Source organism: Sphingobium anseongense (assembly GCF_037725245.1).
Classification (GTDB): domain Bacteria; phylum Pseudomonadota; class Alphaproteobacteria; order Sphingomonadales; family Sphingomonadaceae; genus Sphingobium.
Map to the genome: position 1 here is coordinate 1 of NZ_JBBJUL010000004.1, position 57,671 is coordinate 57,671.

General features: G+C 60.8%; 46 protein-coding genes and 7 pseudogenes (1 of these 53 running past the window's edge). 17 read left to right on the forward strand and 36 right to left on the reverse strand.

Features of this window, described 5'->3' with window-relative positions; all coding sequences use genetic code 11:
- Positions 1-1,304, forward strand: a 1,304-nt coding sequence (locus WG908_RS06360; RefSeq protein ID WP_340185747.1) for an ApeA N-terminal domain 1-containing protein, incomplete at its 5' end; no start/stop codon positions are given.
- A gap of 48 nt (positions 1,305-1,352) precedes the next feature.
- Here WG908_RS06360 and WG908_RS06365 read toward each other — a convergent pair.
- Both WG908_RS06365 and WG908_RS06370 read right to left on the reverse strand, forming a co-directional pair.
- On the reverse strand, positions 1,353-2,897 hold the full coding sequence (locus WG908_RS06365; protein ID WP_340185748.1) for a relaxase/mobilization nuclease domain-containing protein: 1,545 nt from the start codon (positions 2,895-2,897) through the stop codon (positions 1,353-1,355).
- Positions 2,894-3,262 (reverse strand): hypothetical protein, encoded by a 369-nt coding sequence (locus WG908_RS06370; protein ID WP_340185749.1) that lies wholly within the window; start codon positions 3,260-3,262, stop codon positions 2,894-2,896. The genes WG908_RS06365 and WG908_RS06370 overlap by 4 nt, the downstream gene beginning before the upstream one ends.
- A 506-nt stretch (positions 3,263-3,768) precedes the next feature.
- Here WG908_RS06370 and WG908_RS06375 point away from each other — a divergent pair.
- Positions 3,769-4,038, forward strand: coding sequence for a hypothetical protein (locus WG908_RS06375; protein ID WP_340185750.1), 270 nt, complete (start codon positions 3,769-3,771; stop codon positions 4,036-4,038).
- A 15-nt stretch (positions 4,039-4,053) separates the two neighbouring features.
- On the opposite strand, the gene WG908_RS06380 is transcribed toward WG908_RS06375, so the two are convergent.
- Positions 4,054-4,437 carry a hypothetical protein gene (locus WG908_RS06380; protein WP_340185751.1) on the reverse strand — a complete coding sequence of 128 codons (384 nt, stop codon included), beginning with the start codon at positions 4,435-4,437 and terminating at the stop codon, positions 4,054-4,056.
- Positions 4,438-4,615: 178 nt separating this feature from the next.
- Between WG908_RS06380 and WG908_RS06385 the strand changes: the two genes are divergently transcribed.
- Positions 4,616-4,855, forward strand: coding sequence for a hypothetical protein (locus tag WG908_RS06385; RefSeq protein ID WP_340185752.1), 240 nt, complete (start codon positions 4,616-4,618; stop codon positions 4,853-4,855).
- 375 nt (positions 4,856-5,230) lie between these two features.
- On the forward strand, positions 5,231-5,488 hold the full coding sequence (locus WG908_RS06390) for a hypothetical protein (protein ID WP_340185753.1): 258 nt from the start codon (positions 5,231-5,233) through the stop codon (positions 5,486-5,488).
- 54 nt (positions 5,489-5,542) lie between these two features.
- Here WG908_RS06390 and WG908_RS06395 read toward each other — a convergent pair whose 3' ends face one another.
- Entirely contained in the window at positions 5,543-5,878 is a 336-nt protein-coding gene (locus tag WG908_RS06395; RefSeq protein ID WP_340185754.1) for a DUF8220 family protein, read from the reverse strand.
- A gap of 142 nt (positions 5,879-6,020) precedes the next feature.
- Between WG908_RS06395 and WG908_RS06400 the strand changes: the two are divergent.
- Positions 6,021-6,754, forward strand: a pseudogene (locus WG908_RS06400) (IS5 family transposase).
- Between the two features lie 30 nt (positions 6,755-6,784).
- Here WG908_RS06400 and WG908_RS06405 read toward each other — a convergent pair.
- A complete protein-coding gene (locus tag WG908_RS06405) occupies positions 6,785-7,429 on the reverse strand; it encodes a UPF0149 family protein (RefSeq protein ID WP_340185755.1) in 645 nt (214 codons plus the stop codon).
- 373 nt (positions 7,430-7,802) lie between these two features.
- On the opposite strand from WG908_RS06405, the gene WG908_RS06410 reads away from it, so the two are divergent.
- Positions 7,803-8,222 carry a hypothetical protein gene (locus WG908_RS06410; protein WP_340185756.1) on the forward strand — a complete coding sequence of 140 codons (420 nt, stop codon included), beginning with the start codon at positions 7,803-7,805 and terminating at the stop codon, positions 8,220-8,222.
- A gap of 57 nt (positions 8,223-8,279) precedes the next feature.
- Here the strand turns inward: WG908_RS06410 and WG908_RS06415 are convergent.
- From WG908_RS06415 to WG908_RS06435, 5 genes and pseudogenes are all read right to left on the reverse strand, one after another.
- A pseudogene (locus WG908_RS06415) lies at positions 8,280-8,591 on the reverse strand (IS66 family transposase); the annotation flags it as partial.
- 492 nt (positions 8,592-9,083) lie between these two features.
- On the reverse strand, positions 9,084-9,983 hold the full coding sequence (locus WG908_RS06420) for a FecR family protein (protein ID WP_340185757.1): 900 nt from the start codon (positions 9,981-9,983) through the stop codon (positions 9,084-9,086).
- Between the two features lie 109 nt (positions 9,984-10,092).
- Positions 10,093-10,650 carry an RNA polymerase sigma factor gene (locus WG908_RS06425; RefSeq protein ID WP_340185758.1) on the reverse strand — a complete coding sequence of 186 codons (558 nt, stop codon included), beginning with the start codon at positions 10,648-10,650 and terminating at the stop codon, positions 10,093-10,095.
- Positions 10,651-10,795: 145 nt separating this feature from the next.
- Positions 10,796-12,007: an NHL repeat-containing protein gene (locus WG908_RS06430; protein WP_340185759.1), complete on the reverse strand. Its 1,212-nt coding sequence runs from the start codon at positions 12,005-12,007 to the stop codon at positions 10,796-10,798.
- Between the two features lie 122 nt (positions 12,008-12,129).
- The gene (locus WG908_RS06435) at positions 12,130-15,336 is read right to left on the reverse strand and encodes a TonB-dependent receptor (protein ID WP_340185760.1); all 3,207 of its coding nucleotides are present in this window, start codon (positions 15,334-15,336) and stop codon (positions 12,130-12,132) included.
- 141 nt (positions 15,337-15,477) lie between these two features.
- On the opposite strand from WG908_RS06435, the pseudogene WG908_RS06440 reads away from it, so the two are divergent.
- A pseudogene (locus tag WG908_RS06440) lies at positions 15,478-15,741 on the forward strand (IS21 family transposase); the annotation flags it as partial.
- Here WG908_RS06440 and WG908_RS06445 read toward each other — a convergent pair.
- Together WG908_RS06445 and WG908_RS06450 are read right to left on the reverse strand one after the other, a co-directional pair.
- Positions 15,677-16,087, reverse strand: coding sequence for an EAL domain-containing protein (locus tag WG908_RS06445; RefSeq protein ID WP_340186050.1), 411 nt, complete (start codon positions 16,085-16,087; stop codon positions 15,677-15,679). The pseudogene WG908_RS06440 and the gene WG908_RS06445 sit on opposite strands and share 65 nt — an antisense overlap.
- A 189-nt stretch (positions 16,088-16,276) precedes the next feature.
- Positions 16,277-16,612, reverse strand: a complete 336-nt coding sequence (locus WG908_RS06450) for a DUF8220 family protein (protein ID WP_340185754.1) — start codon at positions 16,610-16,612, stop codon at positions 16,277-16,279.
- Positions 16,613-16,754: 142 nt separating this feature from the next.
- Here WG908_RS06450 and WG908_RS06455 point away from each other — a divergent pair.
- A pseudogene (locus WG908_RS06455) lies at positions 16,755-17,488 on the forward strand (IS5 family transposase).
- 9 nt (positions 17,489-17,497) lie between these two features.
- On the opposite strand, the gene WG908_RS06460 reads toward WG908_RS06455, so the two are convergent.
- The 5 genes and pseudogenes from WG908_RS06460 to WG908_RS06480 form a co-directional block, all read right to left on the reverse strand.
- The gene (locus WG908_RS06460) at positions 17,498-18,547 is read right to left on the reverse strand and encodes a tyrosine-protein phosphatase (RefSeq protein WP_340185761.1); all 1,050 of its coding nucleotides are present in this window, start codon (positions 18,545-18,547) and stop codon (positions 17,498-17,500) included.
- Positions 18,548-18,660: 113 nt separating this feature from the next.
- Complete coding sequence (locus tag WG908_RS06465; RefSeq protein WP_340185762.1) at positions 18,661-21,294, reverse strand: TonB-dependent receptor; 2,634 nt, start codon at positions 21,292-21,294, stop codon at positions 18,661-18,663.
- An 82-nt stretch (positions 21,295-21,376) separates the two neighbouring features.
- The gene (locus WG908_RS06470) at positions 21,377-22,378 is read right to left on the reverse strand and encodes a FecR family protein (RefSeq protein WP_340185763.1); all 1,002 of its coding nucleotides are present in this window, start codon (positions 22,376-22,378) and stop codon (positions 21,377-21,379) included.
- Positions 22,375-22,947 (reverse strand): RNA polymerase sigma factor, encoded by a 573-nt coding sequence (locus WG908_RS06475; protein ID WP_340185764.1) that lies wholly within the window; start codon positions 22,945-22,947, stop codon positions 22,375-22,377. Before WG908_RS06475 ends, WG908_RS06470 begins: the two co-directional genes overlap by 4 nt.
- A 902-nt stretch (positions 22,948-23,849) precedes the next feature.
- A pseudogene (locus WG908_RS06480) lies at positions 23,850-23,973 on the reverse strand (transposase); the annotation flags it as partial.
- Between the two features lie 530 nt (positions 23,974-24,503).
- Between WG908_RS06480 and WG908_RS06485 the strand changes: the two are divergent.
- On the forward strand, positions 24,504-25,475 hold the full coding sequence (locus WG908_RS06485; RefSeq protein ID WP_340185765.1) for an Lrp/AsnC family transcriptional regulator: 972 nt from the start codon (positions 24,504-24,506) through the stop codon (positions 25,473-25,475).
- A 72-nt stretch (positions 25,476-25,547) separates the two neighbouring features.
- On the opposite strand, the gene WG908_RS06490 is transcribed toward WG908_RS06485, so the two are convergent.
- On the reverse strand, positions 25,548-26,774 hold the full coding sequence (locus WG908_RS06490) for a sulfotransferase family protein (RefSeq protein ID WP_340185766.1): 1,227 nt from the start codon (positions 26,772-26,774) through the stop codon (positions 25,548-25,550).
- 68 nt (positions 26,775-26,842) lie between these two features.
- Complete coding sequence (locus WG908_RS06495) at positions 26,843-27,865, reverse strand: hypothetical protein (protein WP_340185767.1); 1,023 nt, start codon at positions 27,863-27,865, stop codon at positions 26,843-26,845.
- 50 nt (positions 27,866-27,915) lie between these two features.
- On the opposite strand from WG908_RS06495, the pseudogene WG908_RS06500 reads away from it, so the two are divergent.
- Positions 27,916-28,134 (forward strand): annotated as a pseudogene (locus tag WG908_RS06500) (ISAs1 family transposase); the annotation flags it as partial.
- A 50-nt stretch (positions 28,135-28,184) separates the two neighbouring features.
- Here the strand turns inward: WG908_RS06500 and WG908_RS06505 are convergent.
- The 10 genes and pseudogenes from WG908_RS06505 to moaA all read right to left on the reverse strand — a co-directional run bounded on the left by WG908_RS06505 (position 28,185) and on the right by moaA (position 41,020).
- Positions 28,185-30,398, reverse strand: a complete 2,214-nt coding sequence (locus WG908_RS06505; RefSeq protein ID WP_340185768.1) for a TonB-dependent receptor — start codon at positions 30,396-30,398, stop codon at positions 28,185-28,187.
- A gap of 593 nt (positions 30,399-30,991) precedes the next feature.
- Complete coding sequence (locus WG908_RS16540) at positions 30,992-31,399, reverse strand: c-type cytochrome (RefSeq protein WP_445326673.1); 408 nt, start codon at positions 31,397-31,399, stop codon at positions 30,992-30,994.
- A gap of 204 nt (positions 31,400-31,603) precedes the next feature.
- Positions 31,604-32,367, reverse strand: a pseudogene (locus WG908_RS16545) (PQQ-dependent sugar dehydrogenase).
- The gene (locus tag WG908_RS06515; protein ID WP_340185769.1) at positions 32,258-33,445 is read right to left on the reverse strand and encodes an SMP-30/gluconolactonase/LRE family protein; all 1,188 of its coding nucleotides are present in this window, start codon (positions 33,443-33,445) and stop codon (positions 32,258-32,260) included. The pseudogene WG908_RS16545 and the gene WG908_RS06515 overlap by 110 nt, the downstream one beginning before the upstream one ends.
- Positions 33,446-33,605: 160 nt before the next feature.
- A complete protein-coding gene (locus WG908_RS06520; RefSeq protein WP_340185770.1) occupies positions 33,606-34,253 on the reverse strand; it encodes a nuclear transport factor 2 family protein in 648 nt (215 codons plus the stop codon).
- A gap of 187 nt (positions 34,254-34,440) precedes the next feature.
- Positions 34,441-37,149, reverse strand: a complete 2,709-nt coding sequence (locus tag WG908_RS06525) for a TonB-dependent receptor (protein ID WP_340185771.1) — start codon at positions 37,147-37,149, stop codon at positions 34,441-34,443.
- Positions 37,150-37,219: 70 nt separating this feature from the next.
- Positions 37,220-38,176: a FecR family protein gene (locus WG908_RS06530; RefSeq protein ID WP_340185772.1), complete on the reverse strand. Its 957-nt coding sequence runs from the start codon at positions 38,174-38,176 to the stop codon at positions 37,220-37,222.
- Positions 38,173-38,748, reverse strand: coding sequence for an RNA polymerase sigma factor (locus WG908_RS06535; RefSeq protein WP_340185773.1), 576 nt, complete (start codon positions 38,746-38,748; stop codon positions 38,173-38,175). The genes WG908_RS06530 and WG908_RS06535 overlap by 4 nt, the downstream gene beginning before the upstream one ends.
- A 482-nt stretch (positions 38,749-39,230) precedes the next feature.
- Positions 39,231-40,007 (reverse strand): NAD kinase, encoded by a 777-nt coding sequence (locus WG908_RS06540; RefSeq protein WP_340185774.1) that lies wholly within the window; start codon positions 40,005-40,007, stop codon positions 39,231-39,233.
- Complete coding sequence (gene moaA / locus WG908_RS06545; protein ID WP_340185775.1) at positions 40,004-41,020, reverse strand: GTP 3',8-cyclase MoaA; 1,017 nt, start codon at positions 41,018-41,020, stop codon at positions 40,004-40,006. Before moaA ends, WG908_RS06540 begins: the two co-directional genes overlap by 4 nt.
- A gap of 81 nt (positions 41,021-41,101) precedes the next feature.
- On the opposite strand from moaA, the gene WG908_RS06550 reads away from it, so the two are divergent.
- On the forward strand, positions 41,102-43,162 hold the full coding sequence (locus WG908_RS06550; protein WP_445326674.1) for a putative bifunctional diguanylate cyclase/phosphodiesterase: 2,061 nt from the start codon (positions 41,102-41,104) through the stop codon (positions 43,160-43,162).
- A gap of 32 nt (positions 43,163-43,194) precedes the next feature.
- On the opposite strand, the gene WG908_RS06555 is transcribed toward WG908_RS06550, so the two are convergent.
- Positions 43,195-43,320, reverse strand: coding sequence for a hypothetical protein (locus tag WG908_RS06555; protein ID WP_340185777.1), 126 nt, complete (start codon positions 43,318-43,320; stop codon positions 43,195-43,197).
- Here WG908_RS06555 and WG908_RS06560 point away from each other — a divergent pair.
- The 3 genes from WG908_RS06560 to WG908_RS06570 are packed head-to-tail and all read left to right on the forward strand — an operon-like array spanning position 43,319 to position 46,664.
- Positions 43,319-44,536, forward strand: a complete 1,218-nt coding sequence (locus tag WG908_RS06560) for an argininosuccinate synthase (protein WP_340185778.1) — start codon at positions 43,319-43,321, stop codon at positions 44,534-44,536. The genes WG908_RS06555 and WG908_RS06560 overlap by 2 nt on opposite strands.
- Positions 44,537-44,557: 21 nt before the next feature.
- Positions 44,558-45,307 (forward strand): sulfite exporter TauE/SafE family protein, encoded by a 750-nt coding sequence (locus WG908_RS06565; protein ID WP_340185779.1) that lies wholly within the window; start codon positions 44,558-44,560, stop codon positions 45,305-45,307.
- A gap of 46 nt (positions 45,308-45,353) precedes the next feature.
- Positions 45,354-46,664 carry a methyltransferase family protein gene (locus WG908_RS06570; RefSeq protein ID WP_340185780.1) on the forward strand — a complete coding sequence of 437 codons (1,311 nt, stop codon included), beginning with the start codon at positions 45,354-45,356 and terminating at the stop codon, positions 46,662-46,664.
- Between the two features lie 23 nt (positions 46,665-46,687).
- Here the strand turns inward: WG908_RS06570 and WG908_RS06575 are convergent, their stop codons facing one another.
- Entirely contained in the window at positions 46,688-48,061 is a 1,374-nt protein-coding gene (locus tag WG908_RS06575; RefSeq protein ID WP_340185781.1) for a glutamate--cysteine ligase, read from the reverse strand.
- Positions 48,062-48,161: 100 nt separating this feature from the next.
- Positions 48,162-48,908: a 16S rRNA (uracil(1498)-N(3))-methyltransferase gene (locus WG908_RS06580; protein WP_340185782.1), complete on the reverse strand. Its 747-nt coding sequence runs from the start codon at positions 48,906-48,908 to the stop codon at positions 48,162-48,164.
- Positions 48,909-49,003: 95 nt separating this feature from the next.
- On the opposite strand from WG908_RS06580, the gene ubiA reads away from it, so the two are divergent.
- Together ubiA and WG908_RS06590 are read left to right on the forward strand one after the other, a co-directional pair.
- Positions 49,004-49,912, forward strand: a complete 909-nt coding sequence (gene ubiA, locus WG908_RS06585; protein WP_340185783.1) for a 4-hydroxybenzoate octaprenyltransferase — start codon at positions 49,004-49,006, stop codon at positions 49,910-49,912.
- Positions 49,909-51,366, forward strand: a complete 1,458-nt coding sequence (locus tag WG908_RS06590) for a phospholipase D-like domain-containing protein (protein WP_340185784.1) — start codon at positions 49,909-49,911, stop codon at positions 51,364-51,366. Before ubiA ends, WG908_RS06590 begins: the two co-directional genes overlap by 4 nt.
- Positions 51,367-51,369: 3 nt before the next feature.
- Here WG908_RS06590 and WG908_RS06595 read toward each other — a convergent pair whose 3' ends face one another.
- The 4 genes from WG908_RS06595 to WG908_RS06610 are packed head-to-tail and all read right to left on the reverse strand — an operon-like array spanning position 51,370 to position 56,883.
- Positions 51,370-54,807 (reverse strand): chromosome segregation SMC family protein, encoded by a 3,438-nt coding sequence (locus WG908_RS06595; RefSeq protein ID WP_340185785.1) that lies wholly within the window; start codon positions 54,805-54,807, stop codon positions 51,370-51,372.
- 59 nt (positions 54,808-54,866) lie between these two features.
- Entirely contained in the window at positions 54,867-55,604 is a 738-nt protein-coding gene (locus WG908_RS06600; protein WP_340185786.1) for a DsbA family protein, read from the reverse strand.
- Between the two features lie 47 nt (positions 55,605-55,651).
- The gene (locus tag WG908_RS06605; protein ID WP_340185787.1) at positions 55,652-56,314 is read right to left on the reverse strand and encodes a DsbA family protein; all 663 of its coding nucleotides are present in this window, start codon (positions 56,312-56,314) and stop codon (positions 55,652-55,654) included.
- Positions 56,315-56,349: 35 nt separating this feature from the next.
- Entirely contained in the window at positions 56,350-56,883 is a 534-nt protein-coding gene (locus tag WG908_RS06610) for a DUF721 domain-containing protein (RefSeq protein ID WP_340185788.1), read from the reverse strand.
- A 26-nt stretch (positions 56,884-56,909) separates the two neighbouring features.
- Here WG908_RS06610 and WG908_RS06615 point away from each other — a divergent pair, with 26 nt between their 5' ends.
- Positions 56,910-57,671 carry the 5' portion of an A/G-specific adenine glycosylase gene (locus WG908_RS06615; protein ID WP_340185789.1) on the forward strand. The gene runs 300 nt beyond the window's last position, so only the first 762 of its 1,062 coding nucleotides appear in the window; the start codon lies at positions 56,910-56,912; its stop codon lies off the right edge, out of view.

A 57,671-nucleotide genomic window follows, 5' to 3' on the forward strand; every position in this document is an offset into this window, starting at 1 on the left:
CCTTTGTCCGAAGTTCGATGGGATCAGCTACGAGAAATGGAGAAAGCTACACTTTTGCAGAAGTTTATCCGGCATATGTTTTATCCGGCAATCGGCATATTGATGTCGGAAAACCCAGCATCAAGAAATTGACGTTTCACGTCGATGATGCTGATCAGATTTTTTATGACTTCGATGTTCTCGGTCACGTTATCGAACCGGAACCACTTATTGAAAGTGTTGTCAAAGCTAACAAGCGTTGGGTAGACCGGGACGTCCCGACCGGGCCAACCCCGCAAATTATATATTTTACTGGGCGTTGTGATCTTGCGCAGGTCGAGACGGTCATCGGAACCGTGCGCGTCTTTCACTGCCCGTCCTTCCCCAATCCCTTATCGAGTCCCCGCTTTGCAGCGATCCAGAATTGGACGCTGGTTGAAGTTGCGTTCCCTGAACCCCAGGAGTTTTTTGAGGCATTGAATCGCGTGCTCACATTGCGTCGGTTCCTGAGCCTGATCGCTGGTCGACCGCAAAATATTGATAATCTGCAACTTCACGTTGGTGATAGCGAACGTGACCAGCCGCTGGATGTTTATTGGACACGTAGCCCAAGCCGGTCAAAAGATTGGGAGCAACAGCGTCCGCACCCAAGCGAAATCCTTTCTTCCGTAGTTCAAGATCCGGAAGGCTTCAATTCATTGCTGGCTCGGTGGCTAACCGTCGATGCTGATAGGCTTGACGCCCGCGCTCGATTTGCAAATGGCTTTGACCAGCAAAGAAGCTTCCCCATTGATCGCTTGGTGGGGGCAGCGAACATGTTCGATATTCTTCCGGCAAACGCCTTACCAGAAGTCACTGCGCTGACTGAAGAGCTAGCTTCGGCCAAGCAGGAAGCTCGAAAGATTTTTAACCGGCTACCCCAATCGCCGGAACGCGACAGCGTTCTCGGGGCGCTTGGTAGGATAGGACGGCCAACGCTACGCGACAAAATCAGATACCGGGCGGATATCGTCTCGAGAGCACTCAAAAAGCCGTTACCTGATCTCGACATCGTGACCGACGAAGCCGTCAAATGCAGAAACCACTATGTTCACGGGAGCCCAGCCAGCATCAGCTATGCCGAGCATCCAGACATCAGGGTATTTCTGACCAGAGTGCTCGAATTTATCTTCGCGGCATCTGATTTGCTCGATGCTGGATGGGATATCCAGCAATGGCGTTCACAGGGATCGGTCGGAGCGCATCCGTTCAACGATGTGCTACTGGAATGGAGTCAACAAACCGAGAAATTGCGCTTACTGAGGGAGGGGGCAAGAAAGGCTTGAGAATGAGCATCGAGCAAATTCGGCAACCGGAGTGGCACGATAGGCACTCTACAGTTCGATATCCGGGCCGCGATCCGCACGGTCCCGGTCCTTATTCTGTTCGAGCGATTTAATCCGCTCATTGAAATCCGGCGCGATATCACGCCGCGCCTGTTCAGTATCCCGGTGCATGGAGCGCTGCTGCTGTTCGAACAGCCATGACAGGCGATCCGCGTTCCGGTCGGGCAGCGCCTCCTTTGTGGTCGATTGCTGGCTGGCCAGCCAATGTTCGCGCTCCTGATCCTTGATGCGCTGCTGCTTTTCCAGCCAATCGCAGCGGTCGTCCTGTTCGCTGCGCTGTTGCGCTTCCAGCCATGCGCGTCGGGCATCACGCTTGTCGCTGCGGTCGGCGACAAGCTGCGCGGCAAGGTCGCGGTGCAGTTCGGCGACACGGTCGCCATGGTCTTTGCAGATATCGACGATGCGCTGTTGAAGCTGGCGACGCTCGGCAAGCTGGGCATCGACAAGTCGCTGACGTTGGTCGCGGTCGCGCTTGAGCGCGGCCCACGCCTCGCGCTCATTCTCCGCGCGGAGTTTCGCATAGCGGCCCGTGATGCGGTCGAGAACACCGGCAAGACCATGACGCATCCGTTCGGCGCGTTGACGCTGTTCGTCCTCGTGCCGCTGCCTGAGGCCCATATCGAGGCGCTGGCGTTCCGCCGCATGATCGACCTTCATCGCCATGCGCTGCGCGTCGAGGGAAGCAAGCCGCTCGGCCTTCTGCCGGTCGGCTTCTCCGATCAGCTTTTGCAATGTCGGCGCGATATGCTCGGCGACATAAGCGCGTGTATCGTCGAGGCTGCGAAGGTCGTCGGCGCTACCGAGTCGGTCCCGCACCTCCTTGCTTTTCCTGTCGAGTAGCCGGGACAGTGCGATGACCTCGCCGCGCCAGGTCATCGCCACATGGCTGCGACTGTCGCCTTTGGCGAGATACAGCCCGCGCGCCTCCAATGCCTGCTCGAAGGAAACGCGATTGTCTGATAGCGCCGACGCCTCCTTGGCCATCAGCTTCAACTGCTTGGGATCAATGCCCTCACGCTTGGCCTGCTGGTAGAGCGAGAGGTCGAAATTGCGTGGGTCACGCTCCGTCTTGTCGATATAGCCTAGTGGCAACTTCCAACCCTGTTCGAGGTGGATGTCTTTGGAGATCGCCATGAGTCGCTGCTTGTAGAAGGGCAGCGGGATGACGGTCATGTGCTCCGCATCAATGCGCGACCAGACGGCATGGGCGTGTCGCCTGCCTTCCTTTTCGTGGAAGATCACGACGCGCGGCTGGTCCTTCAGACCGACAGAAAGCTCGATGTCGGCGATGGCTTTCTCGAACACCGACACATCGACGCTCTGGTCCTGTGGCGGGGAAAGGGATACGGAGAATAAGGTTTGGCGGGATTTGACGCCCTGATCCATCGCTTGCTGCTCACGCATGGCGTTCATCACATCGTCGGCCATGAAGCCGCGAACATCATGCTGTTCGATCTGGTCGTTGTCGCGGTCGTTGAGCAAATGGCGCGCAAGCGCCGTTGGATTGCCGCGTGTCGATGCCTTGATGATCATGGGGCATCTCGCGCATCGAGGCCGAGCGCCTGCATCAGCATCCGGCGCATTTCGGCGAGGTCGCGGCAAGCGTGACGCAGGTCAGTTTCAGTTTCGGGGGTGACGGGCAGGGAGCCGCTATTGGCGGCCTTGGCGAGTTGATTGACGTTAGAGGACAAGCGCGATTGGCCCAGAAGGGCCATAAGCTGCGAAAGAAGGATATGGTCGCGCACCGGGGCCTTGCCGCGCGTGCGCGGCGGTGGCCGGTCGGGGTCAAACAAACGCCACTTTATATATGCGCCCAAACTCATGCCCGCCGCGTCACGCTCAAGGCGCGCGCGTTCGTCACGCGACAGCCGCAGCGAAAGCGGAGCATCGCGTTTCATTTTTTCAGGCATGGGTCACGACAAACAAAGGCGCACCATTCCCGCGCGAGTGAACACGCGGGAATGGTGCGCCGGGTTGAAACGAAGTTTGGGGGTTTACGGAATCAGGGCGGAGCCATCACGGCCCGGACGGTTCCGGGCCTGCGGTGGTCGGGCAATCTTCCAAGGCATCCAGCGGCATAGCAGCCAAAAGTTGGTTCCAGTCCGCCAAGGTCGAGAAAAGTTGGTTCAAACTTTCCCCTTCAAGGCGCACCACTCCTTCCGTAGGGAAGTTTCTGAAATCAAAGGGAAAGTGCCTTTCGGCTTAGGCCGGAGGGGTTTGCCTTGGTTATGTGCCTTTGGGCCTGAAACCGGGGCGACCCTGTGGGTGGAGCGTGGGGCGGAATGGGTTTGTTCGCCCCCTCCCGTGAAAAGCTGACGGTCGGCCATCGACCATTTTTTGCCGTTTAGGGATGCCTTTCAGTTTCCTGATTGCGGACGTTCGTTTCGCAAGGCAGCATAACACAATGATCATCACACCAGCCATCATTGCACAGCTTTCTCTGGCCGATATTGACGCCGTCCTCTTCTACAAGCGGGACGAGATCACGACCGACCTGATCTGCTGCGATGTTGAAGTGGCTGGTCGTGTTTCGTCATTCCATGAGGAAGCGAAAGGTTGGAATGACCTAATCGCACACCTGTCGGCACTGCCGGGCTTTCGTGCTGATTGGTATGAAGCCGTCGCTAGCCCAGCATTTGCAGCAAGCGAAACTGTCGCGTTCGACCGGCGCTGAACGACCAAGTCGGCCTTAATGCTTCGTTTCTAAACTACCATAAAACGGCCTGTCTTCTGACCAGCTTTCATGTCTCAGATTTTCCCTCACATTTGCCTCGAAATCGATCACGGTGACTGCTGATGTGAGCAGGGTTTCTCTGCCTTGAGCAAAAGCCGCTTTAGCATATTTTTCGAGAGCCTGATGAAACGACCATGCGGCAATCTGCATCCAATCGTCGTCTCCCAATCGCTTTTCCAACGACCAGTAAATGTCGTTTTGTTCGTTGCCTAGAATTGGGACTTCGGCGGGCCAAAGCTGCTTGACGCGATCGAACAAATCCTGCGGGTCAATCATGGCGGAGCGACGTTCCCAAAGATACCAAGGCCGTCGTACGTCAGCTAATGTATGGATGTCCATCAGAAGCCGCCATTCCGCAATCCACCCTTCATCGCCGCCCAGCGCGGACCAACCTGTCAGCCGCCTGTCCGCTTTCGGCTGCAAAAGCTACCGGTCTCGAAGCGACCATTTGTTGCCGTTCATCCCCTGATTTTTGCTCGCCAGTTGCAGACAGGCCGCTTTCAGTTATCAAGAGCGCATGAAGACTTGGCTGAGAATGTTGGTGATATTGGGTTCAGTGGGATGGATCATGCCCATGTGTATGGCCTTTGCAGTTGGCCGCAGCTTTGCTTGGCTAACTTTCAGAATTGCACTAGGCGAACATGAATTGGTATCTTGGCATCCCTTTGAAACGATAGCCGCATTGTTCTACGGGGCAATGATTTGGCTCGCGATTGCGATTATTTGCTGGACGTTTTATCTCACCAAGAAGGAGTGATGCGGCCCGAAAACCGCCGCATCCCGACGCACCATTGCTGCCTCAAGCGACCATTTGTGGACGTTTCAGGCAGATCATTCTCTTCCCTGAAACCTGCCATTCATTCAGAAGGCACGTAGAAAGCTGAGGAACGAATCTGGTGGTTAGCTGGCGATCCGGCAGGATGGATCACTGCGTTTCAAGTCGCCTATAAGCGCGACAAATCGCTGCTTCGCTGAGAGCCGAGCCGCACTGTCCTTAGCTCGATCATACATGCGAACATCATATTTCGATGTTCCGGTGAAATTTACGGCTTCGATCTCGTAGTCGTTCCCAATCAGACGAAAGGATATGATGTCATTTGTCTGGTTGTGACCGTAATGAAAGCTCAATCCAGTGTTCCGTGCTGCCATCTTCACACGACAAATAACCTGTGCCGGCGAACCGGTGAGCATTACTACCCGACTTTCGCTCGGCACCTCGACGGTCGGTTTGCATGCCGCCAGTGCTGTGAGGCTTGAAAGTGAAATGATGGCAAATAACCGCATAGCCGTTGGTTATACGCTATGGTGCGAGTCCGCTACTGTGGGCGATTATCGCCAAACGATTTATCCCGCGCATCGTCCGCTATCGCCGGTCATCACCAAAAACTGACGGTCTGAAATCCGCCCATGATTGCCGTTGCCGAGCCTAGGCGGCGTGGACAAATTAGCGATGCTTGGCGAACAGGTCTCGCTGCGCTTGGTTGACCGAGCCGCTCTGCCAATCGACTTCACGCTTTGACGGCGGGATGTGGGCTCGCCGATCCTCATTGTCGTAAAACAGGGTGCCGTGAATGCCGAGCGCATCTCGCTTGAGGATCGGGCGGTCCCAGAGCAACGCCATCACCGCCCCTGCAGCGTCTTCCCCAAGCCGGTCGATCAGGTCTTCGACTAGTTCCATGTCGCGCCCATCCGGAAAGATCGCTTCGAACTCTTCCGCAGTCGCCTGGAACACGCTGAAGGTAGCATTCACCGCACCGTCAATGATCTGGATGTTCTTCATAAGGGCGTTTTGGCAGCGGATAGGACCATCGGCAACCGAACCTGATTGACGTGGGGAGAAAGCATTGATTCAAGGCTGCCTTTTGGAGGCAGGCTTGAGCCGGGGCGATCTCACTGGAGCGGAATGGCGTATTCTGAAGGGCTTGCTGCCGATCGAGCCTGAGAACCGTGGCCGAGGTAGACGTCCCGAACAGAACCGCTCAATCATCAACGGCATCCTCTGGCGGCTTCGGTGCGGCGCTCCGTGGCGCGACGTTCCGCCCAAGTATGGAAGTTGGAACACCATCTATCGGAGGTTCCGGCGATGGAGCGAGGCCGGGGTCTGGGAGACCGTGGCAGTGACACTGGCCGAGGTCATGGCGGATAGCGGCCACTACAGCATCGACAGTACCACCGTTCGCGCCCACGTCTCGGCAGCGGGCGGAAAAGGGGGACTCATCGACGCGCTCTTGGCCGCTCGCGGGGCGGGTTCACCAGTAAGCTTCACTGCCTGGCTGATGCCCTCGGACGACCACTCGCCTTCCATCTGACGGTCGGCGAGGCAGCTGATTGCAAGGCATATGATGCCCTGATCGGTTTGCCCGAGCGCACACCCGACGCCTTGCTTGCCGACAAGGGCTATGACGCCGACGCCATCCGCGCCGACCTTGCCGAACGAAACATCAAGGCCGTCATCCCCGGCCGATCAAACCGCCGCGTGAAAATCGACTATGAACGGACGCTCTACAAGCAGCGCAATCGCATCGAACGCATGTTCGGCCAGCTCAAGATTAACCGCGCCATCGCAACGCGCTACGATCAGCTCGCCAATAGCTTCCTCGGCATGGTCCATATCGCCACAGCCAGATACTGGCTCAAATTTGTCCACGCCGCCTAATCTGCTGTCATTGTGTGCAGGGCAGCCGCGTCAGTTCAGCCCGCAGCATTTTTTGTATTTTTTGCCCGATCCGCATGGGCAGGGATCGTTCCGGCCAACTTTGGCGGATGCAGGCTTATGCCGGTCGTTCTCAAGTCGCCATTCATGCAGCATCTGAACCCACATAGGGATTAGGTCTGCCGCTTCGCCGTCCCAGCGATCTTCCTCATCTTCCGTAAAGTCTGCGCGACCATCATTGATCGCTGCCAGCGTAGAAATGCCAATGATGGCGGTTTTCGGTGCTTCGTCGTCGCTCGCTCGAACCCGGTTCCACCCACCCGGGGCCAACTTCATGGCTTTCGTGAAGCCGTCGATCCATAGTTCCCACAATGTCTCACCAGTCATCGTGTCGGTTTCCAAGATCGGTTCGTATTCGCCCGGCCGATCAAGGCTGCCCAGTATCTCGTTATAGTGCTGCATCACGAGGTCGAGGAACCGCTGCAGTGCCTCCGCATCTGCGAACGCCGGTTGCGCATCGCCCCAGATGGGTTTGAGCCATTGTGATTGCGGCACCAGATCAGGGCTGACGATCAGGCCGGTCAGATAGCCGTCCAATTCTGACAGCAACATGCCTTCTTCCGACATGTCGAACAGCAGTTGGTCCAATTCATCGAGATAGGAAGCGGGCTGATTCATTCGGCCTTCTTATCGCGCCGGGAAACCTTCGTCATCGGGAACACGCGCGGAGGACCACCTTATAATGAATAGGCCGCAGCAAACGCCTATTGCGAAGCTGCCCTAACCCAGCCAAAACCGCCGTGCCTTCCGTGAAAGCCGGAAGGTGGGGCGTCAGAACCCCTCTTGAGACAACTCGGTCGCCAGATTTTCTGGGGCCGGGTGGCGTACACGTATGTCCAGCCGGCAACGGTAAAGGTGCGCGCGCTCGTTGTCTCAGCGGGTTCTGAACATCCGGCTTCGGCCGTCGCTCCGAGAGGTACATAGGGCGACGCGAGGGTGAAGCCGAAGGTCGCTCTCCAGGCGTGGGGGCGAGGGCAATGACACAATAGCGATGCTGCCTGTTCAGCCGTTCCCGACCGGGCGCGGCTCCATTCCCATGTCTGAGGAAAACACCATGAAGAAGATGACACCCTTACTGTGTCTGGCGCTCGTCAGCGCCTGCACCACACCCGCCGATGTTTCGAAGCCTTTGGCGGCCGGCGGTGACAAGAATGCTAAGTCCACCATCAAGGACACCGCGACCGGCTTCAGCGTCGATCTGCGCTACTCCCGCTACCAGTTCGTGCCGGAAGCCGACGCGCGGTTGGTGGCATGCCGATCGATCGCCACGACGCGCGCCTGCGAAGAAGCCAAGAGCCGGGGCCGGGAAATCCAGCCGATCAACGAACAGACCCTGCGCGTATCGGTCGGCCACAACATCATGAACGCCCGCTCAGCCTGTCGCGCCTTTGTCGAAGCGGTCTGGAAGTGAACCTCATCATCACAAGGAATCATAGCATGATCAAAGCATCCATCATCGCGGCGGTGCTGGATCGAGCATGGGGACCGGCGTATCGTCGGTATGGATCTTCGAGGCTGTCAGCCCGACCTCCCGGATACGGCTGATGATCGGGTCGAGCAGCACGGATGCTTGCCCGACCCAGCCTGCCAGCGTCGAGCGGTCGATCTCGATGCCCTGCGCGGCCATGATCTCAGCCTGGCGGTACAGCGGAAGGTGATGGTCGAACTTGGAGACGACGACATGGGCCAGCGTGCCGAAAGTCGCCTTGCCCCGGGCGATCGCCTTTACCGGCGCGGGCGCCTGTACGATCTTCTCGCACGACCGGCAGCTATATTTGGGGCCGCGCAAGGCGGCCGGCAGGCCACACTTACGGATATGAAGGTGAAAAGGATTTCCCCTCATGGATTTCTGACATGGGGAGAAAGCTGCAAGCCAGTATGCTCGAAGTGACGTGCTCCCGTTTTCTCCAGTCGTAACTGAAGGCCGGGGTTGTCATCGTGCCCATACGGGGCGGAGGTGCACAAGCCGCCCAGCAGAATCGGCGGGCGTCAGGTCGCTGTGTAGGTAAGCTTCCGGTCTCGACCATTGGAAGTAACCGCTGGCCAGAAAGCACTCTCAGCAGGATTGTCAGACAGTCTCTGCCTCAACTCCAATTATAGAACGTGTCGGAATCGCGCGCGACAAGATCGGCGCCATTGCTGCCCGCTATCATGTCAGTCGCAACTATAGGCCACGCTTACCTCTGCCGCGAATGTCAAATGTGAGATTCTCACTCCAGCCGTCCTGCCGAAGATAACAGCACCGGCCTTTCGAGGGCTCACGGGTTCCGAACTATTGCGCTTTGGTCAGAACGATTGTTTCTTCTGCCGTTTTCCGTCCATGCACATGAAACCCCATCTCAAGCGCTTCCAGGAATGCAGTGGTGGCCCCGGCATGAAAAGCGCCGCTTATCGCGATCTTCCCGGTCGCCTCGTTCGCTACTTGCAAACGGGTTTTGCTGTAGCGATTCATCTCCGCGACGGCTTGTGACAGCGGAATATTATCCAGCCTCACTACGCCCTCACGCCAGTTGCGCCACGCGTCGGGATCCACCTGGCGCACGGTCATCCCCGTGGCGGACGCGATCACGAGTTGGCGAGGGTTCATCCCGATGCGCGCGTCGCCCCCGGCGCCGCGCTGCGAGGCAACCGTCACCTTGCCCTCGGCCAGCATCACCTCGGTCAGGCCTTTCATGATGCGCACGTCGAACGCGGTTCCATGGGCCTCCACGCGTAACCCGCCAGCATAAACGACAAAGGGACGGGGCTGATGTCGGGCGACTTCGAACCAGGCCTGCCCGTCGATCAGCGTCAGCCTTCGTTCTCGCCGGGTATAAGCCACTTGCACCCGACTTGACGAGTTGAGCATCACTCGCGAGCCGTCGCCGAGAGTAAGCATCGTCCGCTGGCCGATAGCGGTCTGGAAGACCTGTGCCCCCCCGATATCGGAATCCGCTGTTGCCAATCGCGACGGGGCCGCACTCGGCCGGTAATATTCATAGGCGCCGAGTCCGGCGATCAGCATGGCGAACGCAGCCACAACTAGGGGAGCGATCGCGAGGCGCGACCGCCGTCGAACGGCGAGCCGTGCGAGAGTTTGGTGTCGTAGCGACAGCATTTCCGGCGTATCGGCCAAAGCGCGGATATCATCATGCTTTGCGGCGACCCTGGCATAAGCCGCGGCGTTCGCCATGTCCGCATCCCGCCAGCGCTCAAACTCGATCTCACCGCGCGCGTCCAGTCCCTGGGTAAAGCGCCAATGCCAGTGGGCAGCCGCCTCGTCGGACGTTAGGGGCGTTTTCCTAGCGATAATGCCAGTCTCCCAGCGCCTGGGCAACATGGGCGAGCGCACGGACATAATGTTTTTCCGTGGCTCGGCGGGAAATGCCGACGGCTGCGGCGATATCATCCATGCGGCATTCCTCGAATATGCGCAGGACGAAGATGTCCCGCGTTCGCTCCGGCAGTTCCAGCAGTGCCGCGCGCAGGTGCACGATCGCTTCTCTTCCCTCCAGGACGCGCAGCGGCGTCAGATCCGACCCCTGAAGCAGCTTCTCGTCGAATTCCACATGGTTCGAGGCATGTCGGACTACGTCGCGCCTCACCTTGTCCAACAGGGCGCTGGCCGCTGTTACGAAGAGATAATGCTCGGGCTCTTTAATCGCCATGGGGTTCGGGAGGGCGCTAAGCCGCAAGAAAACCTCCTGGACGAGATCGGCCACATCCTGCCGATCGCGGACGCGACGTTCGAAGAAACGGGCTAGTGGCGTGGAATACCGCTTCGCCAACGCGGCGAGCAGACCTTGACGATCCATGTCGCCCGTGTCGTGAACACCCCTCGCCAGATCGCTAACGGCCATCATCCCTCCCGCCAGGCTTTATATAATCTTTCGTCCAGCACGTACAGGGATCGCGCTACTCATTCAAATGCCTGCTTAATTGTCAAGTGGCACTGTGCGGGCGTCCAAGCATGGACGCCCGACCAAAATAAGTCGACGTTTGAATTTAGCGCACGGCCGGCCACACGATCCCTTGCCGCACTGGCACGGCACCGATCCCCTTATAGTTGAAGCGCTGGAGCCGTTTCCCTTCCCAGGTCTCGGTCGTGTAGATATTGCCCTTCGCATCCGTCGCAATGCTGTGCACACCATAGAATTGCCCAGGCTGACGCCCGCCGTCGCCGAACTGGGTCACGACCGCCAGCGTCTTGCGATCAATCACTCTGATCTTGTTGTTGGAGCCATCCGCCATGTAGATGTAGCGCTGCTGAGCATCCCGCGAAAACGCGATATCCCAAACTGAGCCTGCACCCTTGGTGTTGCGATCAAAGAATGCTTCTTTGACGAATTTTCCCTCCGGCGTGAAAACCTGGAGCCTGTCATTGGAACGATCGCAGACATAGATGAGCCGATCGACGGACATGCCAACGCAGTGTACCGGTTTACGGAATTGCTGGGGGATGGGCTCTGCCGGATCATAGTTCGGCATGGGCTTGTCGTCGGGCTTGTTACCATAGGCACCCCAGTAACGCTTGAATTTGCCGGTATCCGCATCAATCACAACAAGACGTTTATTGAGATATCCATCGGCGATGTACGCCTCGTTCGTCTTGGGGTCGACCATGATCTTTGCGACGCTGCCGAAGCTGATCTGATCGCTGCTGTCTGCGGCGAAGCCAGGGGCGGCGCCCTCTGAGCTGTCGGGCAGCGCGCCTGACGAGCGACGGGCGCCCTTCTTGCCGACCTGCATCAGGAACTTGCCGTCCTTGGTGAATTTCAGGATGTGCGCGTCGGCAGCGCCGGATCCGCCGAGCCAGACATTACCTTTATGGTCCACGTAAATGCTGTGCATCCCGTCGGGCCACTCAAACCCTTCGCCTGGCCCGCCCCAATGGCGCAGCAGGTTGCCGGCCTGGTCGAATTCCAGCACCGGCGGCGCGGCGGCGCAGCATTCGGCATCTTTCGTTTCGAGGAACTTTTCCGGGGCCCCAAGGGTGGGTGAACCGCGATGAACAATCCAGATATGCTCGTCTGCATCTACCGAGACACCCACAGCTTGACCGAGTATCCAATGATTGGGAAGAGGCTTGGGCCATGCCGGATCGACTTCGAACCGGGGTGCGGTTACTTTAGCGGCCTGCATCTCTACGGCAGGCGTCTGCGCATTTACGGCGCTGCTGCTCAATAGCGTTCCGGTCCCGCCCAGCGCGATCGCCACTGCAAGGCCCCCATCGATGAGAATGCGCTTGGGGCTTACGCCGTGCCGTAGTCGATGTGACATGTATCTCTCCTATTAATTGCGCAATGACCAACCGCTCAGCGCAGACAAACTATTTTAGGCTATATCTTGAAGCGAAGGCCCAGGGTGAAGCGCCTGCCAAGCACATCATATAATGAATAATTTGTAACTGTCGCGCTATTAGAAACAATAGTCAGCGTGTTAGGTGGCTTTCTGTTGAAGGCGTTGTTAATGCCGAAATAGAGTACATTTTGACTGCCCATGAAAGATCCAAATTTATAAGATGCCATTATATCGGTGTAGGCCACCATCGGTACGGAATTAGTAGCGATGTCGATGCCTTCCACGAAGTTCGGGTTTCTGGTGCCCTTCGATATCAGGCGCTCCTGGACGAACAGCGAATATTTGTTGTCGCTATACTCCATTGAAAAAGACGCGCCCCAGCGGGGAGCGGAAAACGTCTCTTCAAGACCGCCCACGATTTTCGAATTGGCGGCGACAAATGTGGAGTTTGATGCAGACAACAGGTAATTGCCGAGGATGCTGGCGGCCAAAGTTCCCCGGCCAAGACCATGTTGGTAGGCCAGTTCGAAATCGAGGCCGGAATTGCTGATCGTAGCGATGTTCGATGGCGTCGACCTTATCGTGACGCCCACCGAGCCGGGAAGAATCTGCGTCGTGCTTGTGATTGGTGTAGCGCCATTGTTCAGCGTGATCAGATTGCAAAATGCCTGATTCCCGGTGTAGCACCCATCGATGATGGCAAGGGTGTTCGGCTGGGCGATCGCATCCTTGATCTTGATCTTGTAATAATCGAGCGATACTTGAAGGCCCGGCAGCCATGACGGCTTTACGACGCCCCCAAAGGTCGTCGTCGTGCTTTTTTCAGGTTCTAGATTGGGATTTCCGATCCCCATGCGGATGCGGACGGGAACGAGATAGGAAGAACCCGGAAAGACTGCGGATGACCCAGGCAGGACGAACTGGCTTGCGATGGTCTGGCCCCCGCTGAACAGTTCCGATGTGTTGGGAGCCCGTATGTCGCGGGACCGTGTGTATCGAAGGCGAACGTCATCGTTGACCTGCCAATTACCGCCCAGCTTCCAGGAATAGGTAAGACCACTGAGATTATAGTCGGTCGCCCGGGCTGCGAGGGTCAGATCAAGCCGTCGAGCAAGCGAAAAACTGCCGACTTGCAGATCTTTCAGGACCGGCACGCCGAGTTCCACATAGCCTTCTGTGGCTGTGACAACACCCGACGCAGGCGACGGATTATAGGACAGATAACCGCCATATAAAGTGCCGGTGTTCATGGCCGCGGGGCATCCCCGAACCCCCGTGCAATTGACGAATGTGTTCGACAGGGGATCGACTTCAAGCTTGGAGGTCTCACGGCGATACGCCACGCCCAGGGCCACCTTGATCGGCCCAGCGCCCAAATTGAAATCTTCGCCCAGGTCGCCGCGCACATTGGCATTGAACGCAGCCTGCTTGAGCGTAGAGTGACCCTTGTTTCGGCCCGTCACATAATCATTGGCTGCGGCACTGACCGAGCCGTTGCCGAAAATGTTCATCGGAGCGCAATCTGGATCCAGCCCCGCGAGATTGGATCGGCAGACGATCTGTCCGTTGGCGGGATTCACGACAGCATCGGCAGCGGCATACAGGTTACGGTTGATAATTTGTACGCGATCGAGTTGCTGATCGACATGGCTGTAGCTGAAGCTGGTGTCGAAGCCCCACTTGCCGACATGACCTTTGATACCAGCCGATGCGCGCGCTATCCATGTTTTAGCGATATTCGTAATGGGCGTTATGTCATCGGAAAATCGGCCGACCGTAAAGGATTGGAGGGTCGGATTCGCGTCGAACATCGAGACCACGGCGGCGGGAAGATAGGCGTTGCCCCGGAATATCGTGAACTGGCTTGAAGACAGATAACTGTAGTTCGGAAAGGTGACGTTGTAAGAATTTGCCCGGCTGTAAAGTCCCTCTGCGAAGATCGTCACGTCGTCGCTCAGGTCGAATTCGCCGTGTGAGAACAGGTTGATCCGGCTCTGTCGCGGCGTCAGCTGCGGCAGTCGTCTCGGCCCGTCGCCGCCGCCTGTCGAGGAACCGGTGGGCGTGGTCCCGCCATCGAAGGGCAGAAGGACGCCGTTAGGACCAAATTGCTGACCGCGAAGTGGCCCCGAAGTGATCAGGCCTCCTGTGCTGGCGGTTGGCGCGCGCAGATTGGGAACCACGATGAGCCGAGGCCGCGCCCCCGAGACCGGATTGAGATAAACGCCGGTCGGGTTATCGAACCAGCTTCGACCATTGGGCTGGTTGGAATATCCTACGGCATCTTCATGATAATATTCCGCGCTCGCGATCACCCGCCCGCGATCGTCGGCGAAGGCGCGTCCGTAGACGAGTGACGCATTGATGCTCGCATTGTCGCCATAGGTAGTGATGCCGCCGTTTACATTGCCCTTGAGCCCTTCGAAACGGGTATCGAGAATGAAGTTGACGACGCCGGCAACAGCATCGGAGCCGTAGCTTGCCGACGCACCACCCGTCACGACATCCACGCGCTTGATGAGGGCCTGCGGGAGAATGTTGGTGTCTGTAGATCCTGCGTTGTTCGTTATCGGCAACCGGTTACCATCGAGAAGGATCAGAGTCCGGGATGCGCCCAGATTGCGCATGTTCAGAAGGTTCTGGCCGTTGGTCCCGGTGGAAGCAGACGTATTGGCGACCTGGCTGGCGCTGGTGGATCCTCTTAATTGAGGGAGCTGGTTGAGCGCATCGGAAACCTTGTTCGCGGAACGGTTTGCCAACTGAGCCGCATTGAATGTGCTCACCGGTGTCGGCGCGGAAAAGCCACCACCGCTCAGTCGGCTGCCGGTTACGACGATGTCGCTTTCCTCGGAGGGGAGCGCTTGGGCCACCGGAGGAGGAACGGGTGCGGTTTCCGGTCGCTCTGGCGCATCCTGTGTTTCTTCGGGCACCAGCACAAATGCACCGCTCGGCGTGCGGCGATGGCGCAGACCTGATCCGCGCAGTAGCATCGCCAGCGCCTGATCGGCGGTAAACCGTCCGTTAAGCCGTGCGGACCGCTTACCCTTCAGCAATGCCGGCGAATATAATATCTGCTGCCGCGTCTGGGCGATAAATTGGCTGAGGCCGTCATCCAGGTTTGTTGCCGCGATCCTGACCGGCACTATCTGCGCGCGCTCTTCAGCATGCGCCGGCATGGCCGCAACTATTGCTGCTGCCGACGCTGCTATCGCTAAGCCACGACGCGATGGCGCGTAAAAACGCTTCATAAAACCTCTCCCGCTTCACACTCCCTTATCCGGGAGCTATCAACGAAGACGCGACCGTCGCCATTATGCGAACCGGCATCAGCAACAAAATTGGCGATTATAAGCAAGATATTGTATTATAAAGGAATATTATTTGCCGCGGTGGTGGTTGACCGGCTGACCGGCGAGCTCCGCGATGCACATATCTTCGTGGCGGTGCTGGGCGCGTCGAGCCTGTCCTATGCCGAGGCGAGCTGGACCGAGACGCTGCCCGACTGGATCGCCGCGTATGTGCGGGCGCTGGAGGCATTCGGTGGCGCGCCGGCGCTGTTCGTGCCCGACAATGCGAAGGTCGCGGTGATCAAGGCCTGCCTGTATCAGCGCGTGCCAAAGCAGTTCGCCAGCCTGGCATTGGCGCGCGGCAACGGACGCTACGCCCGCTTCCTGGCCAAGCTCCGGGGAGCGACATCATCTCGGAACAAGGGGACGCAATCATCTCGGAAACGAGGGGCGGCTTCATCGGAATCGGCATACCAAAGTCATCCAGCGCGATCCGGCCTCCCTGTGCCCGCAGTGTTGCTATATTCGGGCCGCACGCTGCAGCGTTCTCGATGAAGCAGGTTTCGGTGATCTCCAGCTCCAGCTTATGCGGATCAAGCCCCGTGTGCTGAAGAATGGCCAGTACGATCGCGGCAAAGTTGGGGTGCGCAATTGAACGGCCGATACGTTTACCGAGAGCATCTCGATCTCCCAGGACTTCGCGGCGGCGCAAGCCAAAGCCCGCCCCTGCGATTGGTCAGGTTGAGCACCCCGGCCGTTTCGATCACATAGTAGATCTTCTCATCGCTCAGGCCCGCGCCATGTAATGCCTGCACGTCGGCCTTCCATGCGCCACGGTAGGTTGGCTGAAACAGGCATGCCTCGGCCGCCCATTGTAGACATTCTAGGCGGCGTGGACAAATTAGCGATGCTTGGCGAACAGGTCTCGCTGCGCTTGGTTGACCGAGCCGCTCTGCCAATCGACTTCACGCTTTGACGGCGGGATGTGGGCTCGCCGATCCTCATTGTCGTAAAACAGGGTGCCGTGAATGCCGAGCGCATCTCGCTTGAGGATCGGGCGGTCCCAGAGCAACGCCATCACCGCCCCTGCAGCGTCTTCCCCAAGCCGGTCGATCAGGTCTTCGACTAGTTCCATGTCGCGCCCATCCGGAAAGATCGCTTCGAACTCTTCCGCAGTCGCCTGGAACACGCTGAAGGTAGCATTCACCGCACCGTCAATGATCTGGATGTTCTTCATAAGGGCGTTTTGGCAGCGGATAGGACCATCGGCAACCGAACCTGATTGACGTGGGGAGAAAGCATTGATTCAAGGCTGCCTTTTGGAGGCAGGCTTGAGCCGGGGCGATCTCACTGGAGCGGAATGGCGTATTCTGAAGGGCTTGCTGCCGATCGAGCCTGAGAACCGTGGCCGAGGTAGACGTCCCGAACAGAACCGCTCAATCATCAACGGCATCCTCTGGCGGCTTCGGTGCGGCGCTCCGTGGCGCGACGTTCCGCCCAAGTATGGAAGTTGGAACACCATCTATCGGAGGTTCCGGCGATGGAGCGAGGCCGGGGTCTGGGAGACCGTGGCAGTGACACTGGCCGAGGTCATGGCGGATAGCGGCCACTACAGCATCGACAGTACCACCGTTCGCGCCCACGTCTCGGCAGCGGGCGGAAAAGGGGGACTCATCGACGCGCTCTTGGCCGCTCGCGGGGCGGGTTCACCAGTAAGCTTCACTGCCTGGCTGATGCCCTCGGACGACCACTCGCCTTCCATCTGACGGTCGGCGAGGCAGCTGATTGCAAGGCATATGATGCCCTGATCGGTTTGCCCGAGCGCACACCCGACGCCTTGCTTGCCGACAAGGGCTATGACGCCGACGCCATCCGCGCCGACCTTGCCGAACGAAACATCAAGGCCGTCATCCCCGGCCGATCAAACCGCCGCGTGAAAATCGACTATGAACGGACGCTCTACAAGCAGCGCAATCGCATCGAACGCATGTTCGGCCAGCTCAAGATTAACCGCGCCATCGCAACGCGCTACGATCAGCTCGCCAATAGCTTCCTCGGCATGGTCCATATCGCCACAGCCAGATACTGGCTCAAATTTGTCCATGCCGCCTAAAGTCTTCTATCACCTCAGGTAACGCGCTCTAAGCTTTGCAATATCAGATGATCCCAAAGCCAATTCTTTATTGAGATAGTCGGGTATACTGCCATAGGTTTTGTCCATGTAAGCGAGGAATTGGACAAGATGTGACTGCCCGCTCTGGTTGTAAAGGGGCTTTGCCTCTATCCCGCCGGGTTCTGCTACAGCCACAGCATAACGTTGCACGATCGGATTGCCAGGATATGCGACCAAATCGAGTTTGGGCATTTCCCATTGCGGCCTGCGGCTGCTGGTTGAAAGGTGATAATCCTCGATAATCGTCCTGCGATCGACTCCCAGCGCTGAAAGAATCAACGACACGGCGATGCCGGTACGATCCTGGCCAGCTGAACAATGAACTAACGTCGCTCCCTCCCCCGCAAGCAGACGCTTGAACAAGGACCGCAGTTGAGGCCTCAGGATTATCTCTAAGCCTGCATACATCGCATCGACGTCTCCGCCGGCAAACTGCTTCATCAGCGGTACGATAGAATAATCGTTGCTGATGAAGAGCGCGCCTGTTCGGTCGTCCAGCTGGTCGGGGGCGACCTCCCGCTCTTCATTGGCCCTCAAGTCCACGATGGTATCGATGCCAAGCCCGCCGAGTAGCCTATAATCTTGGTTCGTCAGCACGGGCAGAGCGCCGGATCGGTAGATCTTGCCCCATCGGACTGTCTTGCCTCCCGCACCCCGGTATCCTCCGATGTCGCGGAAGTTGCTCCCTTGCTCAAGAGGCAGAAGCCGTTCGGCGACGACGGTCAAACTGCCGTCGCCTCGGTCGCGCAGCACAATGTATCGCCGCTGTCCTGCTTGGGCGGACCACGTCGCTTCCCCGGCGCGGCTTCCCCGAAACATGGGTTTGGCCCCCCGCGCGAGGATCGGAGACTCGCTGACGTAGACGTCCACCGGGTCGGCATCGTGCCAGTGTACAGTCAGCCGATCTCGATCAAGGCGAACCACATTGGCGTCCTCGATCGCGGCTGCCGGTGCAGCCGTGGCGCAGCCCAGCAAGGTGACGAGCTTCCAAAATGCCATTAGTTCACTCCCAACATGCGCTGAAATTGCTGTATGCTTCACATTGTCGGCGTGCCGGTGCGGGGGCAACGCTACGCCGCAATGTTGAAAGGTTCCACCGTCGAGAAGGACATCTAGAAACGGGCCTGCAGTTCCACCCCGAAGGTCCGGGGAGCGTTATAGTAGGTTACGAAGTTGGTACCCGGGCCGGTGGGCGATAGAAAGTCCTGCTGCTGATAGGTCCGGTTAGTCAAATTCTTCGCCCAGACCGCGATTTCGTAATTTCCCCCTAACAGCGGGATCTCGGAAAGAGACAGCCTGCCGTCGATGATCCATGTTCGCGCATTCTTGGTCGGATCGCTGGATGGGACCGCATTCGAAAAGTAGCCGCCGACATTGTTGGCGTCGATATGCAGACGCGGCTTGCCGATCGGGGTTTCGCCTATCTTATAGTCGACCGACCCAGAGTAGGAATGTCGGGGCGTGTACGCAATGCTGAGAAATTGGACCAGATTCGAAAATGGGTTGACGACGGCGCGCTTTTTGAAGTCAGTGAAAACGTAGTTGAGTCCAATCGAAACTGCTCGTGTCGGCGCCAGCGTTATATCGACTTCTGCCCCCTTCACCTTGGTCGATCCAGGCGTATTCAACGTTTCGGTTGCAGACGGGTTTGCGGGATTAGTGAAGTCCACCTGAGCATCTTTCAGATCGCTCGTATATAAAGCGACGTTCAGCCGGGCGCGGCGATCGAAGAGGTCCGCCTTCAGTCCAGCTTCCCATGAGGTCAGTTCCTCTTCCCCGAATTTTCGCAGAATCGCCGACCGTGTGTTGGCGCCGCCAGCACGATAAGCGCGACCATATTTGGCATACGTATTTATGTCGTCGGTAAAATCCCATGCCACCGTAACCATCGGATCAAAGCGTTTCGAGTTGAAGACGAAGCTTAGCGTGTCAATGGGAGCACCAAGCAGGTATGTCAGTCTACCGCTCTTGTGGTCATCCGTGTATCGCCCACCAATTGTGAGATGAAGGCGGTTTTCGAGTGACGAGGGCGACCACGTCATCTGGGCGAATGCCGCTTTTGACTTCGTTCTGGCCTCGGATGCCCGGTCCTGAAGCCGGTTGGGGACCCCACCTACTGTGTTGCTTGTGGTTGCGGGGTTGAGCAGCGTAACGCCCGTACCCGTGGCATTCAGCATCAGGGTCCGGAACGTCGTGGCGGTATCACGGCCGAACTCGTTGAAATAATAGGTGCCGAGGACGAACTTGAGATTACCGACATCGCCGACGAGCTGGAGTTCTTCGCTGAACTGCCGTTGAGAGACATTGGCAAAGCCCAGCCGGCCCTGCGCTGCCCTGTCCCAGCGGCTGAGCCCGCCCGCATCCTGATCCCATTGATCGCCGTTCAGCCTTCGCCATCCTGAAATAGATCGCAGCGTGAGCCCGTCGCTGAAGTGCCATTCCCCCGTCAGGCTATGCCCTTGGGTCCGCGCCGTGCTCGGAAGCAGCGGCGCACCGATCCGGCTGATCGACGCCCGCCCGGCGTCGCGTGCCGCGAACACGGCCGGGATGACGGTTTGTGTCGTCGCATTTATATGCGCATAGCCGCCAGCGGATTTGTCGCGCGACCAATCAAACGCATAAAGCAATGATATGTCCGGTGTGGGCGTGAAGAGTGCAGAGGCTCGAAAGCCGTAGCGTTTGACGTCACCGAAATCGGAATTGATATCCGCGAATGAATAGGGGACTCCTCCGATCTTGTAGTCTGCGGGCACGTCCGCTCGCGTGAGCGGATTTTTTACCCAGCCATCGCGCGCATCATAGACCGCGTCCAGCTTGACGCTTAGATTGGCCACCTCCGGCAGATTGACGTGTGCAGCGAAGCGACGACCGTTTCGATTTCCGATGCTGGCCTTGATTACTCCCCCCCACTCGCCGGTCGGCTTCTTTGAAACGATGCTGATGGCGCCGCCGATCGTGTTCCGTCCGAATAAAGTGCCCTGCGGTCCGCGCAAAATTTCAATGCGCTCAATATCCGCCAGTTCCATACCCAATCCCTGGACCCGGCCCAGATAAACGCCGTCCATATACACGCCCAAGGTTGGATCTCGGGTAATCTGGGTCGCATCGACCGGAACCATGCCTCGCATCCCGATTGACACCGCAGACGACCGGCCAAAAAAGGGCACAATCCGCAGCGAGGGGACGGCTCCCGCGAACAGATCGTTCATCGATCCGACGCCCTTTTGCTCAAGCGCATCAGAGCCGAGCGCCACCATGGAAATAGGCGTATCCTGCAGATTCTCTGCTCGCTTCTGCGCGGTGACGATGATGTCCGCGATGCCTTCCTGATCCGGGTTTGCCGCCGCAACCGGGCGGACCGGATCCTCTTGAGCCAGTACGGTTCGTTGGAAGGTTGCTGCTGCGGCGCTGGCTCGGCTGGGCACGATCGCGATAGCGCCCGAATTGCCCTGATGCTGTTGGAACCCGGAGCCGGCCAGTAAAGCGATCAACCCTGCTTCCCGACTCATAAGTCCAGAGGCGCCCGCACTTCGCCCCTTCGCGACCTCGTCAGGGCGATAGATCAGCTGAATACTGGTCTGCTCGCAGTAAAGGTCGAGCGCTCGTTTTAGGTTGCCTGCGGGAATATTGAATTGCTGCGTTTGGGTATGCTCTTGCCCCTGGGCCTGCGCCTGCGCTTCCGCCTGCGATGATATCGGCAATATCGAGACGCCGCCTAGCATCGCGATCAGGAACTTGTTGCCCATTTGTCCCACCCCTCGATTTTCATATCGCAGTCCTCTTACTGCTCATTCATAGGGACAAACGAGCGGACGAATCCCGGATGTCTCACCGCGCATTAATTTCGATTCTATTCTTCAGGCGCCTGACCTCGAGTCCGTAGGCCTGCTCAAGAAGGTCGGCAAACCCCTCCACATTGTTGATTCTGAACGATCCGCTGATACGCTGATTTTGCGCGCCGAGACCTTCGATCGCCAGCTGTCGAATATTGTAGCGGTTGAACTGCGCCGCCGCCTCGCGCAGGCTGATATTGTCGAATGCCAGCATCGAAAAGCGCCATGACAAGTTCTTTCGGATCTGTGCGAGCCTGTCGGCGCTAACCAGCATCGACTGCCCGTCGGTGGCGGCGATCTCGCCGGCGATGAGCGTTGTCGAGCCTGCGTCTGGCCCTGGCCCAGGCGTGACACGAACTCTTCCCTCCAGGACCGATACCGTGATGTCATTTCCTTGGCGACGAACCGCGAACTTCGTGCCGAGGACGGTCACGCTCCGCGATCCCGCGTGCACGACGAAGAGGCGGCCCTTGTCTTTGGCAACTTCGAAATAGGCCTCGCCTCGTTCGAGCCAGAGCGTGCGTTCGGCACGCGAGTTGGCGATACGCACCTCACTCTCGGTATTAAGTTCAACCTGGCTGCCATCGGCGAGCGCGAGCTTTCCGATCTGGCCAAATTTCGTCATATGCTGGGTATATTTCGGCCGCGGCTCTGGAGCCGTAAGGGCGAGATATCCGGCGACGGACATGGCCATAAGGCTCGCCGCCAGGAGGGTCGGGCGTCGCAGGAATGTCACGGGTCGGCTAAAGGTGATCTGAAAACGCCCCCGCAGCCAATCAGGAAAGCCACTATCTGGCTCTTCCTGTGCGAGCGCCGAGGCCAGGTGACGGTCGACCCGGGCGCCACCGTCCTGAAGTCGCCAGAAGGCGGCCTTGTGCGCCATAGACTGTTCAAGCCATAGGTCAAGTTCGCGCTGATCGGCGTCCGACCAGCCCGGCTCCTGACTGCGCACCAGGAAGAGTGCGGCTTCTTGTTCAAGACTCGAAGGATGGGTCATGAAACTGGTCCATGCTTGATTGTCCGCGCGCGGCTTGGTCGTTGCACTCGTCCGTCGCCGCCATGCATGAAGTCGATCAGGGCGCGCATTCCCAAAGTCATCTGCTTTTCTACCGCGTCGATGCCGATCCCCAGCTGTTGGGAAACCTCTTGCGTGCTGAGCCCCTCCACTTTTCGGAGGCGCAACACTTCGCGACATCTGGGAGGAAGAACGTCGAGACCGGCCTGGACCCGCCTGAGTTCCTCTCGCGCCTCGACGTGGCGGGCCGGGGTCAGCCAGTCTATGTCGGGCACAACCTGCTCCAGTTCGGCCACCAGGTCGATCTTGATGATTTTGGCCCGTCGTGCTCGGTTGATCATGACATTGCGAGCGACTGTGAATATATAAGGGCCAGCTAGGTCGGGCAGTGTGCGATTTGCGCCGAGCAGCACACGTTCGTAGACATCTTGGCGGATATCAAGAAGCTCGTCCGACGAGCGCCAGTGGCGGCTGATAAACCGGGTAAGAACAGGCTCACGCGGCAGCACCTCACGGCAAAACCATGCGTTCAAGGCCGCATTGGTCACCATTCCCTATCCAGACCTCTGATCCACGTCACACTGCTAATGACAGTGCGGAGTGAATTTCCCGTATGTTATATCGCTTTTTCATAAGCTGTCCCTTGCCTTCGTAATGATGGGGTCAGGTGTTCGAGTCACCTAAGCGGCACCACCCTTTCCATAGGTAAATGTCTGAAATCAAAGAATAAATACCTCCAGGCTCAGGCCGGGGGATTGCCTTGTTTGTGTGCTTTTGGGATTGAAGCCGGGGCGTCCCAGTGGGTGGTGCGTGGGGCGGGAGGGGGGGGGCGATCTCCATCTCGTGGCAGATCAAGCTGCATAGCAGTGGGTGGAGGTCGCGGTGCCGGTGATGAAGCGGGACGAATGGCTGAAGTTGTGCCCGACTGAGAAAGTGGGCACCGGATTCAGCGAACGATTGACCGGATCGATAGCCTGCAACGGCGATACAATCGTGAGCGCGGCGCTGGTAGAACCGCAGAGCCCATCCCATTTCTCGAGGCAGGACTAACTGGCGGCGGCGCATATGCTGATAACGGTTAGGCGGCTGCCGACCCTTATACGACGTTCACGCACCGATTTTCCATTCTCAGGTGCAGTCTGTCCGCTTACTCAACGTAGCCATGTAAGGATGTCCGATTTCAGACTGTCCGATTTCAGACTGTCCGGTTTCCGCTGGTGAATGAGCATAGCTGCCTGTCCCCTGACAGACAGCACATCGAGCAATTGAGCAAATAGTCGCCCTCGTGATCCAGCACCATGCGGACTGCCCGCTCACGAACCTCCGGTGCAAACTTGTTCGTCGTCTTGCTCATCGTAGACCCTTCCTCTCAGGAGTTAGGGCCTCCGACAATCCCGGGGCGGTTCAAGATCTGCCTGCGGCGCTGAAACCAGATCACTGGGCCGGTACTGCGACACCCACTTGCCCAACGTCGACTTGCCGATACCCAAATCCGATGCAACCCGGTCGCGCGGCAACCCGCTGGTCAGTGCGATCCGCACCGCCTCCTGCTTGAACTCTTCTGTATGCTTGATCATCTCGTCGGTCTCCTGTTGCGAGCTTTAATCGCTCAGGTGACCGGCGCAAAACCGTTACAAGTCCAGAAAACCCGGGGCGCTTCATTGACGGCCTCCAGTATCTGCCGACCAACATCGGGCGACACCGCGCCGGAAGCGATTGCCGATATGACGGAAGCGGCCCGCTCACTGGCGGATGCGGTGTGGTCAAATTCAAACTGAACCGACTGCGACTGGCTCTTAAGCGCGAGCACAATGCGGGCGAGGATCGGCGAAGCGGACGCTGAGCCTAGCCATCGGATCACCCCGTGCCGCCGCCCCGCGCTATCTTGTCATCGCCCGTATATCGCCATAGAAGGCGGAGCGTGGGTAGCGGTTCTCATCGAACGGCTTTTTGGTGTCGTTAAATATGGCGGAGCTCGATGAGCCTTAATATCGGAACATCCACCCGCTTCGAGTACGTCGCTATCAGATTGCGCTGCAGATAAAATGATCATTGCTACACGCGCAAGAACGGCTGTGCTCTGCTTCTGGAGTGCGAGCGAAGGCGCATGACCGCGCAACCGCCTTTGACAGACCTTGATCGGGCGATCCTCGATGTTTTGACGAGTGATCCTCAAGCCAGCGCCCGTATGGTTGCTGATGCGCTCGACATGCCTTTAACTAAGGTTGTGCCGCGGATGCGGGCTATGGACCGGCGAAAGGTGTCCCGCGTCTTGGCGGTCCTCGATCTTGCGGCCGCTGGCCAGCAGATATGTTTTGTATTGATCGACGTCCGACGTGTTTCCGTTGAATCGGTAGCCGCTCGGATCGCGCCGATCGCTCATGTTATCTTGGTGAGCACACTGTTAGGCGGAACTCATGACCTGCTGGTGATGATCCGCTTCAGAACAGTTGGGGCGCTGCATGACCTCCTGTTCAACCAGATTGGCAAAATCGAAGGCATATACCGTTCAGTCGTGTCGATCGTACTGGATATTGCATTGTTCCGGTCACAATATTTGCGACATGATCCGGGAATCGAGACAACGGATGTCGTGCACGATCTCGCCGAAGAATATTCCGAGGACCAGATTGACGAGGTGGATCGCCAAATTATTGCCGAACTGCTGCTCAACGCTCGCCAGTCGATCAAATCGGTTGCACGCAAGTGTCAGATCAATGCCAGCACAGTGCGTTATCGCATCAGGTCTCTCGAAAGCCGTGGCCTTATGCGGTTCATCACCGTGCTCAATCCCCCTGCGCTTGGTATCGGGGCCTTTGCCTTGGTTGAAATCGAGCCCGAACCAAACCGGCTCCCGGAGGTCATCGCCAGCCTGCGGAACAAAAGCTGGCTGCCCCAGATTTTCGTGACAACGGGATCCGCGCCAATCAAAGGCATCCTGCAGGCCGAGAATGCTCGGGCTATCATGGAAATTAAAAATCAAGAACTAACGCAGATCGAGGGCATCATTCGAGTTGAGATTTCGACATTGGTTGGTACCCGCAAGATGGACCTCCGATGGGGGCAGAAGTACGTCTGATCAAGAATGTGAACGGCAATCGCGGGTACACCGCCTGCGCGCACCCGAAGTTATCCCCAATAATCTCCGAAATCAATATTCAAGTGGAACGTTATATGTATCAATATACTCAGCGAACTGCTTACGAATAATAAGCGGATCAAGCCCCATCTCTTTCATGTCATAGATATGCTTACCGTAATAATCTTTGGGTTGCTGTGCAAGAAACTTCCCAATGCTGCGAGCGTGCACGGGATCGAAACTTTCCCCAAAATGACTATAGGCTGATCCGATCGACTCCGTTGGATTTTTTGCCAGTTGGTTGTAATAGAGATGATAACACCAACCCTTATCCTTTTGAGCTTTGTCGTACGCCATCATCCTGTTCAATGCAGTCCACCACTGCCATGTGAAATGTTCAGCGGCTTTCCGGGGGTCTAGATTTGGGTTTTTGATACACTCGAAGGCTATCGTCATGCTTGTATGCGATGCGATACAGCTGAGCGGGTCGCGATGGTTCCAAATGATGCGGGCATCTGGGTAGGTTTCCATGACGACGTCGATCGCAGCCATATGCGCGGGGGCCTTGAGACCCCAATGCGCTGTCGGGATGGCGTCTTGCCATATCTGCAGCATTTGTTTGTGCAAGCGATAAGCTGGCCGCATATCGCTATCGAATAGCCATTCAATATATTCGGGAACGAGCGAGATATTCTGAAACATGATGCTCTGAAAGCCCATCTGCGTCATGAGCACGCATTCCTGCGGATAAAGCGCATCCCACGGGTGCATCGCTTTCTGCGCGGGTGCCATATGCGCCAGCGCTCTCGCGCATTCGGCGATACGAGGATCGGAATAGCGGGTGACAAGCTGCGTGGGCGGAACCGGATGGTCGACCTCCCAAGTCAAAGGCGAGCGAACCCGTGGATCGAGGTTGAACAGCTGGGAAGTCAGCGACGAGCCGGATCGTGTCAATCCCGTAATGATCCACGGCCGATCAATAATCTCGTTCTGCACCTCTGGATGGGCCTTGTGCCAATCTACGATTTGAAGCCGCCTCGCCAGCGTACTGACAAGAAACTCCGTACCTGTAAAATGGCCCAAGTCGGTAAGGTTGTGGTCTCTCGAATAGGCCTCACACACCTTGTTGAGCCCCTCCAGAAAGCTGGGATCGCCCAAATCTTCCAGCGTGGTGCGTGCCCGTGCCGTGTCGATCAAATTTTCCGCAATGAAGGGCGCACGCATATATCCGCCCGGGAGGGCCTGCTGATAAACCGGGATGTGGTCGATCGCGTCCCGCCAAGTCCATTCTTTTTTCATTTGCAATCCCCTCGGATTTGGCTGTTTTCATGCTATCCCGAGCCGGGCCGGGGGCTATGCCAACAGCCTTATAGCAACGCGCTCGTCTTCAGAGGCGCATGCTTAGTGATTTCCATGATCCCCGGTTCGGCTGCCATTACGTCCGGAATTCGGTTCAGCAAGCTGGAGGCCGATGCAACGCCCGAATTTTCCCGCACGACGCGAATATCCATCCCGGGCATGCCCTTTATGGTCCAGCGCATTTCCTCAACCTCCCCCTCGCGAAAAGCGCGCGCTTCAATCTCGGATCGGGCGGCAACGCCCTCTTCGGTCTCTACGTCGACCAGAAAGCGCGTTCCCCAGGAGATGCCGGCCGGCAGGGTCTTTTCAAGGACAGGGCAAAAATACTCCTCGTCCCATATGACCGGCTCCTGACTTTGGGTAACATTCGCAATGGTATATCCAAGCTTCTGCAGCACGCTGACCGAGGGAATGGCGAACACTCCGCCCCCAACACCAGTGGCGGAATATTTCTCGCTGTACATTTCTGCGGTCAGACCAACGCCCAGGCGATCAAGCCAATACATGCCCTGTCGGGCAATTTCGGTTCGGGTGCGATGGAGCATGGATTCGATTTCGACGCACGGGCCAGCCGCGATGATGCCGCTCCAAATCCGGGTGCTGTCCCATATGCCGCCGCCGCTGAAGGTAACGCAGCGACGCTTCGCCAGCGCATCAATTTTCCCGGCAAGTTCTGGGTTCATCCACCACGGATTATAGGACGCGCTACCATGGCAGAGCACATTGATGCCGGCGCCGAGAAACCGTTCGTAAGCCGGCCAATTTTCCTCAAGCTGGTCACCCGCGGCAATCAGGGCCACGTCAGCATTCAACCCCGAATATTCCCCCGTTTCGCTGTCTTGAACCAACACGCCGAGATCGCGATCAAGCCCAGCCAACCTTCCAATATCCTGGCCTATCTTATCTCCAGAACGATTATAGGCGGCTTCGATTGTCCATCCTTTCTTGGTGGCCAGGCGGACGAGCTCCTGACCAACAAAGCCAATCCCATAAATCACCAGCTTGGGTGAGAAGGAAGATGTTGCGGGCATTCTTTATCCTTTGTCAGTCGAGTGTGCGGACCCGCTTTTGTGACGGAAGCGGCCATTGGGACATTGAAAACCAATTGCACTGGTTGCTCGATGCCCTCTTGGGTGCCGACCAATCCTGCCTGCGAAAAGGTCATGGCACCAAAAACAGGGCCGTCGTTCGCCCCTTCGCCATCGACCATTGCTGCATCGCGCCAGACCCGGCCAAACCACAGCGCTCAGATTCGCGGCACAGAACCAACAAACCTCCCGCCCCAAAATCCACCAGCATCAGTCATGGTTTGCGAGACTGCATTCCTCGGCGGCCACGACGCAACCGCGATCAAAACCGCACTGTGGCATCCATACCGAAGGTTCTTGGAGTACCGTAATTCCCTATTGCCTGCCTGACGGCAGAATTGAAAAAATGAGACACTTTGTAATCCACATTTGCGATGTTTTTGATGTAGCCACGCAAGGTAAATTGCTTGCTTGCGGTCGTGTAAGTCACGAATGCATTCTGAAGACTGTAGGCTTTTTGGATCGCTTGATCGCTCGGGAACTCGCTGAAGTGGACTTTGCCACTGAAATAGGTGTCGCCACGCAGCAGAAACTCTGCGCCGCCACTCATTTCGAAGCTGTATTGCAGCCCGACATTCAGTGAATAGGGCGCAGCGCGGTTCAACCAATTGCCCGAAACATCCGTCTGACGGTCTGCTGCTGGACGCGGATCGAAAGCTCCGCAGGCGCCCGGGAAAGCGGCTTCATTGCAGTTCTGGAAATTGGAGTATTTTGCTGACTGAACCATTCCGGAGGCGTCGAGCTGGAGCCGGTCGGCCAAAAGGGCGCTAAGCGAAAATTCCGCGCCATATATCTCTGCTTTCGCAGCATTCAGCGTGAAAAAGTTGCCGACATCGACAACCTTCTGCACCTGGAGATTCGAGATATTGTAATAATATCCCGCCAAGTTAAATCGGACCCTATTGTCGAACAATTTAGTTTTAATACCGATCTCAGGGCCTTTGATCGATTCCGGATCGAAGCCATTGTAGCAGCTGTTGGCAGTGAACCCGCCAGCTTTGAACCCCTTCGACCACTGGCCATAGAGCATGACGTTATCTTCAACATCATATTGCGCGCCGACCCTGGGCGTCCATGCGTCCCATTCGCGTTTGTTGGTCATAAGCGGGCAGGCGGGAGCGCCGTTAACGATGAGGGATTGGGTCGCCTTTTTCTCGTCCTTGTTATAGCGGATGCCGAATTGAAGGCGCAGTCGATCAGTAACGGAAAACGTATGGTCAGTGAAGGCCGAATAGGATTTCGAAGGCATCTTGCCGTAGGTGTCGAAGGTTGCCGCAAAGCCAGGAACGGAAAAGGGAGTGGATGAATTACTTACAAAGTCATCATGAAAATAAAATAATCCAACTATCGATTTCAATCGTCCGTCGAGTGTTTCCGCGTTGAAATCAAATTCTTGGGTAAATGACTTGCTGTCGATCTTCTGGTCGGTCGGACCGCTAGCGACACCGCTCGTGTCAAGGTCGATCAGCATATGGTCCTTGAATGTCTGATAGCCGGTGATCGACTTCAGGCTCACATTGTCCGTGATAGGCACATTGATCGTCGCGGAAGTCTGCAAATATTTCGACCGTGTGAAGGCCGGCAGTTCGGAATATGTTTTGCGCGGCACAAAAGACTGCTGGCCGAGAAACGCTATAAGGCTCGGAGAATCCGGCGCGGCGAAGGATTCCGCCACGGGCACGGTGCGCGTATCGAGATAGATCGCCTCGAGCGCGACATTGATCCCGTCCTTTGACCCGATATCCACCGCAAGCCGGCCACCTGCGGACCGCCCGGAATCTAGTCGCGATCGCGGCGCGTTGGGATGGAGATTCTTGGTATAACCCTTGTGCTGGTTGTCGTAGATACCCGACACCAAAATCCGGACATCGTCCGAGATCGGGCCGGTAACGCGTCCCTGAATGCCGTAACGGCTATAATTGCCGATGCGGCCGGTCACTTCGCTCTCGAAAGAGTTGGTCGGCCGTTTCAGCACATAATTGACCACGCCTCCGGTGGCGTTGCGTCCATAAAGCGTCCCTTGGGGACCGGAAAGTACTTCGACCCGCTCAAGATCGGCCATGGCCGAATCAACGCTCCGCGAGCGCGGCTGATAGACACCATTGATGTGCGTCGCCACGGACGGATCTTCTGCGCCCGAGGTGAGACCCGTGCTGATACCCCGTAGCGTGATCAGACTCGTGCCATAAAATTCGCCGACCACCAGCGACGGTACTTCGGCCTGCAGGCCGGAAATGCTATCGATCTGGCGAGTTTCGAGCGCATCGCTACCTAATGCAGTGACGGACGCGGGGACTTTTTGAAGATTTTCTGCGCGCTTCTGGGCGGTCACGACGATGTCGGCGAGGCCACCGCTCGCCGATTGATCGGCCTCCGGCGCCTCCTGCGCTAACGCACCCATGCTCCAGCAAAGCGGCACCAAGCTCGCTGCCGTCCCAAGCAAAATTCGGCTGCCGAATTTCATGTTCGTCTGCATTTCTCATCCCCTCCATTGCGCCAATTTGCGCGCGGTCGACTCTTTGTTCGTTCCGCCATCCAAAATAGCAGCATGAGCAGTCTAATCAAGCTATTATTGATTAATGCACTGCCAATCTGCCGAAATTTCCAATTTTGGAGAGGATTTCTGCATTTTTTTGCTCGATTGGCGCTGAGTGTCGTGAACGAAGGACGTCCACAATCCAACTGAAGCGAGAGCGACGAAGCCGAGGAGTTTGGGGTTTTGTCGTATCTGGTGGTGATGCGCCGCCAGTTTTTGAGCTTATTGAAACGGCCTTTGATGAGATTGATGTGTTGGACCCGCTCAACGACCAGCGAGCAGCGCCCGCGGCAGATCCGTGATCCTCGTCCTCGGCGCATGGCGCTGCTACCCCCGGTTCGCTGACGATGAACGGGTCGACGCCGTACCGGGTCGGTAAGAGGCTGTGTCAGAACGCTGACGTAATCGAGGGCAATGGAGTTTTGGTATGGTCCCGAGGAGTTGCGACACCAACCTTGGAAGCCGTCATGTGGAACCCGACCGACCGCGCGCGTCATAGCCTGCACGCTGATCAGGCATTAACGCGGACGCTTCTATATTGATCTGTTTTGGCCTCCCCTCGGAAGATGAGTTCGTCCCTGTTCACTTCTGATTGAGGATCCAGATGACGATACTGTCGGCATCCTCCCGAGTTGCACCCATCCTTTTGGTGGCGGGCATCGGCACATTGCCCAAGAGCCGGCGCTGCCGTTTAAAACTCGATCGACGAGTTTTGCCTTGTCCTTGACGGAATAGCGCTTGGCGATCGCTTTAACCGAAGGGCCAATCTTGCTCGCGTTCAAATCGTGGCACGCAACGCAGCTTTTTTCAGTATACAGACGATTCTGATTGGGTCCCCGCGCGGCCAACACGTAATTCTTAAAGTAAATGCCCGCACCGAATATCAAATAAGCGATCAAGCAAAGGCTGTTAGCGCATAATCTGATATACCTTCGTCCCATAATTTCACCTATGCTAATGCATCGCGATGACAGGCGGATGATATATATATTTCTTTAATTCTGAGATCAATGAACACTTTTATTAAAGATCACTGTTAATAAAGATGCGAATAAATATGCTGGCTGGAAAAGGCTTATACTGCTGGACTTTCCGACTCATTCTCTTGTTCCGATCATGCCCGCGGCGGAGACGGTCGGGCTGTATCACCGCGCCGGTCGCAGACGCATGAGTTCGCCGCTGTCGGTGATGAGATAGATCAACCCGTCCGGACCGACCTGGATATCCCGCATGCGCCCGACGTTGAACAATATAGTCTCCAAAAGAACCACGCGATCCTTAGTGAGTGTCGCCCGCATGAGCGTTCGATATTTGAGCGTGCCGATGAAGGCGCTCCCCGTCCACTTCGGGAACGCGTTGGCGTTATAGAAGCGGATCGCCGACAGTGCAGGCGCCGGCGACCAGTTGTAAACCGGCTGCTCCATCCCGGCTTGCTGCGGCCGGGGTGGGGGACGGACTTGACATCATAGCGATGGCCCCAGGTGATCACCGGCCAGCCATAATTTTTGCCGGGCAGGATCAGGTTGAGTTCGTCCCCTCCCCGCGGCCCGTTCTCCGTTTCCCAAAGCGAACCGGCGTCGTCGAACGCCAGACCTAGCGGCACGCGGTGGCCATAGCTCCAGACATAGGGAAAGGCGCCCTTCCGGGCGACGAACGGGTTGTCCGCAGGCACGGAGCCATCGTCGTTCAGCCGGAGGATCTTGCCTCCCGCCTGGGCGAGGTCCTGAGCCGGCGTCTTATCCTGCTCGGATTCCATGCAATCGTCGTCCAGAACCGAGAACAAGACATGGCCTTTATCGTCAAAGGCGATTTTCGCCGAGCCGGACATGTGGCTTGGTGTCATAAACAGGTTCTGGTTGTCGATCCAGCGGCCCTCCTTGATGCGCCCCCGGCTGAGCGTCACCCGCACTCCGGCGTCGCCCTTCACGCCGGGCTGTTGGAGCCGGGGCGAAGGCGCCGGCTCGGTGAATTTTGGCGCTGCGCCCGGGATAATTGCTCGACAGGATATAGAGTTCGCGCGTGCCGGGCTTGATCGCCATGCTGGTGGTAAAGAGGAATTCGCCATTCTCCCGATCCGGGATCAGAATCTGGCCGATCGGGACGCCCTTGGGATTGAAGACCATGACCCGGCCCTCGCCGGCCAGCGCGGCATAGACGTTGCCATCGGCGTCCACGCGCAGCGAATCCACGGTTGCGCCGACGAAATGGTAGCGCATCGTCGTGCCCACCACGGGCGAAATCTGCGTCGGTGTCATAAGGTCGATGCGATGGAGAAACCCGGTTCCGACTTCGCCGACCCATAATGTCTTGCCGTCGGGGCTGATCGCGATACCGTTGGGCATCGACATGCGGGTCATGATCGGCGTGATCGTCTTCATGTCGGCAGCGACATGGTAGACGCCGCCGGTGCGATCGGCATTATTGCCCTGGAAATCGGTGAAGTAGAAGCCGCCCTCCTTGTCCATGGCAAGGTCATTGGGAATATGGCCCGCCTTGGGATCGACGATGATCTGCTTGTCCGAACCATCCGGCCGGATCGAGAATATCGAGCCGGACTGTGTGCCGCCTATGCCTCCTATGGCTGCGACAATGATGCGGCCATTTTTGTGAAAAGCCAATCCGGCCGAGCCTTCGCCGTTCTTGGGCAGGATCATCTTCAGCTCTTGCTTGGGCGAAATCCGCATGATCCGGCCGCCCTGAACCTCGACGAACAGCAGGTTGCCCTGACCGTCGAAAACAGGCCCTTCGATAAACAGGTTCTCCTCCATCCCGCCGAACGCCGGCATGCTGGTCATGATGCTCGACCATGGCTCGGCGACAATCGTTTGGAGGCCGGCTTCGCTGGGCGGGATCACCGGCGCGCGGCTGGTCGTCTTATAGACCAGAGCAGGGGGGGAGGGCGGGGCTGCCGTCGAAGGGGCCGGTGCGGCCAGGCTCGTGGCAATCGCGCAAGCCGAGATCGTCAGCACGCGGGAGACTTTCAGCACAATATTCTCCTTCATCAGCCTTGGTTCTGGTGTGACTGGGCGACCGGATGGGGGCGAAGAACGGTAGATCATGTCTATCCCTTCGGCAGGGCGCCGGTCGCGACCCGGCTCAATATCACCATGCGCATCGCATCGGCCAATCAAAGGTCGAACTTCTGAACTACCGCAAGACCAGAAAGGTCCTCTTGACCTTCACCGAGCTGATCAACCAGTCCCTGCCGACCTTGGCATAGGTTTCATGATAATAGCCAACGCCGTTGAGATATCTGAACGGTCGGGGCGGGGGCGAATAGGATTCATCCTCGAACGGCCAGATCGCACGCGCTTGGGATGCCGACAGAATGTCGATCATCGGGTTGAACAGTTTGTGCGCGGACGTGTTTTTGTTTTGATCCCAGCCCTTCTTCACGGCATTCGTGATGTTGGTACGGCCGACGACAGGCAAAATCCCGGCTTTGACGGTATAGGATCGAATAAATTCTTCACTCAGATCGCTAACCCCGGTCCATTTCCCGGTGTTGGGATCGCGGGGGTTCAGGTGACCGCTGATATCCCACACAGCATCTTCTGTGAAATTGGCGCCAAAACCTTCCGCGTCCTTGTTGTCGACGCAATATGCGTATCGGGCCTTACGATATTTGATGCCCTCGATGGCAAGCAACTGCTCGGTGTCGGTAACGGGGGAACTGGTCGCCGTTGCCATCGCCGTGCTTGACATGGACGGCAGCATGATGCCCCCTGCTACGCCTGCGATCAAATCACGCCGCGTCGCGCCACCTGAATTGGCTCCATGTTCGGGATCGTTCATCATGCTGTCCTTAATAGAGCCAGTTCCGTGATCGCGTGCCTGCGCCCTGCCTGCAAATGTCTGTTATGACAGGGCCGCACATTGATCATCGCCGCAGATAGGTTCGGCGCGGCTACCTGGCCTGCGCGGGTCGCGCAGGCCAGGGCCACAGGTCACGCGGGGATGATGCGCATCCTCAATATGTTCATCAGAACCTGGTCGACACGCGCAGCATGATTTCGCGACCGCGGCTGGGAACCGCCTGGAGATCGCCATAAATGGCCGGGCCTGTCTCGTTGCCGGGGGCGGTGCCGGTGAAGGGACTGTCGCTGGCCCGGGTCCAATAATATTCATCGGTAAGGTTGCGGCCGATCAGCGCGATTTCCCAGCGGTCATCCTGTTCGGCGAGCCGGACCGTGGCGTCGAACAGCTGATAATTGGGCACCCGCGCAAACGGGTTGGACGCGGCGTCGGTCAGGTAGCTGGCGCTGAACGTCATGCTGGTCGACAGACCAAGTTTCAGGCCGGACGTGACGGGCGTTTCATAATCGAAGCCGACATTCCCCGTCCATTCGGGGGCCCGGACCAGTTGCGTTCCCGCCAGATTCTGGAGAGATCCGTTGACGCCGGCGGGGGCGGGCACCCCCTGTCCCGGCTGGCCCGGCACGGGCACGAACGCGCAGCCGCGCGCCTTGGTCTGGCCCCGGTAGCAACCGGCGAAATAGTCGTTATACTGGCCCTTGTTGTACGCCACCGCGCCGTGAAGAGTCAGTCCTTCGAGCGGCGTGCGATAGGCGAAATCGAACTCGCCGCCTTTGCTTCTGACCTTGCCGACATTCTTGAGTTCCAGCGTCGTGCCTTGGGTGAGGATCGACACCTGCAGACCCCTGATGTCGTAGGTGTAGAGCGCCAGGCCCGCGGTGAGCGCCCCATCCAGCAGGGATGCCTTGGCGCCCGCTTCGAAACCCTTGACCGTCTGCTGATCATAATTGAGCGGCAAGGACACGTTCGATCCGCCCGAGTTGAAGCCGCCCGAAATGAAGCCGTGCTTGTAGGAACCGTAGATGTTCAGGTTTCGGTCGGGATGGTAGGACAGCGTGACTTCAGGCGAGAAGTCGTTCCAGCTGTCTTTCGACCCCTGAGCGAAAATGGGCACCAGGGGCAAGAGAAGCCCGGTTGTGGGATCGACGCCCGTCTGGCTCCGCGCGACCGGCAGCCTCTTCTTCTCATAGGAATAGCGTCCGCCCGCCGACAGCTCGAGCTGATCGGTGATATCCCACTGCATCTGCAGGAAGGCCGAATAGGCGCTGCCCTTCTGCTTGTAGAGATTGTTCACCACCACCAGCGGCACGAGCGGGGCGACCGTCGTGAAATTGGTGCCGTTATAGAATCCCGACACGCCCTGCGAGGCCTTGCTCGTCTGGAAGTGGCCGCCCATCATGAAGTTGAGCGGTCCGTCGAAATCGCTGGTCAGGCGGATTTCTTCCGATAGTTCCGTAAAGCTCAATCGTTGATCGGACGCCAGCATGCGCGCGGGCACATAGGTCGCGGTCACGTTGATGAGGTTACGGTCCTTTTGATGATAGAGGCCGGTCACTGAGGTGAGCGTCAGCTCGTCGCTCGGGCGGTAGTTCATCTCATAGCCGATCAATATCTGCTTCTGGTCGCCCTTCATCTGGTTATCCGTGCCGAACCGCGGGTAACGCCGGCTGAAATTGTCGGTCCGCGCGCCGGTCGACACCTTGTCGTCGGCCCGGCAATTGTCGATCTGGCCCGATTGCGGCGCGCCGCCGGGGCAGGCGACAAGCTGAAGGTTCGACGTGTACCCGTCGCCATGAATCTCGCCATAGGTGAACTTCAGCCGGGCGTCGAAGCTGTCTGTCGGTTCGAACTTCAATGTTCCCCGGACCGCGAATTCCTTTGTCCTGGGCGCAAAGCGATGCCGTGGCGCGGTTATCTCGCTGCGCGGCGTGATGTTCTCGACCCAGCCGCGCATCTTCGACCCATAGGCCGCGACGCGGAAGCCCAGAGTGTCGGTGATCGGGCCGGACACATAGCCTTCGCCGCGCCATTCATGAGCGTTGAATTCGTAGCCGACCGACGCCTTGCCCTGAAGCTCCTGGGTCGGATCGCCCGTGCGGATCGAAATCACGCCGCCGGGGCTGTTCTTGCCATAGAACAGCGCCTGAGGACCTTTGAGAACCTCGACCTGCTGCATGTCCATCTGCGCCAGGCGGCGGATAGTGGAACGTGCCACCTGCACGCCATCGATGTTGAACGACACCGCCTGGTCGGCAAAGGGGTTGGCGTCCGACCCGCTGATACCGCGCAGCACGATGTTGCCGCCCTGGGCATTGCCGCCGTCGCCCGTGACAAGCTGCGGTACGATCCGGGCAAGCCCGTCGATCGAACTGATGCCGCGACGCTGCAGTTCAGCCCCGGTCACCGCCGTGATCGCAACCGGAACGTCGATCAGCGTCTCTTCGCGCTTGCGCGCCGTCACGATGATGTCGCTAGCCGCTGCTTCGGCGGGCGGGGCGGGCATGGCAGGGGCCGCTTCCATCCGCTCGCCGGAAACGGACGACTGTGACTGAAATGCAATGGTGCGCCGCTTGGCGGCTTCCCGGACGATCGCCTGGACACCCGAAGGATCGCGCCTCGCCTCAAAGCCCGTGCCCTTGAGCAACTCGGCCAGCGCAGCTTCCGGGGTGGCGCTGCCGCTGCTTCCGGCGGTGACGGCGCCTGCCAGCTTATCGGGCCGATAGATCATCTGAAGCCCGGTTTGCTGTGCGAGCTGTTTCAGGGCCTGCGCGAGGTCACCGCGTGGGACAGCATAGCCCTGAGCGATGGCCGGCGCGGCATAGGCCAGCAGGCTTCCGCAAATCGTTGCAGCTGCGGCGTGCTTCCAGTTTTTCATGATTCCTCCCCTGATGCGGCTTCTGTATGCCGTCAGAGGATAAGACCATCAGCGGGCAAAAAACCCCTGCTCAACGTTTCAATATTATTTTTCCATCTGCGGTTCGCGATACGCGAACGTCATAAACCTCTATCAGCAACCGGATGAACGCTTCGCGATTGTCGAGCTGAAATCCCCCGCCGATCGGCATTGCGGCCAGCTGATCGTCCGCTACCACCATCGGAATTTGGTTGTAGCGATTGAGTTCCGCCACGGCCTGACCCAGCGTCTTGCCATCCAGCACGATGGCGCCGTTGCGCCAGCGCAGTCCTTGTTCAAGCCGCGACAGCGGTTCGCGCAATACGATGGTGGCCTTGCTGTTTGCCACCGCCGTCGATCCGCCGCGCAGCACCGTCGATCCCAGCGCCGAACTATGGCCGGTATCCTGAAACTGGACCGCCCCTTGAAGCACCGCGACACGCACCAGTTCGCCATCGCGGCGAACCGAAAATTTGGTGCCAAGGACCGATACGTCATGGCCGCCGGCATGAACGACGAAAGGCCGGCTCTTGTCGTGCGCGATCTGGAAATAGGCTTCGCCGCCGCTCACCCAGGCGGAGCGGCGCTCCTCTCCCAGGGCGACACGCAATTTCGTATTCGTGTTGAGATCGATCGTGCTTCCGTCGGGCAGATGCACGGTGCGTCGCTCGCCTATCCGGGTTTCGAACTGCACGATCCGTACCGGGTCGGGCCGCGGCCACATGGCGAAACCCACAAGCACCAGAACGAGCGATGCCGCGACGGCGAACGGCGCGAAGGAACGCCAGATGCGTCTTGCAGGCGGCGCATCCTCGTCCGGGACGTAAAGCGCGCGCAGGCGATCAGTCAGGCGCCACCCTTCCTCCAGCCGCCAATAGGCCACCTTGTGCGAAAGGGATTCTGCCAGCCATGCATCCAGTTCGGCCTGGTCGGTGGGCGACCAGTCGCCTTCGTCGCGACGCACGATGAATCGTGCGGCCCGGTCCTCGGTCATATCGGTTGACATCATGAACCCTCGCGGGGTTTGCCGACGGAGGCCGAAGCGCCCTCGGCATCGGATGGTGCAGCCGTTTCGAGCATGTGGTTGGCGAGCAGGCGAATGCCTCGTGTGATCTGTTGCTCCACAGCATCGATGCCGATGCCAAGATGGTCGGCGATCTCGCGTATCTTCATTCCCTGCACCCTGCGAAGCCGCATCACCTCGCGACAACGGGTCGGCAGACCCTCCAGGCATTCGCGCGCGCGGGCGAGTTCCTGTTTGGCGCTCAAATACCGCTCGGGCGTCAGCCAGTCGGGATGCATGGGCAGACGTTCGATATCGGCCACGGAATCGATGCGCACGATGCGCGCGCGCCTGGCGCGGGTGATGAGCAGGTTGCGCGCTATCGCGAACACATAGGGCGCGGTTCGGTCCGGCAAGCCCCGGCCGGCGCCGCGCAGCGCCTTTTCATACACTTCCTGCCGTAGGTCGGCGATCTCGTCCTTTTGCGAACAATGGCCGCGCAGGAAGGCGGTCAGCGAAGGCTCAAGCGAGAGCACCTCCCGACGAAACCACCCGTTCAACTCGTCATCGCTGAACATTTTTCCTCCGCCCGCACATAGGCCTGTAACCCAAGACGCACGAAAGCCGAAATACCCCTTTCCCCGATCGATGCACGCATTCGAAATTCGCCACCCGTTCGAGGCATAGGGCGGGACATGAACTGCGCCGCCAAAGGGGCGTAACAAGGCGCCTCCGCCTTGCTGACGACAGTCCGCCTTGCCGTTCATCGGCCGGTGCCGGAATATGGGCGCTTTATGTGAAAGGCTTGCCCGTGTTCGGGCTTGCAGCGATGGACGGCATCTTCGTGGTCCCGGTGATGACGCTGCATTTTCGATCACGCCGATGGATATCGGCTGCCGGTCCCGATGACCGCGGGGCTTCTGGCCGTTGCTGCCATATTCTCGGTGCTGCTGATCTTCGCGACACGCAAGCACCGCCAGTTTGGCCAGGTGGTGGCGGTGTCTTGACTCGTTTTGGCCAGGTCGTCACCATTCCCCGGACGATATGTCCAGGCCGCCCGTCAGGCGATGAACTGTTCCGCGGCAATGCGGTCGTCCAGCGTATGTTCGGGATCGAACAGCAGCGTCAGCGGCGTGGCCCGGTCGATCTTCACGTCCACCTGCGCGACGTCGCGCACTTCCCGCTGGTCGCCGACCGCGCTGACCGGTCGCTTGACCGGGTCGAGGACCGTGAAGCGGATCGCGGTGTTTTCCGGCAGGATCGCGCCGCGCCAGCGGCGCGGGCGAAACGGGCTGATCGGTGTCAGCGCGACCAGGCCTGACCCAAGCGGCAGGATCGGTCCCTGTGCCGACAGATTATAGGCGGTCGACCCCGCAGGCGTCGCGACCAGCACGCCGTCGCACACCAGTTCGGGCAGCACGGTGCGGCCATTTACCTGCACTTCCAGCTTGGCGGTCTGGCGGGTTTCGCGCAGCAGCGACACCTCGTTGATGGCGGGGATGGAGAATTGTTCGCCGTCCACCGTGTCCACGGTCATCCGCAGCGGATTGACCTTGAAAGTCTTGGCCGCCTGCAACCGTTGTTCCAGCCGTTCCAGCCGCCATTCGTTCATCAAAAAACCGACCGTGCCAAGGTTCATGCCGAAAATCGGCAGGATGCGATGCGCTTCCAGCATCGCGTGCAGGGTCTGGAGCATGAAGCCGTCGCCGCCCAGGGCGATGACCATTTCCGCCTTGTCGACGGGCACGAAATCATAGGAAGCGCGCAGCCGCTCCTCCGCCGCCTTGGACGCTGGCGTTGGAGACGCGACCAGGGCGCGCCGGACCTCGTCGCTCATCCGCCGGTAACGCTCATATGCCGCGTGGTCGCCGGCTTTCGATGGTCCGGCCCGATCGCGAAGTCGTGGGCCAAAGGCTTGATCGCCAGGGCGCGATCGATCAGCGCATCGAGCGCGTCGACGCCGCCTTGCCGAAATGCGGTCTTCAGATCGACATGATCCTCATGCCCCAGGCACATGAATATCCGGCCTTCGCAGGTCAGCCGCATCCGGTTGCAGTCGGCACAGAAATTCTGCGTCATCGGCGTGATCATGCCCAGTTTCGCGTTCATGCCATCGACCGCGAAATAGCGCGCCGGTCCGCCCGTGCGATGTGGCAGGGGCGTGATCGCATGGGACTGGCGTACCGGAGCGATCGCTTCGTGCATGGGCAGATAATGGTCGGTCCGGTCCTCGCCGGTGTCGCCCAGCGGCATCGTTTCGATCAGGGTCAGGTCGTGGCCTTGTGCATCGCACCAGCGCAGCATCGGCAACACCATGTCCTCGTTGAGGCCCCTCAGCGCAACCATGTTGATCTTCATGCGCAGGCCCGCCCCCTGCGCGGCGGCGATGCCGGCCAGTGTTTTGGCGATGTCGCCCCCGCGGGTGATATGCGCGAACAGCGCAGGGTCGAGCGTGTCCAGGCTGACGTTGATTCGCCGCACGCCGGCATCGAACAGGGTTTCGGCCTGTTCCGCCAGCCGCGTGCCGTTGGTGGTGAGCGTGAGTTCGTCGAGCGCGCCGCTGCGCAGATGCCGCCCGATCCGCCGTACCAGATCGCCGATGTCGCGCCGGACCAGTGGTTCGCCCCCGGTCAGCCGGATCTTGCGGACGCCACGGGCAATGAACCGATCGGCGATGATCGCAATTTCGTCGAGCGTCAGTATCTCGTCGCGGGGAAGAAACGTCATCCGCTCCGCCATGCAGTAGCGGCAGCGCAGATCGCAGCGATCGGTCACCGAAATGCGCAGATATTCGATCCGCCGACCAAAGCCGTCAGTCAAATGTGCGGAGGAAAGAGCGGCCACGGCCATAGCGTGTAGGTAGGCGATGCATCCAGACTGCGCAAGCAGGGGTCATCTTTATCGCTTTGGGAAGACGGCGGTAACCAGGTCATGCTATCGCGTCGCGACGAACGGGTTGGGGAGCCAATAAGTGTGAGCAGGAAGGAGCGGGCAGGGCAGAGCCATCATAGCCTTTTCCTGCTGTCGCCCGATGATCGGGACGGGCTGACCCATGTCGTGCGCGACCTGGGATGGCAGGCGATAGCGGCGCGTCGGCCGGCGGGTGTCGCGCAACGGTATCTGGCGAGCGACGCGCTGATCGCGCTGGTCGATCTGCGCGGGGGCGTCGATCCGCTGTCGCTGGTCAATGCGCTGGCCCCGGCGGTCGCGGCCAGCGGTGGCGCGTTGATCATCCTGGTGGAACCCGAACGGCTCAAGGACGTGCCGGTGCTGATGCAGATCGGCGCGACTCATTTCCTGGCCGCGTCCCCGACGCCCGAGGCGGTGGAGGCTGTGCTCGCCGCCGCGCAGGTGATGACCGATCGTCTGGGCGGCGGGGCGCGGGAAGCGCGGCTGACGCACCGCATCCGGCGCGGCGATTCGCTGTTCTGGCAACATGATCGCGGGCGGGGGCTGGTGCATCTGAGCGATGCGCTGCGCCGTCATCTGAATATTCCCGATCATGCGCTGCCGCCGCTGGCGCTGTTGCGGCAGGTGCCTCGGGCGGATCGGCAGGCGGTGGTGACGGCGCTGCGCACGATGGTGCGATCGGGCCGGCTGGCGAGTTTCGCCCATGGCGCGCCCGGAAGGCCGGACGACCGGCTGGTGCATCATCTGCGCCTGAGCGACGGCGCGGTCATCGGCGATGTCGAATGGCTGTCCGATGGTCATGATAGAGAGGCGGGGGCGCGCGACTATCTGACCGGGCTGCTGACCCGGCAGGGCGCGATCGCATGGATCGAACGGCATCTGGACCAGCCGGTGACGCTGCTGTCGATCGCGATCAGTCAGTTCGACCGGATGAACGCCGCCTATGGCCAGGTCGCGGGCGACGCTTTGCTGGGGCGAATCGCGCGCCGGATCGAACGGATGGTGGACGATGTGACGGGGCCGGGGCCGATCGTCGCGCGCGTCGCCGGCACGGAATATCTGGTCGGATTGACAGGCGAAGCGGCGGCCAGCGAACGCGCGGTGTTCCTGGCCCGGCGGCTGATGGGGGCGATCAGCAGGCCGTTCAACGCCGGCGACCATCTGATCCGGCTCACCGCGCGGTGCGGCATCGCGCAGTCGCGCGCGGGGGACGATGCATCCCAATTGATGCGTCGGGCCGGCACCGCACTGGCCGACGCCAAGCAGGCAGGGGGTGAGGGCATCCGCATCCTGTCGTCCGAAAAGCGCAGCCGGCAGGTCGATGCCGACCAGTTGGAAACCGACCTGCGCCTGGCGCTCGACCGTGGCGAAATCGGCATCGTGTTCCAGCCGCAATATCCGGTCGATCAGCAACGCATCATCGGCGTGGAGGCGCTGGCGCGCTGGAACCACCCGAAATATGGCGCGCTGGGGGCGGGCATATTGTTCGCCGCGGCCGAGCGTTCGGATTATATGCTGCCCTTGTCCGCGCATATTCACGGGGAAGCCCTGCGCCAGGCGGCGGCGTGGCCGGCGGCGCTGTCGACCCTTCGCCTGTCGATAAACGTCACGGCGTCCGATATCGCCCAGCCCGACTTCATGACCGCCCTGCTCGACACGATCGACACGAGCGGCTTTCCGCGCGCGCGCGTCACCGTGGAAATCACCGAAAGCGGATTGATCGAGGATGTCGATGCCGCCGCCGCGCTGCTGACGGCGCTGCGGACCGAAGGACTGGCGGTGGCGATAGACGATTTCGGCACCGGCTATTCCAGCCTTGCCTATCTCAAGAGCCTGCCGCTCGACTATCTGAAGATCGACAGCGGCCTGGCGCAGGACATTGCCGGGTCCGCGCGGGACCGCATCATCGTGCGCGGCGTCATCCACATGGCCAAGTCGCTGGGGCTGCGCGTGATCGCCGAAGGGGTGGAGACCGAACAGCAACTCGACCTGCTGGCGCGCGAAGGGTGCGATTATTTTCAGGGTTTCCTGCGCTCGCCGGCCATCGCTTCGCCGGATCTCGTCCGCCTGATCGCCGGCTAGGACCATCCGATCCGATCGTTTGGGGGCGATGCCTAATTGAAGCCGCCAAAGCCGGATAAGATGACGCCTTCGCCCCTTGCATAGTTGCGCTGTTCGATCCCGCCTGATACCGGCGCGCCGGTAATTCGCGCCATCACGGGAAGGGTCGCAGCCAGCATGTCCGAGTCCATCAATCGTATCGTCCTCGCCTTTTCAGGAGGGCTGGACACCAGCGTGATCCTCAAATGGCTGCAACAAACCTATGCGTGCGAAGTGGTGACCTTCACCGCCGATCTGGGGCAGGGCGAGGAGCTGGAGCCGGCCCGCGCCAAGGCGCGGCTGATGGGCGTCAGGGAAGAACATATCTTCATCGACGACCTGCGCGAAGAATTCGTGCGCGACTATGTGTTCCCGATGATGCGCTCCAATGCGCTCTATGAAGGCCTCTATCTGCTGGGCACCTCGATCGCCCGTCCGCTGATCGCCAAGCGCCAGATCGAGATCGCGAAAATGGTCGGGGCCGACGCGGTCAGCCACGGCGCGACCGGCAAGGGCAACGACCAGGTCCGCTTCGAACTGGGCTATTACGCCCTGTCGCCCGACATCAAGGTGATCGCGCCCTGGCGCGAATGGGACCTCACGAGCCGCACGCGGCTGATCGAATTCGCGGAAAAGAACCAGATCCCGATCGCCAAGGACAAGCGTGGCGAAAGCCCCTTTTCGACCGACGCGAACATGCTCCACACATCGTCCGAGGGCAAGGTGCTGGAAGATCCGTGGGAGGAAGTGCCCGACTATGTCTATTCGCGCACCGTCAACCCGGAGGATGCGCCCGACACGCCCGAATATATCACCATCGATTTCGAGCGCGGCGACGGCGTGGCCATCAACGGCGTGGGCATGACCCCCGCGACCCTGCTTGAAACATTGAACGAATATGGCCGCAAGCACGGCATCGGCCGTCTCGACCTGGTTGAAAATCGGTTCGTCGGCATGAAGTCGCGCGGCATGTACGAAACGCCGGGCGGCACCATCTATCACCTCGCCCATCGCGGTATCGAGCAACTGACGCTTGATCGCGGCGCGGCGCATCTGAAAGACGAACTGGCCCCGCGCTATGCCGAGTTGATCTACAACGGCTTCTGGTTCAGCCCGGAGCGCGAGATGCTTCAGGCAGCCATTGACCATAGCCAGGAAAAGGTGACCGGCACGGTGCGCCTCAAGCTCTACAAGGGCGGCGTCCATGTCGTCGGCCGCAAGTCGCCCTATTCGCTCTACAGTGAAAAGGTCGTGACCTTCGAGGACGATGCCGGCGCCTATGACCAGCGCGACGCTGCGGGCTTCATCAAACTGAACGCGCTGCGCCTGCGCCTGCTGGGACGGCGCGATGGCTAGGGCAGGGCGGTCCGCACGCTGATGGATGTATCGGCCGGCTTCGTCATCGCGGCGGTCGTGGCGACGATCATCGTGGGCCTGACCAAGGGCGGGCTGGTCGGCGTCGGCGCGCTGGCGATGCCGGTGTTCGCGCTGGGCGCGCCGCCCATGCAGGCCGCCGCGATCCTGCTGCCTATCCTGATGGTGCAGGACCTGATCGGTGTCTGGGCGTTTCGGCGCAGCTGGAACCGGCATATTGTCGCGGTCATGCTGCCCGGATGCCTGATCGGCGTGGCGTGCGGCTGGCTGTTTGCCGAACTGGTTTCGGTGGACATGATCATGGCGGTGGTCGGCGGCATCGCCATGGTCTTTGGCCTGTGGCGGCTGTGGGTGGAGCGGGGAGGGCGGATCGTCGCCGCATCGGATTCGCCCGGCTGGGTCGGAACGCTGTTCGGCGTTGCGACCGGCTTCACCAGCCAGATCGCCCATGCCGGCGGTCCGCCCTTCCAGATGTGGGTCATCCCCCGGAAGCTGCCGCATATCGAATTTGCCGGCACGACAGCGGTGCTGTTCACCATCGTAAATTGGGCGAAGGTTCCGGCCTATATGGCGCTGGGCCAATTTTCCCGCCACAATCTCGTCATCGCCGCCTGGCTGATGCCGCTGGCGGTCGCGTCGACCTTTGCCGGGGTGTGGCTGGTGCGGCGGATCAGCGGCCGGCTTTTCTATGTCATGGTCAATATCCTGCTGGTGCTGCTGGGGGCCAAGCTGCTGGCGGATGCGATCGGCTGATCCATCTTCACCGCTTGCTTACCAATATTTTGTAGGGGTCGACATCATGGCCGCTCCCCATTTTCGACAGCGCGATCCCTGTCCGCCCTCCGCCGTCAGCCATGGCGTGGGGATCGCGGGCATATTGGGTCTGGCGCTGTGGACATGGATTGCGCGTCGTCATGGGATGGACGGTCCCTATGCGGGCTTTGCCGCCGTGGCCGCCTGCGGCCTGCCGATGATCCTGTGGTCGCTGCTGGTCGACCGCGTCCATCGCAACCCGTCGACCGGGATCGATTGGAGCGCGCCGCCTCGCGGATGGCGCGCCGCTGTGGAAACGGGGCTGGTGAAGATCGCCGGCCTGTGGGCGACCTGGCTTGCCATCGCCATTTTCTACTGCCTCGCGCGTTGGTACTGGCAGGGCAGCTACCGCTATTCGATGGAACTGTTCGCATGGGCCGCGCCGGGCCTCATATTGTTTTCCATACCCTATGTGCTGTGGCTCGACCGGCTGCTGGCGGAGCCGCGCGACGCCTGCTTCGCCTTTGGCCAATGGGTGATCGGCGGCGCGGCGGGCGCGCCCGATATGGCGCAGGTCGCGCATCACGCCCGCGCCTGGACGGTCAAGGGCTTCTTCCTGGCCTTCATGGTGTCGATCGTGCCCGGCAATTTCGCCAGCGTCATCGGTTGGAACCTGACCGACGCCATCTCAAATCCGGTCGATCTGGCGCTGTTCCTGATCGCGGTCATGTTCATGATCGACGTCTGCTTCGCCACGATCGGCTATATTCTGACTTTCAGGCCGCTCGACGCCCATATCCGCATGGCCAATCCCTATCTCGGCGGCTGGCTGGCGGCGCTGATCTGCTATCCCCCCTTCGTCCTGATGGGCGGTGGCGGCCCGCTGAATTATCACAGCGGGGGCGCTGAATGGCATGTCTGGGTTCAGGGGCAAACGGCGCTGCAATGGCTGCTGGGCGGATGGCTGGTGCTGCTGACCGCGCTATATGCCTGGGCGACGGTGGCGTTCGGCCTGCGCTTTTCCAACCTGACCCATCGCGGCATCCTGACCCACGGGCCGTACCGCTGGACGCGGCACCCGGCCTATCTGTCCAAAAACCTGTTCTGGTGGTTTTCCGCGCTGCCGTTCCTGACGATTTCGGGCAGCCTGATCGACATGGCGCGCAACTGCGCGATGCTGGCCGCGACCAACGCCGTCTATTACTGGCGCGCCAGAACGGAGGAAAAGCACTTGTCCGCCGATCCCGCCTATCGCGCCTATAGCGACTGGATGGACAGGAACGGGCCGGTGCCCCGGCTGATCGCCTGGATCACGGGGCGAACACGCGATCCCGCCCGATTGCAGCCGGCGGAATGATCCATCTCGCCCTTAGCGTCCGCCTAGAAACTCTCTTCTTCATACACGCGCGACACGTCGCCGCCCCATTCGCCATGATAGCGATCCAGCAGCCGTTCGGCATGGGTCTTGCCTGACGCCACGACCTCCTGCAGCGCGGACAGATAGCCCGTCTCATTGTCGCCCGCAGCGTTCAGCCGCCCGCGCGCGGCGAGGCCTGATCGCGCGATGTCCAGCGCGGGTGCGGCGATGTCGCGCAATGTCCTGCCGTTGCCGATCGGCGCGTCCAACCCGAGTTTCGGCACGCTGTCGCGCACCGTCTGCCGCGCCTCCATGCTCCAGTCCTTCACCAGGTCCCACGCCGCATCGAGCGCCTGGCTGTCATAGAGCAGCCCGACCCAAAAGGCGGGCAGCGCGCAAATTCGGCCCCACGGCCCGCCATCCGCGCCGCGCATCTCCAGAAAGCTTTTCATCCGCACTTCGGGAAAGGCGGTGGACAGATGGTCCTCCCAATCCTTCTCGGTCGGCCTTTCGCCCGGCAGCACCGCCAGCTTGCCATCGAGGAAATCGCGGAAACTGTGCCCGGCCGCGTCGATATAGCCGCCGTCGCGATAAACGAAGTACATCGGCACATCGAGCGCGTAGTCGGCATAGCGTTCATAGCCAAAGCCGTCCTCGAACACGAAGGGCAACATGCCCGTGCGCCTGGGGTCGGTATCCGACCAGATATGGCTGCGATAGGAAAGATAGCCGTTGGGCTTGCCTTCCGTGAACGGCGAATTGGCGAACAGGGCGGTGGCGAGCGGCTGGAGTGCCAGGCTGACGCGGAACTTGCGCGCCATGTCCGCTTCGCTGCCATAGTCGAGATTGGTCTGGATGGTGCAGGTACGCAGCATCATGTCCAGCCCCAGCGATCCTACGCGCGGCATATGGCGCAGCATGATGTCGTATCGGCCCTTGGGCATGATCGGCAATTCCGCGCGGGTCTTGTCGGGCCACATGCCAAGGCCCAGAAATCCAAGGCCGAGCATATCGCCGACATGCTTGACCTGTTCGAGATGCCGGCCGGTTTCGGCGCAGGTTTCGTGCAGGTTTTCGAGCGGCGCGCCGGACAGTTCGAGCTGGCCGGCCGGCTCCAGGCTGATCGCGCCGTCCTTTCCCGTCAGCGCGATGATGTTCTCGCCCTCGAACACCGGGTTCCAGCCATAGCGGGTCAGGCCGATCAGCAGCGTGTGGATGCCGCCCTTTTCCTCGTAGGAAGGCGCGTGATGGTCCTTGCGGCTGTAGACGAATTTCTCATGCTCGGTGCCGATGCGCCAGCGGTCCTTGGGCTTTTCTCCCTTGGCGAAGGCGGCGACCAGCTGATCGCGGCTTTCGATGACGGGATTGCTGCCCCCCGAGTCGGTCCTGGTGCTCATGCGCCGCCCTTAGCGTTGTCCCCTCTGCGCGTCCAACAAGCGTGCGCGGCGCATACATAAGCTGCCGTGCTGGCCGGATCAATCGCATTGCGGAATGAAACTATTGCCAGTCGCCGTTCAGCGTCATCCATGCGGCGGTTGCGGCGATCGCGGCCGTTTCGGCGCGCAGGATGCGCGGCCCCAGCGATAGCGGGACGGCAGCGGGATGCGCGCGGATCGCCTCGCGCTCGGCCGGGTCGAAGCCGCCTTCCGGCCCGATCAGCAGCGCCGCCGGACCCCGATGCGCGGCAAGCTCCTGCGCCAGCGGCATGCCCCCCGTCTCGTCGGCGAAGAACAGGTGCCGCCCGTCCGGCCAGTCCCGCAGCAGCGCGTCGAGCTTGAGCAACTCGCGCAGTTCCGGCAGCGCGGTCCGCCCGCACTGTTCCGCTGCCTCCACCAGGTGCGCGTGCAGCCGGTCGAGATTGAGCTTGTCCACCACCGCCCGCCGCGTCAGCACCGGCTGGATGCGTGCGACGCCTAATTCGCACGCCTTTTCGGCGATCAGGTCGATCCGCCCTTTTCGGATCGGCGCGCAGCAGAGCCAAAAATCGGGCACCTGTTCAATCGTCCTGGTCTGCGCTTCGCACATCAGCACCAGGTCGCGCTTGCGGATGTCGCGCGCCCGCGCCGCCCATTCGCCCGACCGCCCGTCGAACAACAGCACGATGTCGTCGGCTTTCACCCGCATGACGCTGATCAGATAGTGGGCCGCATTGCCGTCCACGCTCACCGCCACCCCTTCGCCAAGCTGGGTTTCGACATGGAGGCGCGGCGCGCTTTGCGGCGGCCAGGCGGGGGTTGCGGGCATCGAAAAATCCATCCATCGGTTCGGGCCGAACCTTTCGAAGCCCGCCTGTTTCTTCTAGAGCAGTACGGCTCATCGACAAGCGCGGGTCGCAGGGAGTGAAATCAATCGAACAGATAGTGCCCGACAGCCAGGCGCGCAGCCTGCTCACGCGGCTTCCCGAAACGCCCCGCGCGCTGGCGTTGCTCGCGCGGTTCGACCGGCCGATCGGCTGGTGGCTGCTGTTCTGGCCCGGCGCCTGGAGCGTCGCGCTGGCGGGCGGTGCGGTAACCCGCTGGCCGCTCATCCTCTGGCTGCTGCTGGGCAGCGTTGCCATGCGCGGCGCGGGCTGCGTGTTCAACGATATCGTCGACCGCGATCTCGATGCGCGGGTGGCGCGCACCGCTTCGCGTCCGTTGGCAAGCGGGGCGGTGTCGCTCCGGCTCGCCTGGGCCTGGCTGGTGGCGCTCAGTCTTGTCGGCCTTGTCGTGCTGCTCCAGCTTCGCCCCTTCGCTCAGATTATCGCGCTCGCCAGCCTGGCGCCCGTCGCGGCCTATCCCTTCATGAAACGGATCACCTGGTGGCCCCAGATCTGGCTCGGTCTGGTTTTTTCCTGGGCGGCGCTGGTCGGTTGGAGCGAAGTCGCAGGTGCGCTTGCCGTGCCGGGCTTGCTGCTCTACGCCGGATCGATCGTCTGGGTCGTGGGGTACGACACCATCTACGCATTGCAGGACCGGGAGGATGACGCGCTGGTGGGAATAGGGTCCAGCGCGCTGGCGATGGGGCGGCATGTCCGGGGCGGCGTCGCCTTGTGCTATCTGCTCGCGATCGTGCTGTGGGCCGCCGCCATCTGGCAGGTCAGACCGCAGCCGCTGGCGTTGCTCGCGCTTGGTCCCGTCGCCGCGCATCTTGTGTGGCAGGTTGCGACCTTGCGGGAGGACGGCGCCGACCCCCTCGTCAAATTCCGTTCCAACCGCTTCGCCGGCTTGCTGATGTTCCTCGCCTGCCTGGTCGTGGGCGCGGCATGACCATGCTGGTCCCCGGAGAGGATTGCTGGCGCATCGAGCGCGCGGATCGCGCCAGCGTGATCGTCGATGCGGAGGATTATTTCCGCTACGCCCGGTCGGCGATGCTGAAGGCACAGCGGCGGATCATGCTGATCGGATGGGATTTCGATGCCCGCATCGCCTTGCTGCGCGAGGATGAGGCGCGGGATGACGCTCCCGTCATCGTCGGCGATTTCATCTCCTGGCTGGTCGATGAACGTCCCGAACTGGAGGTTTATCTGCTTCGCTGGGATGTGGGCGCCATCAAGGCGATGTTCCGTGGCACCACCCCCTTCACCATCCTTAAATGGATGCGCCATCCGCGTATTCATGTGAAGCTCGACGGGCATCATCCGCCCGCGGCATCGCATCATCAGAAAATCGTGGTGATCGACGACTGTTTCGCCTTTTGCGGCGGCATCGACATGACCGGCGACCGTTGGGACACGCGCCATCATCGCGACGACGAACCGGGCCGCCGTCATCCCGACGGGTCGGCCTATGGCCCATGGCATGACGCCACGACCGCGCTCAAGGGACCGGTCGCGGCGGCGCTCGGCGATCATGCCCGCGCCCGCTGGACCGCTGCGGGCGGTGGCGATCTGGATCCGGTCAGGGATATATATGATTGCTGGCCCGACGCCCTGCCGGTGCAGTTCGAAAGTGTCGATGTCGCCATCTCGCGCAGTGCGCCCGCCATGGACGACCAGGAGGCGCTGACCGAGATCGAGCGGCTCTATTGCCGCCAGATCGCGTCCGCACGCCATTGCATCTATGCCGAAAGCCAATATTTCGCGTCGCGCCGCATTGCCGAGGCGATCGCGGCGCGGCTGGGCGATCCGGACGGCCCCGACATCGTCATCGTCAATCCGCAGGAGGCGGACGGCTGGCTGGAGCAGCAGGCGATGGACACCGCCCGCGCCCGCCTGTTCGAAGCGCTCCGCAGGCGCGATACCCATAACCGCTTCCGCATCTATCACAGCTTCACCGCGCGCGGCGCCCCCATCTATATCCATGCCAAGATATTGATCGTCGATGACCGGGTGCTGCGCGTCGGCTCATCGAACATGAACAATCGTTCGATGCGGCTCGACACCGAATGCGACGTGACCATCGATACCGATCTTCCGGCCAATGGCGCGCACGGGCCGGCGATCGTCGCCATGCGCGACGCTTTGATCGCCGAACATCTCGACCTGCCGCGTGAGCGGGTGGCGACGGTGATCGCCGATCGCGGCCTGATCGCCGGGATCGAGGAGATGCGGGACAAGGCGGGGCGGACGCTGCGGCCCTATGTCACGCCCAACCTCAACGATGTGCAGGCCTGGCTGGCCGACAATGAAGTGCTGGACCCTGAAGGGCCCGAAGAAATGTTCGAAGCGATCGACCAGCGCGGCCTGTTCCGACGCATGACGGGCTGGATGAAGCGCGACTGACGATCATGCGCCCAGCAGCGCTTCGGCGCCGCCCAGATCGACCGACACCAGCCGGCTGACGCCCGGCTCCACCATCGTCACGCCGAACAGGCGATGCATCCGCGCCATGCTGACGGCATTGTGGGTCACGATCAGATATCGGGTCCGGGTTTGCGCCACCATGGCGTCGAGCAGATCGCAGAAGCGCTCGACATTGGCGTCGTCGAGCGGCGCATCGACTTCGTCCAGCACACAGATCGGCGCGGGATTGGTCAGAAACAGGCCGAAGATGAGAGCCACGGCGGTCAGTGCCTGCTCCCCGCCCGACAGCAATGTCAGCGCGGCCAGCTTCTTGCCCGGCGGCTGAGCCATGATCTCCAGCCCCGCCTCCAGCGGATCGTCGCTGTCGATCAGTTCCAGATGCGCCTGGCCGCCATTGAACAATGTGGTGAACAGGCGACGAAAATGACCATCCACCGCCTCGAACGCTGCCAGCAACCGTTGCCGTCCCTCGCGATTGAGGCTGCCGATCGACCCGCGCAGCCGGTTGATCGCCTGGGTCAGTTCCTCGCTTTCGGCGCGGCTCGCCGCCTGGGTCGTTTCCATCTCGTCCAGTTCCTGCGCCGCGACCAGGTTGACCGGGCCGATCCGCTCGCGCTCCGCGTGCAATCGGTCATGCTCTTCAAGCTCGGTCTGGGCGATGCGGATGTCGCCGCTGGCAAAGCCCAGCCGCTCGGGAAGAAGCGGCGGCGGACATTCGAAGCGCTCGCCCGACAGGCGATTGGTTTCGACCCGCCGTTCGTCGGCGGCATCGGCACGCGCCACCGCTCCGGCGCGCGCCTCGCGCGCTGCCGCCAGCGTTTCGCCGGCATCGCTTGCCTCGCGCTCGGCCTCGCGCAGCGTCCTTTCCGCCAGCGCTTGGGCTTCATGCGCCGCGGTTGCCGCCTGGCCAAGCGTCGCGCCGCTTTGCGCGAGATCGGCGATGGCCGCGGCCAGCGCATCTGGCTGACCCTCAAGCGACTGTCGCTGGGCGGCGATGCTCTCGCACCGCGCGGCCATTCCGGCGATCCGCTTGGCTGCCTCGCCCGCCCGGCCGCGCCAGCCACGGATATCGGCTTCCGCCGCGCTCAAACGCTCGCGGTCGCTGGCGATGCTCCGCTCCGCCATGGCCCGCTCGGCCTGCAACCGGCTGACGGCTGCGCGCGCCTGTTCGCTGGCCTGGCTGAGCGCTGTGACCAGCGCGCGGGTTTCGGCGCCGTCCGGCAGCGCCGCGCGCGCGGCTTGCGCCCGGTCATGTTCGCCCGACGCATGGCCGCATTCGCGCCGCGCTTCGGCCAGTCGCTCTTCAACGCCCTCGCGCCTGCCGGCCAGCCGTTCCAGCGCGGTGGTGGCCTCGTCGCCCAGGCGCAACGCCGTGCGCAAGCGCTGATCGGCGTCGGCCAGCGCCGCGCGCGCTTGGGCGAGGGCGGCGCCCGCCGCCTGTTCCGCCGCATGGGACCGCGCCCCTGCCGCCGCCGCGGCGTCCACCATCTCCGCCGCCGCCGGTCGGAGCGCGGCGATGGCGTCCAGCCGGTTGAGCCGGATCAGCCGCTCGGCCGCCGCCGCACCGCCCTCGACGGCGACATAGCCGTCCCACCGGCGCAACTGCCCATCGGTCGTCACCAGCCTCTGGCCGACGCCAAGCGTCTGCCCGTCATCGCAATTCGCCACCGCCACCTGGGCGAGCCGTCTTGCCAGTTCGGGCGGCGCGGTGACATGAGCGGCCAGCGCCCTGCAACCGGGGGGCAGCGGCGGATCGCTGTCCGGCACCGCCGCACCGGCCCAGCGCCGCTTTCCCTCCGCGCCGATGGCAGCCTCCAAATCGTCCCCCAGCGCGGCGGCCAGCGCCCGCTCATAGCCCGGCGCGGCCTTCAGGCGGTCCAGCGCCCGGTTGCGGTCGCCGCCCGTTTCCACCGCGCGGACCAGCGCCGCCGCTTCGCTATCGAGCGCCGCCAGCGTCGCGCGCGCCGACGCCAGCGCGGCCTGGGCGGTGGCGCTTGCCGCGCTCGCTTCTTGTCGTGCCGCTTCGGCCTCGCCGATCAGCCGTTCGGCTTCGGCCCTGTCGCTCGATGCGGCTTGTTGCGCCGCCAATGCTTGGGCGCGCCGCGCTTCGACCGGTTTGGCGTCGGGCAGCGCCTGCGCCTCGGCTTCCAGCTTCGCCACGGCCGATCCGGTGCGGTCGAGCCGGTTGCGCGCGCTGACCATCGCGGCTTCGACCACGCGCAATTCCGCCTGCTCGCCTGCCTGCCGGGCCATCGCCTTCGCCAGTTCCAGTTCCGCATCGCGCGCGGCGTTTTCGGCCTCGCCGATGCGCGCGGCAAGATCGGGCAGCGCAGCCTGTGCTTCGAGGATGCGCGTCTTGAGCGCGACCGCTTCCGCGCCCAGGCGTTCGATTGCCTGCGCCGCATCATGCGCCAGCGATCCTTCGCGCGCGCGATCCTCCTCCAGCCGTTCGGCCTGCGCCGTCAGGTCGGCGATGCGGCGAACAACGCTCTCATGTTCGGCGCGCAGCACCGTCAGCGTGTGATTTGCCTCGCTTGCCGCATCGCGCGCGGCCTGCGCTTCTGCGCGGCGATCGGCCAAGGTGCGGATGGCCGCTTCGGCATGGACGGCGGCGGCCTGCTGGCTCTCCTGCGCCGCAAGGACGGCGGCTTCGGCCTGCTGCGCCTGCGCCCGCGCCGCTTGCGCGCTCGCGGCGGCTTCGCGCCAGCGCGCGAACAGGACGCGCGCTTCGGCGACGCGGATCTGTTCCGACAGGCGGATATAGCGTTCGGCCGCCTTCGCCTGCCGCCGCAGCGCATTGGCGCGCACGTCCATGTCCGCCAATATCTCGTCCAGCCGGGTAAGGTTGGCCTCGGCGGCGCGCAGCTTCTGTTCGGCGTCGCGGCGGCGCACATGCAGGCCGGCGATGCCCGCCGCCTCCTCCAGCATCGCGCGGCGTTCCTGCGGCCGGGCGGCGATGACGGCGGCGATCTTGCCCTGGCTGACGAGCGCGGGACTATGCGGGCCGGTCGCCGCATCGGCGAAGATCAGCGCCACATCCTTGGCGCGCACGTCCCGGCCATTGGCTCGGTAGGCGCTGCCCGCGCCGCGCTCGATCCGGCGGATGATTTCCACCTCGCCATCCGCGCCTACATCGACGGCGGAAAACAGATCGCCCTGATCCTGCACCGTATGGAGTGACACTTCGGCGAAGTCGCGACGGGCGCGCGTGGCGGTGCCGGCGAAGATCACATCGTCCATGCCGCCGCCGCGCATGGACTTGGCGCTCGATTCGCCCATCACCCATCGGATCGCCTCCAGCAGGTTGGACTTGCCGCAGCCGTTAGGTCCGACGATGCCGGTCAGACCCGGCTCGATCCGCAATTCGGTCGCGTCGACGAAGCTCTTGAAGCCCGAAAGCTTGAGCCGCCTTATCTGCACGGCAACGCTCCGCCCTCAGCGAATGGGATCAACCGAGCAGGACGGTCCCCCCGGACCAATCAGATGCCCGCTTCACGCAATTTGGGCTGCAAAGACGCCCAGTTCGCGACATTGTCGACCAGCACGCCGTTGATCAGGAAACTGGGCGTTCCGCTGAGTTGATAATCGGTCGTCGCCTTTTGCACGCCCGCCGCGATCTTTTCGGCGGCGGGAACGTCGGCCAGGCACTGACGCGCCTGATTTTCCGAAATGCCGCGTTGCTTGGCGAAATCTATAAGGCCAACGCCGCTGGCCAGCCGTACCGACCGTTCGGCCGGCGGCGCGCTGACAGCGGCCTGATAGCCGGCGTCGCCCAGCGCCTGCGCCTTTTCGAACATCGCCGCCTGGTTGGCGAAGAATTGTTCGGACAGCGGATAGAAGATATCCTTGCCCCCGCAGCGCGCCAGCAGGGCCGTCGCCAGGTCGATCGGGTCGCGGACATAGGGGCGGAACTCGAAGCTCATCTTGCCCGTGTCGACCAGCTTGCGGATTTCCTCGCTCGCCTCGGCGCTGAAGTCTTTGCAATGGCTACAGGTATAGGACCCGAATTCGACCAGCTTCACCTTGGCCGCCGGATTGCCCATGAGGAAATTGCCGTCGGGTGTATCGGCGACGGTTTCCGACCAGCTCGATCCGGCCGGAGGCGCGACGGCGGCGACGGGTTCGCCATTGGCGGCGGAAATGTTGCCGTCTTGGGTGCCGCACGCGGCGAGAGACAGGGCAAGGGCTAGCATCGAGAATTTGGAAAGAGACGTCATGGGAAAGGCGTTGCTCCTGTGAGGCGCTTTTAAGCGGCAGGTCTAGTTCAGTTGACGGGCGTCGGCAATGCGGAGCGCAGCGCCGACCAGTTCGCCCCCTCGATCAGCGCGCCGTTGATCGTGAAGGCGGGCGTGCCGTGAATCTTCAGCGTCTGCCAGGCGTCCTTGGTCATGGCCAGAATCTGCTTCATCGCCGCCGGGTCGTTGACGCATGCGTCAAGCTGCCGCGATGAAAAACCGCGCGTGCCCATCAGCGTGTACAGGCCGGTCTTTCGGCCGATGTCGCGCAGCGCCGCCTTTTCCTCGGTCGGCTTGTCGCCCGCGCTGTCATAAGCCGCCAGTTGCGGCATCCAGGCGTCCTGATTGGCGAACATCGCCTCATGATTGCCGATGAAGCGCGCCTTGCCGCCGCATCGGGCGAGCAGGGCGGCGGTCAGGTCATATTTGTCGCGTATGGCGTTGCGCACTTCGACGCTGACCTTGCCGCCCCTGACATAGCCGGCCTTGAGCGGGCCGGTCGCTTCGGCGACGAAGTGCGCGCAGTGATTGCAGGTATAGCTCACATATTCGACCAGCCTGGTCGGGGCGAGGGGGTTGCCAAGTACGTGGCCGCCGATGGGGGACATGGTGACGCGCGTCGTCCAGTCGGGGGCAGCGGCCAGGGCGGGGGCCGCGAACAGCAGGGTCAGGGCCAGGAAGGGCTTGATCATGATATGCATCCAGCGTTGGCAACGGGGGGTGAGGATCAGCCGATCTTGGGCGGACCGGCGGAATTGACCAGCCCCTGCGCCATCGATTCCAGCACGGCGCGCAGTTCCGGGTCGCCGATATCGCGCAGCGAATCGCCCAGTTCGACGGGCAGGGGCTTGAGGTTCCGGGGCGGGGGCCGGCGATCGGGCGGGGAGGGTGTGAAGTCGCCCTGGCGCATGGCGACCTTCGCGATCGCCTTGTAGCCAAAGAAGCGGTTCACCCGTTCGATGATGTCGGGCAGAGCGTGCTGGATCATCGGTGCATGGCCGCTCATCACCGTAAGCTGGAGCGTGCCTTCGGCCTTCTTGCCCACGGGAAAGCGGATAAATTCAGGCATAGAAATGTCGGCATAATGCGGCCCGACGATGTCGGCCCAGCGCGTGACGATACTCGATTGCACGAAGCCGAATTTGCGGAAGGCGGCGCGGCCGATTTCCGGCATCAGGTCCGCAATCGCGCGCGGGCCCCCGGTGCGCGGCCGCTCGGCTGGGACGGGCTTGATATTCTTCGTTGGGGGGCGTTCCGTCATGCCGCCCTTAATGGCATAGGGCGGCAATGCCCGTCGAGATGCCCGACCAGAAAATTGCCCGCGATCTGCTTGCCCATTATGATGTCCATGCCCGCACCCTGTCGTGGCGCGCGGCACCGGGCGCGAACGCGACCGATCCCTATCGGGTGTGGCTGTCCGAAGTGATGCTGCAACAAACGACCGTGGCCGCCGCCGGTCCCTACTTCGACCGGTTCACGGCGCGCTGGCCGACCGTCGAATCGCTCGCGGGCGCGACCGACGCCGACCTGATGGCCGCATGGGCGGGGCTTGGCTATTATGCCCGCGCCCGCAACCTGCTGGCCTGCGCCCGGATGGTGGTGCGCGATCATGGGGGCGAATTTCCCGATTCGGAAGCTGGCCTGCTCAGCCTGCCGGGCGTGGGCGCCTACACCGCCGCCGCCATCGCCGCGATTGCGTTTGGCCGGCGCGCGGTCGTCGTCGACGCCAATGTAGAGCGGGTGGTGGCTCGGCTGTTCGCGATCGCCACGCCCTTGCCCGCGGGCCGCTCTCAAATTCGCGCCGCTGCCGACCGGATCACGCCCGATGCGCGCGCGGGCGACTTCGCGCAGGCGATGATGGACCTGGGCGCAACCATCTGCACCAGCCGCAGCCCGGCCTGCGGCATTTGCCCGCTGCGTGCCGATTGCGCGGCCGTCGCTACAGCCGATCCGGCGGCGTTTCCCGTCAAGGCGGCCAAAAAGCCGCGGCCACATCGCCTGGGCCATGGCTGGTGGATCGAACGGGACCGGCATGTGTGGTTGATCCGC

What these genes read in the sequence shown, in the direction of transcription:
- WG908_RS06425 (WP_340185758.1), bottom strand. Translation starts at nt 10,650, where the DNA reads ATGGCCGTTAGCGATCTGGCGAGGGGTGTTCACGACACGGGCGACATG.
- WG908_RS06460 (WP_340185761.1), bottom strand. Translation starts at nt 18,547, where the DNA reads ATGGCATTTTGGAAGCTCGTCACCTTGCTGGGCTGCGCCACGGCTGCA.
- WG908_RS06570 (WP_340185780.1), top strand. Translation starts at nt 45,354, where the DNA reads ATGGCCGCTCCCCATTTTCGACAGCGCGATCCCTGTCCGCCCTCCGCC.
- WG908_RS06380 (WP_340185751.1), bottom strand. Translation starts at nt 4,437, where the DNA reads ATGGACATCCATACATTAGCTGACGTACGACGGCCTTGGTATCTTTGG.
- WG908_RS06540 (WP_340185774.1), bottom strand. Translation starts at nt 40,007, where the DNA reads ATGAGCGACGAGGTCCGGCGCGCCCTGGTCGCGTCTCCAACGCCAGCG.
- WG908_RS06405 (WP_340185755.1), bottom strand. Translation starts at nt 7,429, where the DNA reads ATGAATCAGCCCGCTTCCTATCTCGATGAATTGGACCAACTGCTGTTC.
- WG908_RS06575 (WP_340185781.1), bottom strand. Translation starts at nt 48,061, where the DNA reads ATGAGCACCAGGACCGACTCGGGGGGCAGCAATCCCGTCATCGAAAGC.
- WG908_RS06365 (WP_340185748.1), bottom strand. Translation starts at nt 2,897, where the DNA reads ATGATCATCAAGGCATCGACACGCGGCAATCCAACGGCGCTTGCGCGC.
- WG908_RS06610 (WP_340185788.1), bottom strand. Translation starts at nt 56,883, where the DNA reads ATGACGGAACGCCCCCCAACGAAGAATATCAAGCCCGTCCCAGCCGAG.
- WG908_RS06580 (WP_340185782.1), bottom strand. Translation starts at nt 48,908, where the DNA reads ATGCCCGCAACCCCCGCCTGGCCGCCGCAAAGCGCGCCGCGCCTCCAT.
- WG908_RS06600 (WP_340185786.1), bottom strand. Translation starts at nt 55,604, where the DNA reads ATGACGTCTCTTTCCAAATTCTCGATGCTAGCCCTTGCCCTGTCTCTC.
- WG908_RS06410 (WP_340185756.1), top strand. Translation starts at nt 7,803, where the DNA reads ATGCTGCCTGTTCAGCCGTTCCCGACCGGGCGCGGCTCCATTCCCATG.
- moaA (WP_340185775.1), bottom strand. Translation starts at nt 41,020, where the DNA reads ATGGCCGTGGCCGCTCTTTCCTCCGCACATTTGACTGACGGCTTTGGT.
- WG908_RS06525 (WP_340185771.1), bottom strand. Translation starts at nt 37,149, where the DNA reads ATGAAAAACTGGAAGCACGCCGCAGCTGCAACGATTTGCGGAAGCCTG.
- WG908_RS06590 (WP_340185784.1), top strand. Translation starts at nt 49,909, where the DNA reads ATGACCATGCTGGTCCCCGGAGAGGATTGCTGGCGCATCGAGCGCGCG.
- WG908_RS06435 (WP_340185760.1), bottom strand. Translation starts at nt 15,336, where the DNA reads ATGAAGCGTTTTTACGCGCCATCGCGTCGTGGCTTAGCGATAGCAGCG.
- WG908_RS06505 (WP_340185768.1), bottom strand. Translation starts at nt 30,398, where the DNA reads ATGCAGACGAACATGAAATTCGGCAGCCGAATTTTGCTTGGGACGGCA.
- WG908_RS06550 (WP_445326674.1), top strand. Translation starts at nt 41,102, where the DNA reads ATGCTATCGCGTCGCGACGAACGGGTTGGGGAGCCAATAAGTGTGAGC.
- WG908_RS06370 (WP_340185749.1), bottom strand. Translation starts at nt 3,262, where the DNA reads ATGAAACGCGATGCTCCGCTTTCGCTGCGGCTGTCGCGTGACGAACGC.
- WG908_RS06465 (WP_340185762.1), bottom strand. Translation starts at nt 21,294, where the DNA reads ATGGGCAACAAGTTCCTGATCGCGATGCTAGGCGGCGTCTCGATATTG.
- WG908_RS06485 (WP_340185765.1), top strand. Translation starts at nt 24,504, where the DNA reads ATGACCGCGCAACCGCCTTTGACAGACCTTGATCGGGCGATCCTCGAT.
- WG908_RS06395 (WP_340185754.1), bottom strand. Translation starts at nt 5,878, where the DNA reads ATGAAGAACATCCAGATCATTGACGGTGCGGTGAATGCTACCTTCAGC.
- WG908_RS06475 (WP_340185764.1), bottom strand. Translation starts at nt 22,947, where the DNA reads ATGGTGACCAATGCGGCCTTGAACGCATGGTTTTGCCGTGAGGTGCTG.
- WG908_RS06450 (WP_340185754.1), bottom strand. Translation starts at nt 16,612, where the DNA reads ATGAAGAACATCCAGATCATTGACGGTGCGGTGAATGCTACCTTCAGC.
- WG908_RS06420 (WP_340185757.1), bottom strand. Translation starts at nt 9,983, where the DNA reads ATGGCGAACGCCGCGGCTTATGCCAGGGTCGCCGCAAAGCATGATGAT.
- WG908_RS06375 (WP_340185750.1), top strand. Translation starts at nt 3,769, where the DNA reads ATGATCATCACACCAGCCATCATTGCACAGCTTTCTCTGGCCGATATT.
- WG908_RS06470 (WP_340185763.1), bottom strand. Translation starts at nt 22,378, where the DNA reads ATGACCCATCCTTCGAGTCTTGAACAAGAAGCCGCACTCTTCCTGGTG.
- WG908_RS16540 (WP_445326673.1), bottom strand. Translation starts at nt 31,399, where the DNA reads ATGGGACGAAGGTATATCAGATTATGCGCTAACAGCCTTTGCTTGATC.
- WG908_RS06605 (WP_340185787.1), bottom strand. Translation starts at nt 56,314, where the DNA reads ATGATCAAGCCCTTCCTGGCCCTGACCCTGCTGTTCGCGGCCCCCGCC.
- WG908_RS06530 (WP_340185772.1), bottom strand. Translation starts at nt 38,176, where the DNA reads ATGATGTCAACCGATATGACCGAGGACCGGGCCGCACGATTCATCGTG.
- WG908_RS06490 (WP_340185766.1), bottom strand. Translation starts at nt 26,774, where the DNA reads ATGAAAAAAGAATGGACTTGGCGGGACGCGATCGACCACATCCCGGTT.
- WG908_RS06555 (WP_340185777.1), bottom strand. Translation starts at nt 43,320, where the DNA reads ATGCTGGCTGCGACCCTTCCCGTGATGGCGCGAATTACCGGCGCGCCG.
- WG908_RS06565 (WP_340185779.1), top strand. Translation starts at nt 44,558, where the DNA reads ATGGATGTATCGGCCGGCTTCGTCATCGCGGCGGTCGTGGCGACGATC.
- WG908_RS06535 (WP_340185773.1), bottom strand. Translation starts at nt 38,748, where the DNA reads ATGTTCAGCGATGACGAGTTGAACGGGTGGTTTCGTCGGGAGGTGCTC.
- WG908_RS06495 (WP_340185767.1), bottom strand. Translation starts at nt 27,865, where the DNA reads ATGCCCGCAACATCTTCCTTCTCACCCAAGCTGGTGATTTATGGGATT.
- WG908_RS06385 (WP_340185752.1), top strand. Translation starts at nt 4,616, where the DNA reads ATGAAGACTTGGCTGAGAATGTTGGTGATATTGGGTTCAGTGGGATGG.
- WG908_RS06560 (WP_340185778.1), top strand. Translation starts at nt 43,319, where the DNA reads ATGTCCGAGTCCATCAATCGTATCGTCCTCGCCTTTTCAGGAGGGCTG.
- WG908_RS06520 (WP_340185770.1), bottom strand. Translation starts at nt 34,253, where the DNA reads ATGAACGATCCCGAACATGGAGCCAATTCAGGTGGCGCGACGCGGCGT.